This is a genomic window from Psychromonas sp. SP041, assembly GCF_000470315.2.
Classification (GTDB): Bacteria; Pseudomonadota; Gammaproteobacteria; order Enterobacterales; family Psychromonadaceae; genus Psychromonas.
The window spans coordinates 1-57,671 of record NZ_CBRF02000015.1 but is presented as its reverse complement, the minus strand read 5'-3'; the positions used below and the strand labels follow the sequence as shown (position 1 = coordinate 57,671).

The window sequence follows — 57,671 nt, the reverse complement described above, 5'->3', positions numbered from 1 at the left end:
ATTATCTATTACATTTGCAAGCAAATGAGTTGGCGGAGTGGACGGGACTCGAACCCGCGACCCCCGGCGTGACAGGCCGGTATTCTAACCAACTGAACTACCACTCCACGTGATAATCATCAGTTCAACTTTAGATTTTGCTAGATAGTATTGCCAACTCTAAATTTATAAAACTAAATTTATAAAACTAAATTTATAAAACTAAATTTATAAAACTAAATTTATAAAACTAAATTTATAAAACTAAATTTATAAAACTAAATTTATAAAAAAATTGTTGGCGGAGTGGACGGGACTCGAACCCGCGACCCCCGGCGTGACAGGCCGGTATTCTAACCAACTGAACTACCACTCCAGCAAAATCAACGTTACATAATATGCAACTCCGTTGAGGCGCAGATAATACGGAGTTGCAGGTACTGAGTCAATAACGAAAAACAAAAAAAACACAATATTTACAAGCTAAGGCGTCTGACTGCTCATTTTATGCTCATAGCGTTTATTTTTTAACATTATTTTCATCTATTTCTAATGGTTTTAAAGGTTCTATAGAAAGATCATCTAATGATAGTTCACCATTTTCTAGTAATTTCTTTTGCTTTCTTTTGAGAATAAATAAAACGACAAAGATACTAATGATAATTATCACAATGAGAATCGAAACTAAAATCCATAAATATTGAAATGTATCTGTTATTTCTATTTCTTCTGCTTCAATCGTTTTTGGTTCTAATTCCGCAACAGTGAGTTCTGCTGCTGAGCTTGTTATTGTGCTTTCAATTACTTCAAGTTCAGCGCTTGCCACTTCAAACTTATATTCTGGTAGTTGAAAGCTTAATTCTCGCCCGTCCACCGTCGTTGCAAATACTTCGCCTGAGTAGGTATAGTTTTTATAGGGTAATTCTATTTTAAGCGTTGTTGTATCGTTCTCTAATATTTGGTCGACAAGATGTACTATTAATTGTTTCGTATTACTGCCGCTACTATCTGTTATTAAACTATCTATCACCACTGAGTTTGGATCTATTTCTAACGGGTCAACAACAAAAGTAAACTCTGCACTGTTTTTGTTATTATTTGATTGTTTTATGTTGTAGCCAAGTGGTTGAGGGAAAACAACCATATCTGCATTATAACTGCGTATAAAAATATTATTCTTAGTTCTAATATTTACTAAATAACGCCCTGGCGTTAAGTCCATAAATAAACGGGTACTGAGCTTGCCATCAAAAGGTAATGAGTCATAAGATTGCCCATCATCTTTATAGAGTGCAATTGATTTTTGGCTGTCGTTAGTTTGTTCATCATTGTTAATTAATGAAACGGTTAAGCGTGCATTATTTAATAAATCTTTATCTGTGATTACCTGACCATCATTTATTAAAGAAATATAAGAAGTGAGGTATTCCTTGTTATAAACTTTGAGCGGTAATTTTTCTACTTTTAGAGTGGTTGGATTTAATAGCTGAATTCGGTTATTGCCGTTTAAAGAAGCAATAGCTTGCCATGGCCCTGGCATCGGGTTTTGTATTGTAATAATGTCTTGATTTCGATTGTTAAACCATCCAACGGACTCTGGTGGATGGCGCTGTGCATACCATTTGCTGCCATCTGGTTTAACTAGTACGACTTTTTGTGCATGCGATGGGTGATTTAATATAATAGTGACTTGTTCAGTATTAGGATCAATTCTAAAGCGGTTATCAAGTAAAGGGATATCATTGGGTGCATAAATAGTATGTGCCATTGAACTCGTTGCTGTGAACATGAGTAACGTGAATGCTATCCACTTTTTCTTAATTATCGCCACAAACAACTCCCTGATTTTTGTACTAGATTCAAACGCGATTCATGTTCTGTTAATTCTTCTTGACTGGCATGAATGACAGATAAAGGTGATAAATTTTGACGTAAACGTCGACCTGTATCATTTTTACCTGACTCATTATTGGCTAAATTTAAATCTTTTTGACCGCCAGACATGAGCAAATAAACATCGGCGAGGATTTCCGCATCTAATAATGCGCCATGTAATACACGATGTTTATTATCGATACCGTAACGGTCACATAAAATATCAAGATTGTTCCGTTTACCGGGGAACATTTTCTTAGCCATTGCTAATGTATCGGTTACTGTGGCGATTTCTTCAGTGGGTTGTGTCTTTTTATTTAAAAAACGAAACTCTTGATCCATAAAACCGACATCAAAGGGCGCGTTATGGATAACTAAGTCAGCACCTTTAATAAAATCAATAAACTCGTCAGCAATTTCTGAAAAGCGAGGTTTATCGTATAAGAATTCATCAGTAATCCCATGAACCGCCATTGCTTCTGGATCAATTAACATATCAGGTTGTACATAAACATGATAATGACGACCAGTTAAACGACGATTAATGACTTCAACACAACCGATTTCAATAATGCGATGCCCTACATAAATGAGTCCATCTTTATTCATACCGGTTGTTTCAGTATCTAATACAACTTGTCGGGTCAGTTTACTTGTGTTCATAGACATCTCTATTTATAGTTGTTGCGTATTTTAGCTGCTTAAGTTGCAGAATTTTCTGCTGACTAGTCTAACAAAATTTATGTGATGATATTAATGAAAAAAATTCAACTTTATACAGATGGTTCATGTCTTGGTAATCCAGGTCCAGGTGGTTATGGTGCTATTTTAGTGTTTAACGAACACCGTCGTGAATTGTCAGAAGGTTATGAAAGAACCACTAATAATAGAATGGAAATGTTGGCCTGTGTCAAAGGCTTAGAAAGTTTAACAGAAGTCTGTGAGGTAGATGTTACCACTGATAGCCAATATGTTCGCCAAGGTATCACGCAATGGATACATAATTGGAAAAAACGCGGCTGGAAAACAGCCGCTAAAGCGCCGGTAAAAAATGTTGATTTATGGAAAGCACTAGATGCAGCGCAAGATAAACATACGGTTAGATGGCATTGGGTTAAAGGGCATTCAGGACATCCTGAAAATGAACGTTGTGATGATTTGGCTCGAGAAGCCGCAGAAGCAAATCCGACTCAGCCTGATGAAGGTTTTGATGGCTAGTCGCTTAAACGATTAACTAAACAGGTTTATTGCTAAGGTTTCCTTGTTTTTGTTTTGTTTAGTTAGTTTAATTCTTTGGAATGAGATTGCTTTGTAGCAATTGGTTGATTATTAATAATCGTTCTTTTGAATTCGAAACTAGATTTTACTGGAGTCATTGGCGTACAACGTTTTTTGGCTACGATAAAATAAACACTGCAGAAAAAAGATAAATAGCGTTGCCCTATATTTTCTATTAACGACAATAAGGGACCTTCAGGCTGCGCTGAAATATAATCAAAGTGTTGTTTTTGTTTAATTTCAAACCCTAATAAATGTAACCAATCGATAACGCGATTCGGTGAAAATAGACGTGCAGTTTGGGTATTTTTAGGGGTAAATAACGAGCGGCATCCAAAAAAACTGTAAGGGTTATAACCACTGATCACAAGTGTGCCATCTAATGTTAATACGCGATCTATTTCTCGTAATAATTGATGAGGATCACTCGAAAAATCAAGCTCATGTACCAAAATGCAACAATCAATAGTAGAGTCTTGAAAAGGTAAATCATGTAAGTCACTTTTTAAACCGATATCAGTACCGTCTTCTGCACAGTTGATTTGATGGCGAATAGGGCATTGATCGGTTTTTAATTGGGTACTCAAATGACCTAGTTTTAATAAGTGGTAACCAAAGCAGTGTGATATCGCGTTATTAACAAGATGTTGAGTCTGCGCTTGTAAATGTTCGCCATTACTTAACTGTAACCAATCAGTAATTGGCGTTAAGATACGTGATGTTTTTGCTATTTTCATAGATGCGTCCATCCCCCAAATTTTAAAAGTTGAGATAAATTATGTTTAGTGTTTTAACCATTCCAGCCTTCGATGATAACTATATTTGGCTTATCAAAGATAGTCAAAGTCAGCGATGTGTTGTAGTTGATCCTGGTGACGCAACACCCGTCTTGGAAATATTAGCGGCACAAAACTTAACGATTGAAGCGATTATTATTACTCATCATCACCAAGATCATACTGGTGGCGTAAAAGACCTTGTGTCAGACAACCCAAAAATTAAAGTATTCAGTAAAAATCCTCTTTTTGAAAATGCTCACTTAGTTGATGAAGGAGATGAGGTTTCTTTTTTTGATGACAAGCTCTCTTTTAAAGTGTGGCAGGTGGCGGGTCATACACTTGATCATATTGTTTACTTTAATGAGCAAATGTTATTTTGCGGAGATACTTTGTTTTCAGCTGGCTGTGGACGTGTTTTTGAAGGAACTCACCAACAAATGTTTGATGCACTTTCCCGTTTAGCGGCTTTAGATGAAAATATGAAAGTTTATTGTGCGCACGAATATACACAAAATAATCTTATTTTTGCTTTACATGTTGATCCCCATAATAGCGATCTGATTGCCTATATTAAACAAGTTAGTAAATTACGTCAGCAAGGTTTGCCAAGTATTCCTACGACGATTAAATGCCAGAAATTAGTGAACCCTTTTTTGCGGTTTGATGATGAGGCGTTAGTTAATAACTTACAAAATATCTTAGCCAAAAAAATTACATCAGGATTACAATGCTTTAAAGAGCTTCGTCTTTATAAAGATCATTTTTGATTGCATGATTAAAAAAACATAGAATACGCACTTTAATTTTGCAAATGGTCATACTATGAAACTTTTTTTGCCTTTATTTTTAATAATATTGCTGAGTGCTTGTCAAAGTACTTCTTCACAAGCGCCCGAATTCATTGAAGTTTCAAGTGAAGCGAGCACGACCACAAATGCAGTTGATGATACTAATGAAGAAGGCTTAACAAACCTCGTTAAAGATCAATCTAGACAGCAGCTTGGTCCCTTAATTGATAAATCTTATGAAAACCTCTGGGTGAAGTTAGCTGAAGGGTTTAATTTTGAAGTGCCAGATAATTCTCGTGTTGCAGAACAACGTGATTATTACCTAAAACATCCTGCATACTTAAAAAGAGTATCAAAGCGCGCAGAACCTTTTTTGTGGTTAATTGTCGAGCAGATAGAAGCTAATGATTTACCACTTGAATTAGCATTGTTGCCTATTGTAGAAAGTACTTTTGACCCTTTTGCCTATTCACATGCTGGGGCATCTGGTTTATGGCAGTTTATGCCTATGTCAGGGCTTCGTTTTGGTTTAAGTCAAGACTGGTGGTACGACGGCAGAAGAGATGTTTATGCCTCAACCCGTGGTGCGCTTAAATATATGCAAGTCTTGCATCGTTATTTAGGCGAAGACTGGCTGTATGCCTTTGCTGCTTATAATTCTGGAGAGGGGCGAGTAGAGCGAGCCATTAAAAAGAATAAAAAAGCAGGGAAAGCGGTTGACTACTGGAGTCTATCACTACCGAAAGAGACTCAAAATTATGTGCCTAAATTTTTAGCGTTGATCGATATTCTGCGTAATCATAAAAAATATAATATCGATTTACCGTATATTCCAAATCAACAAGCACTTTCTTATGTCAATATTGGGTCTCAAATAGATCTTGCTTACGCAGCTGAACTTGCTGAGTTAAGCCTTGCAGAGCTTCAATTATTAAACCCTGCTTTTAACCATTGGGCAACGTCTCCGAATGGTCCTCATAATCTTTTATTACCGACTCTTATTGCTGAAGAGTTTACAGAGAAGCTTGCTAAAATTGATATTAATAAACGTGTTCGTTGGGACCGTTATCTCGTTAAAGCTGGGGATAGCTTAAGTGTCATTGCACGAAACAAGCAAACAACAACGCGAGTATTAAAACAGATAAATGATTTGGACAGTTCATTTATTAAAATTGGACAACCTCTTTTAATTCCTATTGCGAGTAAATCACAGCAGCTAGCGTTGTCTTTACAAGCAAAACGATTTGAAGCTCAAACCTCTAAAAATAGTGCTACAAACAAAAAGATTATTCATGAGGTCATTGAAGGAGATACACTTTGGGATATAAGTCGAGAATATAAAGTTACGTCAAAAGAAATAGCTAAATGGAATGGTTTTAAAACACAAAAAACATTACGTTTAGGTCAAAAGTTAATTATTTGGAAACCTGTATCGACAACTGCTGTGGCTGATTCAAAGCAATTTACTCGTCATGTTACCTACCAAGTTCGTTCTGGTGATTCTTTGGGTGAAATAGCGCAGAAATTTAATGTTAAAACGGCTGATTTAATACGCTGGAATAATATTAAAAACAGTAAATATATAAAATCAGGACAAAAACTAAAAGTGTTGGTTGATGTTAGAAATACGAGTACTTAATATTTGGATACTGTCATAAAAACGGTGTTACAAGCTTCATCGTTTTTAAATATATAAACGTAATCTGTTTAGTGATTACGTTTATTATAAATACCAAATACCAAATACCAAATACTAAATACTAAATACCAAATAACAAATACTAAAGAGATTCATTTTTTAAAGGCACTGAGTAGATTATCTAATCAGTGCCTTTTTATTGAGCTGTAATGTAGGTTATTTGATGTAGAAGCATTAACACCGTTTTATGACAGCTTCCATTTTTTAATAAACGTCAATACTCAACAGAATATTTTACGCTTTGCTTAAGCTATCGACTGTTTGAGATACATTTTGAGCGCCTAATTGAATATCATTCATGACCGTTTCTATTTTACTTATTTGGTCACGGCCTTTCTCTGCAAATTCAGACACTGCATTAATACCTTCTTGAACGTTCTTTGTTATTTCTTGATTATTGGCAACAACCTCTGATATTTCTTTCGTTGATTCAGTTGTTCTAGAAGCAAGTTGCCTCACTTCATCAGCAACAACTGCAAAACCTCGCCCTTGATCTCCAGCCCTTGCCGCTTCAATTGCTGCATTCAATGCAAGTAAATTGGTTTGGTCTGCAATACTTTTAATGGTTGATACCATTGATTGAATGTTATCGGCTTGCTCACTGAGCATTTCTATTAGCTCTGTTGTTTTAATTGTTTTATCTGAAATGTCAGCTGATGTTTTAACTGAAGAGGCTAACATACCTGATGCTTTCTCAATCATTTCTACGGTTTCTAATGACGTTTCATGAGCAATCGTTGAAGCATTCCTTACCAGCGTTTCTCGTTCAATATTGTGGGTGATATTACTGGCAAACTTTATGACTTTGATGACGTTATTATTACTATCGATAATTGGGTTATAAGTTGCTTCCAACCATAAATCATTACCATGTGCATCTTTTCTTAAAAATTGACCGCTTTTAAAATTGTTTTGTTGTAAGTCTTCCCAAAACGTTGGATTTTCTTTATAAAAGGACTCTTCACAAAATATGCGATGGTGTTTTCCTTGTATGCTTTTTAAATTATATTGAACTGCATTTAAAAAATTATCATTAGCAGTAAGAATATTGCCTTGAGGAGTGAACTCAATAATTGCTTGTGATTTATCAAGGGCAGTAAAAACGGCTTCTTTTGACATAGATGCTATTTTTTTATTCGTTACATCTGTCGCTATTTTCATTATTTTGGTTACGTGACCATTTTTAATAATAGGAAAATAGGTGGCTTCAAGCCAAATAGTTTCACCGCTTTTATGTTTTCGCATAAACGTACCTTTGTTAGCTGCGCCTTGTCTAAGCAACTTCCAAAAAGACTGGTATTCATTTGATTTAATGTATTCTGGAGTACACATATTCGAATGATGGATACCGAGAACTTCATTTCTTTGGTAGCCAGTTATATTTAGAAATAGATCATTTACGTCAAGAATGTCTCCATTTGGAGTAAACTCTATTGTTGCTACACTTTGCTTTATTGAGTCGATAATAGAATTTGACTCTTTAAGCATTGTTTGGCATTTATTTAGTTCATTTTTTATTTGTGTGTTAAACATTTAATTTCCGCTAATAAGCATAAGATCTTTATACTTTTTTTAAACTGTAAGTCGTTAATTTCATTTATATAAAGCTAGTTTATTAACTTATCCGATATTCGAAGTCGTTAATCAACTGTCAGAAAGAATCATCTATTGTTTTTATTACTCTTGGTCTTTAAATAAGTGATGCATATGGTTTGAGTTCGAAACAATAGTTGATCAATTCTAAATTCTCTTAAAATAATGAGACGATAAAGAAGTAAAAAATGTAAAAAATCTATTAAACTCAGCCTTTCAGTATAGTGTTAATAGGGGATATTAATAACCGTAGATGTCATCGATTTTTGCATTTATGGTGTTTTATTGATGATAATAAAAAGGGATCTAGGCCTTATCTACACTCAATATTGAACTTTGATGTGAAGTTAATTTTAATTTAATATCTTAATGATGTTAAACCTCATCAAGGTTTGCTTTCCTTTTGTCATAAAAGCTATAATTGATAAAATTTAATGACTTAGTACTTATTTTTGATTTAATCGTATTTATTTTATGCATATCAGGGAAGTTATAAATGGAATTAAGCCTGATTTTAAATCAAGGAAACTGGTTAAATAGCTGCGTTGAGATAGCGTTAGCAATCATTGTCCTTTTTAATATTTCTATTACACGCATTAAAGTCAGTTTGTTTACTTGTGCTGTCATATCGATTCTCTGGCATGTCTCTGTACCTGATGTTATTTCTACTACTTCCTTATCTTGGTCTTTTTTCTTGTTAGAAACGTTGCGATACCTATCTTGGGTTATTGTTTTACTCTATTTGTTAATGCTTACTAGAGGGTCTAAATTACCCAATATTTGGGCGTATAGTTTATATACCGCATTGCTGGCTACTTTATCATTATTTGTTTATAGCTTTAGCCATGATGCAGCGCTTTTCCCCTCTCCGGTTTTAGCGTTTTATATTAAAATTTTGCTCGGGTTATTTGGTTTTGTTGTCTGTGAACAATTAATTAGAAATGATAATTCTAGTCGAATGACAAAGCTCGTGGCACTGGTTGCTTTTATTATTTTTGCTTACGATATTATTGTCTTTTCATTGTTGTTGTTAAATAGTGATTTAAATAAATCGTTGTGGGAAGCCAGAACCGTGATTAGTTCTGTTACCTCATTGATTCTTGCAATCAGTATTATTTTTTATGCAGATCAATTGAAGGAGCGTAGCAGTTTTAAGCTTTCTAACAGTGTTATTATTTTTAATACGAGTTTAACGTTAGTGGGTGGTTTTTTAATTGTTATTGCTTTAGTCGCTTCAGCGCTCGATTATTTTAATATCAGTTGGTTAAGTGCTTCTAAGGTGATGCTATATGTATTTGCCGTGTTTTTAATTATTGCACTATCACTATCTGAAAGAATTCGAGATAGTTTTGTTGTTTGGACCAGTAAGCATTTTTTTGCACATAAATATGACTATAAAAAACAATGGATAAAACTAGATCTCTTATTATCAGAGCAACATAAAAATCAAAACTGTTACGATATTTCCTTAAACGCATTAAGTACGATTTTTAATTGTAGCGGCGGTGGTATATGGGTTAAAGGTCAACAGTTTTATACATCGGTCGCCATGGATAAATTAGCATTTGTTGGTCGTTTACCTATTGAATCAAGTCAGACGAATTTTATACATAGGTTAGAACAAGAAGAGTGGGTTTTTCAGGTCAATGAGTCTGCTAGTAAATACGATCCTCAATATAATTTTGATCTACCTGAATGGGTTTCTTATGTTGATAACGCATGGATAGTCTTGCCGCTTAATACTTCATCGGGTTTGATTGGTTTTGCTGTGCTGTGTAAAAGTAATTTAAATGAAAAAGAAAAATTAACTTGGGAAGATCTTGATTTACTGAAACTCACAGGGCGACAAATAGCGAGTTACATTAGTAAAGAACAAGCATCTGAAAAACTTATTCAAAACCAACAGTTTGATATGTTTAATAAAATTTCTGCGTTTGCAATTCATGATATTAAAAATTTGATTGCCCAACAGGGCTTAGTTGTTAAAAACGCTGAGAAATATAAACATCATCCTGAATTTGTTGATGATGTTATTGCCACAATTGCTAATTCAGTTAATAAAATGGATCAGCTTTTAAAAAAAATGAAAGGTAAAACTGAATCTAAAACAATCGATGTATGCGATTTATTAACACAAGCTGTTGATATGAATATGAATGGTTATCCTACACCGGTGTTTTCTCATTCATGCTCTAGTGTTTTTATTAATGGCGATAGTGATAAATTATTAATGGCTATTAACCATCTCATTAAAAATGCTCAAGATGCAACTGATGAAGATGGCTATGTTCATTTATATCTAAGCTGTAAAAATAATGAGATCTGGCTTGAAATTATGGATTCGGGTACAGGTATGGACCAAGATTTTATTAAAAATGAATTATTTCAACCTTTTAATAGTACAAAGGAAAATGAGGGGATGGGAATCGGGGCATATCAAATTCGTGAAATTATCCATTCATTAAATGGAGAGTTGATCGTTGAGAGCAAGCCTAAAGAAGGGAGTAAATTTTCGATTTATTTACCGATGGCAAGTTAAGGTTTAGAGCGTACTACAACATGGATAATGTTTGTTTTAGTTGGTTTGGGTGATCACAAATTGTTAAGTGATTTACTCTAAAACAGTATTTTAGTTAAATTTTAAAAGAGAGAAAAATATGAATAATTACCTTTTGGGACTTCTCTGTGCAGTGATGATTAGTGGCTGTGCAAAGACGGTTGTTTTAAATGAAGAACCTTATTCTGAAAAAGTAAAATTTTCTGAATATAAAATAGGTAACAATGATCAATTGATGATCAGTGTGTGGAAGAATCAAGAGCTTTCAATCAGTGTGCCTGTTCGTCCTGATGGTAAAATATCGATGCCGCTTGTTGGTGATGCTCAAGCCCAAGGTTTATCGCCGGAAGCGCTAGCATCTGAATTAGCTGACAAATTAAGTAAATACATTCGTGGACCTAACGTTACTGTCATTGTACTTGGAGCGAATAGTGCTTCTTATTCAAGCAGAGTACGTATTACTGGTGCAGTGAATGGTCAACTATCTATTCCTTATTACACTGATTTAAATGTGCTTGATTTAGTGTTAGAAGCAGGTGGTTTAACTGAATTTGCTAATGCCGATGAGTCTATTTTATACAGAAAAACACCTGATGGCATTAAACCTTACCATGTAAATGTTGATGATATTCTAAACAAAGGCATTTTAGATACTAACTATACCCTTCGCCCATCTGATATTTTGATTATTCCTGAGAGTGTATTTTAACAATGGATATTACAGAAATTTTTAAGTACGTCGCTGTAGTATGGCGTGAAATGTGCCAACGAAAGTTTAAAGTCGCTTTTGTAATAACAATTATAAGCTTCGTTATTATGTTCGTCGGTATTTTACGTCCACCTAGCTATTCTAGTTCAATTACGATATTTGCTGATAATCAGAATATTATTAAGCCTTTATTAGGTGCTAAAGCGGCTGTGACGGAGCTAAAGCAAAATAGAAGTAACCAGGTACGTGATATTATTTATTCACCGCGTATTTTATCTGAGGTCGTTGATAGTGTTTATGGTGAAGGTGCTTTCCCTACCCCTTTATCAAAAGATATTAAAATGAGCCAAGTTCGTAGCAATATAAGTGTTGACGGAAGATCTGGTAACTATATTCAAGTTTCTTATAAAGATGATAGCGCTGAAAGAACCTTTGAAATTCTAAATAAAGTGGTTGCGGTCTTTATAGAAGACAGTGCAGATACTAAACGAGAAGAAAGTCGTAGTGCGTTTAACTTTATCGATCAACAAGCGGCTTCTTATAAGGCTTTATTACTAAAAGCGGAAGATAAATTAAAAAGCTTTCAATCAACTAATTTTGATGGAACTGAAGATGAAGTTAACAATCGAATTGCGACTCTTCGATCTTCAATTGAAGAGTTAAATATTCAAATACAAGAAAGTAATACACGTAACGCGAGTTTGAAAAAACAGTTATCTAGAGAAAATAAATATGCGAGTAATGATTATGAAAGTGCTGTTTATAATACTCAATTAAGAGAACTTAAAAAGCAAAAAGCCGCTTTACAAATAAACTATGAAGATAGTTATCCAGCGATCGTAGACATTAACTATCAAATTAATGATCTAGAAAAAGTTATTTCAGAAGTTGGCACTAAAAAGAGCACACAAAAAGCCGTTAATGCTGACTTTAATCCTTTATATGAAGAGTTAAGAAGTTTGTCCTCGGCTGCTGAAATCGAACACCGTACATTATTAAATCGTCTTAAAGCATTTAATCGATTATTAGATGAGTCTTATGAGCGACGTAAGCGTATTGCCAACAACAAAGCTGAACTTTCTGAATTAACACGAGATTACAGTGTATTCCAAACTCAATATGAAGAAATGCTAACTAAAAAAGAGAAAGCCCGAATTTCAATGGTTTTGGATATTCAAGGGCAAGGGGTGAATTATAAATTACAAGAAGCTGCGACGTATCCAAACAAACCACTTGGTGCACGCTTTATTCACTTCTTTGCTGCAGGACCTCTTGTTGCATTATTGATTGTGATAGCTATTTTTGTTGCTAAAATCTTAGTTGATTCAAAAATCAGATTCTCATCAGAAATTAAAGAAATTGAAGGTGTTACCTTGTTAGCAGGTATCCCTCATGCCACATCTAGTGCTGAAAATAGAACGCATCGTGTTCATAACACTTTCTTATTACTTTATTGCATAGTGTGTATGTTTGGCTATGTTGCTATTGCACTCGCTTATAAATATGGTGCCTCTTTAGAAAACATTATTGCTTTAGGAGGATTTTAATATGCCTTTATCTGATAACGCTTTAAAAAATAATAACGAATTAAAAAGTAATGATTCATCTATGTTGGATACTGTTAACACCAATCAAATAAAGGAGATGACAGAAGCGCCTTTATTATCGGCTAAAGAACTAGATGAACGTAAAATTATTTACCCTGGTTTAGATGATTACAAAACTCTTAATGCTTATCGTGAACTGCGTACTAATTTGCTCAACAAAATGAACCATAATAACTTTATTTGTATGGTCACTGGGATTTCACAGCAATCAGGTACTAGTCATGTCAGTATGAACTTAGCAACTAGCATTGCTTTAGACCAAGGTAAAACGGCGCTAGTTATTGACTGTAATATTTATAAACCACGTATTGCTTCTTATTTAAAAGAAGAACCGACGATTGGTTTAACGAACTTCTTAGCGAAAGACACTGATTCTATTACAGATATTATCTATCCTTCTGGTATTCCTCGTGTAAGAGTCATTCCTGTTGGTAATAATACCATTCATGCAGCAGAGCTTTTTTCTTCAAATAAGATGCAGAATTTTATTAACTCAATTAAAAATCGTTATCCTGACCGTTTTATCATCATTGATACACCGCCAATTGGTTTATATGCAGAGACGCAAATATTAGCTTCAATTTGTGATACTGCGATATTAGTGGTTGGCTATGGACAATCGAATTCTTCACAAGTAGAAGCCGGAATTGATGCGATAGGCAAAGATAAACTAGCAGGGTTAATTCTTAATAATCAATAGTTAATAGTGTGAATATGAAATTAAAAAAACAGTGTTTTAAATTTATAGAAACGGGCTTGGTAATTTTATTACCAAGCATTGCTATTGCTAATGATTTACCAGGCTCTGTGAGTGAAAGTTATATCTCATTAGGTCTTGAACATACTCAAAGTAATAATATCAATCAATCCTCTGATAATGAGCAATCTGGGTTTGAGCAACGTGCTGATATTGGCGTTGGTTATTTTAATCAAACCGCCACTAATTTTACTGCGTTAGATTATTCAGTGTATTACTCAACGTCTAATGGAGATGAACTCGATGATGATAGTGATATTTCGGGGAGCTTAAGTATTACACAAGAAATATTCAGCCCTAATGTTTTACTCAATTTAAACCATTTTAGGCGCCAATATTTACTCGACCAATCTGGCGTGGATAATCCAGATAATAGTGGAAGCAGAGATGTGTTTACTATTAATCCTGTTTGGAATATCCCTTATTCTCGTCGAGCTGGTTTTTCGTTAAGTTACGATTATACCGCTACACGTTATAGTGATGACGAAGATGAAGAGACTGATAGAAACGGTGTTGGTGTTACTTGGTATAATAAATTAACGCCTAAAGCACGCTTTGAATTATCAACTAATTTAAGTGATATTGATTATAAAAATACAGGATTTGACTATCAAGAAGTAACCGTCGATGCCTCTGTTAATGGAGATCTACTTGCTGGAACTTATTTAATATTATTAGGTTATAGCCGTGTAATATTAGATGATGGCCATGAAGAAGGCGGGATATTTAAGCTATCTTACGCTTATCAGTTTAATCGTCATAATTTGTCTGTGAATGCACAACGAGAGTTGAGTGATTCTTCTTTAGGCTTAGGGACTGATAACCTTGATAACGAAGATGAAACATTTGATGATAATGAAATATTATGGATAGATAGAGTGGACTTGCAACATAGATTCACTATTACTAACCGTTTAAGTAATAGTAATACGTTATATTATCAACAAGAAACATCTGTCACGACAGATGAGACTGATCCGCGCTGGGGAGGCTCTGTTTCTTTAAATTTTCAAAATACTAAAAAAATCAGTTCATTTATATCTTTAGATTACAGTGAATCGACTATTACTTCCGATTTCGATAAACAGGTTATAAATGCAACGATTGGAGGGCGGTATTTAATTCGTCCTCAATTAAGTTTATCACTACAAGCAGACTATGAAGATCAATCAACCGATGATGATGACGATTCAAGTTATGATGAATTAAGCTATACAGCTAGAATTGAATTTAAGTACTAAATACTGGCATTAAGGATTAAAGATTGAAAAATAACAAAGCAGATACATTACTGATTGTTGAAGATGACTTGGGTTTACAAACCCAATTAAAGTGGCATTTTGCCGACTACAGTGTGGTCATTGCTGCAAATCAAAAAGAAGCTATTTCTGCTATACGCTTACATGAACCTAAAGTAATGATTCAAGACTTAGGCCTACCACCAGATGAAGATGGTGTTACAGAAGGTTTTGAATTGTTACAACAAGCATTACATTTACGCCCACACATGAAAATTATTGTCATGACAGGTAACGAAGGTAATGAGCATGCAATGAAAGCCGTTAAGTTAGGTTCTTATGACTTTTACGCGAAACCAGTAGATGCTGATACATTAGATTTAATTGTTCAACGTGCTTTTCATATTTATCATTTAGAAGAAAAAAATCGCCAACTTAATACCCAAAAAGAATCTATGCTGAATGGTTTGATTGCCAGTGATACGAAGATGCTTAAAATTTGTAAAATGGTCGAAAAAATTGCACCAACAGATGCATCTTGTTTATTAATTGGTGAAAGTGGTACAGGTAAAGAAGTGATTGCGAACTCTTTACACCAACTTAGCTTACGTAAAGATAACAACATGATCGCCATTAATTGTGCGGCTATTCCTGAAAACTTAATTGAAAGCGAATTATTTGGATATGAAAAAGGGGCCTTTACTGGTGCAGTAAAAAGTACAGTTGGTAAAATTGAAATGGCGCATAAAGGGACCTTATTTCTTGATGAAATTGGTGATATGCCATTACATTTACAAGCCAAATTATTGCGTTTCTTGCAAGAGCGAGTCATTGAACGAGTAGGTGGTCGAAATCAAATTAATATCGATACGCGCATTATATGTGCAACGCATAAAGATTTAGACAAGTTAGTTAAAACAGGCGAATTTAGAGAAGATCTTTTTTATCGTATTGCTGAAATACAAATAGATATTCCGCCTTTACGAGAACGTGGTTCAGATAAAATACTATTAGCTAAATATTTGCTCAATAAGTATGTCAAAAAACAAAAATTACAAATTATTGGTTTTTCTGAAGACGCAATTAATGGTATTGAAACACATACTTGGCCAGGTAATGTGCGTGAAATGGAAAACAAAATTAAACGAGCAGCTATTATGTGCGATTTAAAATACATCAGTGCGCTTGATTTAGGTTTTGTAAATGAAGATATTGCACCATTAAACTTAAAAGAAATTAGACGAAATGCTGAAATGAGTGCATTGAAGCAAGCTTTAATCGCTTCTGATAATAACATTAGTGCAGCTGCTAAATCTTTAGGTATTACTAGGCCAACGCTTTACGACCTAATGAAAAAATACGATATGCAATAATTATAAAACTATTTTCAGCTACCTTTCGTAAAAGGGAAAAACATGAAAAAACAAACGACTATTATCTTCAACTCATTAGTATTGGCTAGTTCTCTATTATTAACGGCTTGTAATGGGGATAGCGATACGAGTAATGTTGCTGAATTATCGCAATACACACAACAAGCGCAGACTTACTTAGATCAAAGTCAATTTAAAGCCGCGCTCAACTCTGCTAATAATGCTGTTTTACTTTATCCTGACCACCTTGATGGCTATATGCTTTTAGCGAAAACATTTAATAAATTAGGTCAATCTGGTCAAGCTATTGATATTTTAAATAAATTTGAAGGTACTAAAGATTCAGACTATTACTTATTGCTACTAGAAACATATCAACGTAGTAAAAAAGCGATTTCTGCTAATCGATTAATTGCAGAACATTCTGATCTTTTATCGAAAAATGAAAATCAATTTAAATTATTACAAGCGAAGTTATTTTTATTAGAAAATAATCAAATAAGCGCATTAGCTAGCTTTAAAGAATTACAAAATGTGACTAACTTTGAAAGTGAAGGTTTTATTGGTGAAGCAAGAATTGCAGCTGCTAATAATGAAAAAGAAAATGCATTAGCATTACTTGATAAAGCAGTACAAGCGGATGATAAGAATGTTGAAGCGTTAATCCTCAAAGGTTTTTTATTGATGGAAAAAGGCGATATAGAAAATGCTGAAAAAACCTTATCTTTTGCCTTAACAGTAGTACCTTCATCAGATATTTTTACACCGGAACGTATTAATATATTAAAAGCACTTACTTCAATATTAACCTCACAAGGCCGTAGTTCTGAAGCGCTTTTATATTCTCGTATCTTAAGTGATGAGTTCCCAACAGCAACAACTGTTAATGAATATTATGTCTCTGCTCAACAGTATTACAAAAGAAAACAAACGGCTTTAGCAAAAGCTGAGTTATATAAAATACTTAAAATCGATGCTAATAATAAAAAAGCATCAACGATGTTAGGTGTTATTTTATATACTGAAGGTGATATTAATGGTGCTGAGAAATATCTCTCTGGCATGATTGATCCTGAAACAAATACACCTCAATTAACGCAAATCTATGCGATGACACAGCTTAAATTGAATCAAAGCAATGACGTATTAGCTATTTTAGACAATGTAATTGATTACGAAAACCGCCTCGATACGTTAACCCTTTATACTATTGCTGCTATATCAGAGAAAAAATTTGATAAAGCTGATGTATCAATGAAACGCATTGAAACGTTGTTTCCTGATTCGTCTAAATTGACGATATTAAAAAGTAGTTACATTAGTGCTAAATCACCGGAAGATCATTCACAGATGCTTGCTGTCTTAGAGCAAGGTTTATCTGAACATAATGCGGACTTATCACTTCAGACGGCTTATTTAAAAAAACTCGTTGAATTAAAAGAGTTAAATAAAGCAGATGAGTTTGTAGAGAAACAAGCAATGGAAGAAGGTAATGCGATTGGCACTCGTTTATTGCTTGCTAATTATTACTTGTATAGAAAACAGTTCACTGTGGCTGAACGACATTTTAATGAGATAATTAAAGTGTCTGCCGATAATACCCAAGCTTATTTTGGTTTAGCACAAAGTAAACAGTTGCAACTTAAATGGGATGAAGCCTTTAACGAATATGCTCGAATAATTAATTTATACCCAGAAGAACTACGTGCATATTACGGTGCGGTTATAAGCCTTAAACAGCAAAATAAAGACCCATTAAATGTTGCTTCTTATTTATCAAGTAAACATAACCCTAATATTTTAGCTTTGGTATTAGCTGATTATCAATACCAAAATAAACAATTTACAGAGGCTGATAAATTAATTAAAGCCGCTTCTAATTTACCCGTTGAATTAAAAGATAAAGCTGAAAAATTACAAGAGCAAATAAGTAATGAAAGAATCATTGCTGTCATTAGATCTCAACATTACTCTATTGCGCGAGATTTAGTGTTAGCTCAATTACAGTTAACGCCTACACAACCTTTATTTTTAATGAGGTTAGCAACAATTGAAACTCTTTCTGGTCAATATGCAGAAGCTGAGAAAGTGTTAAAGCAAATAGAGTCCATGCTACCAGATACTTATCAAGTTGTGTTGTTAAAATCGCAACTTGCATTTGCCCAAAAAGATGTTGAAAAAGCTGAGCAATTATTAAGAGTTGAGTGGGATAAAAACACACAGGAAGAAGTCGCTGTTGAGCTTTATAAGCTTTATCAAGAAAGCGATGCAGACAAAGCTCTGGTATTTCTTGAAAAATGGTTATTACAAGCTCCAGCAAGTGTGTATGCCAACTTAAATGATGCAATGTATTTACAAGCTAAGGGTGATAACAAAGAAGCGGTTCTAGCTTATGAAAAGGTACTTGCTATTGTACCTAATGAATTAAGAAGCCTTAATAATATTGCTTGGTTATATTTATTAGATAACGATCCTAAAGCTGAAGAGTTTGCATCAAGAGCCTATAAAGTTGCGCCTAATAATGCAGCTGTTTTGGATACGTATGGTTGGGTATTGTTTAAGAACAGCAAAATTGCTGAAGCAAAGCTATTTTTAGAAAAAGCACTAAAGCTTTCACCTGATGATGTAGAAATACAAAAGCATTGGTCTGAGGTTTCTAAATAAACATTAGATAATGGAAAGGGGATATACAACTATCCTTTTTTAACAAATCAAATTAGATCTTTATTCGAAACCTTAATTCAGATGGCTAAACTCCTTTGAATTAAGGTTTTTATTTAACTTGATACAGCTGATAATTAATAGGTTAAATATCAGCTGTATCAAGCGACTCAATACCTCTTATCTTGTAAGTATGTTAAATCTTGGAATGTTTTACAGTGTAATTGAGTGTTCTTTTTTAAGAAAAGATCGAGCTTAGTTAAAGAGTAAGGTACGAGGCTTTTAGGGTGCCCCATGATGTTAAAAACAGCATCTGCTTGTTGTTCTTTTATGTGTTTATCTAATGCGCTTTGTAATTGCCCAGCTTTTGCACCATCAATCATGACTGGACCGTAAGTACTCTGCGTTAGACGCTCAAAATAATATTGATTGTTGGCAACCATTGCTTGTCCGTCACCAAATGGTTTAAATTGTTGGCTTGAAAACTTTTTATGAAAGGCAAGTTTCCAGAAAAATAATGGCGAGGTTTTAAAAGCACTAATAGGCAGCTCAATAAACTCACCTGATGAATTGGATTCTAGAGGATCAGTTGAAAATCGCCAGTGAGGTAATTGAGGCATATTTTTAAAGTTAAAATGGCGAGTAGGGTCAGTTGAATGACCTTGATTAAACACGGTGCTGTCTAACCAAATACCATTATTTAATAATGCCTCTTTTATCTTGTTAAAGGGCTGTAAACACCATCCTCCTGCACGATAGGCAAAAATAGGTTGTTCTGTGCAGTGTTGCAATTCAGCCTTGTATGAACGTACTATTTCATTAATTTCAGAGACTGAGAAGTCATGTAATCGATAACGTTCAGTATTAATCTGCCAACCGTTTTCATCGTAAGTACTATCAAACCAATGCGGGTGGATATGTAATTGTATATCATGCCCTGCTTTTGATAATGTCAGTAGTTGTTTTTGGATTTTTTGGTGTTGTTCAGCCAACTCAGGAAAGTCAGATGAATAATCTTTTAATTTAACGAGAAAACCAGCGTCGACAAATAAACAAACTTTACTGTTATATTTATTTAAAACGTCAATGAGTTGGTTAGTAGGATGTAGCATGCAGTTTTCTACTGAGCCAGGATTTTTTCCAAAAAAAAGCTCATAATCTAAGCTAATTAAATAATTTACTTTTTGCATTTGTACTTCCTGTTAAAGCGTTTTTATACCTATTAAGGCTGGTTTTTTATATTTTTATGTGGAAAAAATGGTATAAAAATATACTAACATTTACAACCTAAAAAACTATTGTTATGTTACGCGCCTATAATCACCACAATGCTAAGGAGAGGCTAAGTGACCGATCAAGATTACTCTTCAAATCAACCTTTCAAACGATATAAAGTTAAGCAAGATACCATTAAAATGTTCGGAATTGATATTCACCCGATGGGTATGTCAGCAGCATTAGATGTCGTTAATGAATGCATCACTTCTAAGCAGTCTTTACATGTTGGTATGTTAAATGCGGCCAAAGTAGTCAATATGAAAAGAAACCCCGCATTAGGCGAAGATGTGGCGTCATCTAATTTGATTTTGGCGGATGGCAGCTCTGTAGTTTTAGCTAGTAAAATTCTTAATAAAAACTTACCTGAGCGTGTTACTGGTATCGACCTTATGCATGGTATTTTAGAGCGCGGTGATAAATTAGGTTATCGGGTATTTTGCCTTGGAGCAACGGAAGAAATATCAGAAGAAATAGAGCGTCAAATTAATAAACATTACCCAGGTGTGATCATTGCCGGACGTCAGAATGGTTACTTCTCTGAAGAGCAACAGGTCGACGTTGCAGAAAGTATTGCAGCAAGTCATGCTGATGTATTGTTTGTTGCCATTACTTCCCCTAAAAAAGAACAATTTATGGCTAAATGGGGAGAAATCATGCGTGTCCCTGTCGTCCACGGCGTTGGCGGTTCTTTTGATGTATTTGCTGGTAAGGTAAAGCGTGCTCCGCTTCTATGGCAAAAAATGGGAATGGAGTGGTTATATAGAGTTTTACAAGAGCCAGGTAGGTTATGGAAACGTTACTTAATCACTAATACCTTATTCATTGGCATGTTGGTGAAAGAAATCTTCAAGCCCATTAAATAATAAAGAAGTAATATGACGCTTAAAAAACAAAAGTTAGTATATCTTGCTGCGGCCAGCCATTCAGGTTCGACCATGACTGCCATGTTGTTAGGTGCTCACCCTGACCTTTGTAGTGTGGGTGAGTTGAAAGCTGCCAACTTGGGGCATAGAGATAGTTACCTTTGCTCTTGTAAAACATTAGTCGGAGAATGTGGGTTTTGGCAAGGTGTGACCGATAAAATGAGTGCTAAAGGCCATGATTTCTGCATATCAGACGCTGGCACTGATATTAGAGTCGGAGCTTCTCCTTATGTATTACGCTTATTAAAGCCTTTAGTGCGTAGCCCTCTTGTAGAACTCATTCGCGATATATTATTAAATTTATCTCCTGTTTGGCGCGAACAACTACCTTACTTACAAAAGCGTAATGCTGATTATGCTCGCTCTATTGCTGAACAAGCCAAAGTTGATACGGTTGTTGACTCGTCTAAGATTGGTATTCGCTTAAAATATCTATTAAAAAACCCTAACTTAGACGTCAAAGTTATTTGGGTAGTAAGAGATGGTAGAGGGGTTTCATTAGCTTATAAAAATCCATCTGAATTCGCTGATGCTAAAAACCCTAAATTGCGTGGTGGCGGAGCAGGTAAAACCCAAGAACATGGTCGAGGCATTGAAGTAGGTGCTCATGAATGGGTTCGCTGTAATCAGGAAACAGAAGCGGTATTAGCAACCATGCCCAAAGAAAAGTGGATACAAGTTCATTACGAAGATATTTGTAACAACACTGAGCAAACATTAGATAATATTTTTGAGTTTATTGGCGTAGATCCTATTAAAAAACGTTTAGATTTTAAAACCGTAGAACATCATGTTGTTGGTAACGGAATGCGTTTGGATGACTCTGAAGTGATTAAGCTTGATGATCGTTGGAAAACACAATTAAGTGATACCGAGTTAGCTAAGTTTTACGAAATAGCTGGTCCTTATCATAAAAAAATGGGTTATTTGGAATAAATGAAATGAGTCATGTTAACAAAGAACCAAAAAGCGAAGACTTGACTGGACAGAGTCGCTTTGCTTGGAATTTAATGGTGAGTTGGGCGAGTCAACTGATATTAATATTTTCTGGCTTTGTTATGCCGCGTCTAGTCGATCAAAAAGTAGGGCAAGATCTACTTGGCATTTGGGACTTTGGGTGGTCTTTTGTTAGTTATTTAACTCTTGTTGGCCTAGGAATGGGCGCTTGTTTTAATCGATATATAGCCATGCACCGAGCCGCTAATGAAATAATGGAATTAAATAAAGTTGCTAATTCTGTTATTTTTGTTCAAATTATAATTGCTTTTTTAGTTGTCTCAACAACCATTATTTTTTATTTTTGCCTACCTTATTATTTTTCTGAGTCATTGCTAGAAAATACCCAAACTGCTCAGCGCGTTATATTATTTCTTGGTTTAAGCCTATCTATACAAATGCTTGCAGGATCAGCTAGAGGGTTGTTAACAGGTTACCATCGTTGGGATATTCATAATGTGTTACATGCTGGAGCTAGTATATTATCTTTAGCCTTAATGATGGTGGCTCTTTACTTTACTAATTTAAGTATTGAAGGGATGGCAATAGGTTATTTTATTTCAACTTTATTTTTTGAGTCATTACGTTTTTATTATGTCAAAAAAATATGCAAAGAATTTACTTTTAATATCAATTTAGCCAACCTTTCGACATGTAAAAGAATGTTAAAATTTGGCATAAAAAGTATGTTATCAAATGTCCCCCCTATTATATTACTGCAGACAATTAGCCTTTTATTGGTTAGTTCAATTGGACCTGCTGCTTTAGCTGTTTTTGCAAGACCAATGGCATTAACCAAGCACATAAAAACATTTATGGCGAAGTTTACTTTAATGCTAACGCCAACAGCTGGAGCAATGCAAGGAGCCAATGAATCAAGTGATTTACAGGCATTATTTATTAATACGACCAAGTTAAGTTTTACATTTTGTATACCTGCTTTAGGTGGACTTTTTATTTATGGCGATCAAATACTTGCACTATGGATGGGAGGAGATTATGCAACCAAAGAATTAATGATGATTCTGTCTGCTGGTTTAATTTTATCCATGGGGCAAGATAGTTCTATACGCATTTTGATGGGAATGAATAAGCATGGGAAAATATCAGTTATTGCATTGATAAGCTTAATGTTGATCTTTTTAATCGGCCTTTCTTTTACTGGAATAGATAGATTAGCATTAAGCACCGCTGGTTTATTATTTGTTATTCCAATGACACTTGTTTATGGGATTCTACTTCCCGTTTATACTTGTATTCAACTAAAGTTATCTTACTTTTCTTATTGCAGAAAAAGTATTTTAATACCTATTCTTTATTCATTGCCATTCTTTTTATTAATGTTTTATTCTCGATTTCTTTTTGATCAGTCTGAACACTTCTCTGCACTTCTATCTGCTGTCAGTGCAGGATTTATTACCGCAATTATTTACTTTATTTATTTGTTGCCTTTAAAAATGAAAAAGAAATGTATGCAGGCCTGTAAACTTATCAAACTACATAATAAGGTCGATTCTTAATGAGTGTTTCTCTCCGTAAATTCCCTTATCCTTATCAAGCAATGTTAGCCATTTGCAGTGATTTAGATGAAACGCCGAATAAAAAGATTTATGTTGAAACTGCTCGTTATTTAAATACAACTGAAGAAACGCTTTTAGGTAAAGGTGTTGGGCTTGAGGTCGGTAACACTATCTACTTTGATATGCCCGAACATAATTTTTCATACTCTAATACAGATGATGATGGGCGAAAAAAAATACAAAAGCTTATTCAGTCCGGACATATTGATTGCTTACATTCATTTGGAGATTTTGTTGATTCGCGTGAAAAAATAGAGTTGTACTGGTCTGAAATTAGGCAAGGTGAACGTAAAATTGAAGTATGGGTTGATCATGCCCAAGCACCTACTAACTTAGATAGTGATATTATGGAAGGGCAAGGAGCAATTAAAGGTGCTTCTGCTTACCATACGGATTTGACTGTTCAAACAGGAGCTTTGCCTTTTATATGGAAAGGCCGTGTAACAAGTTGTGTTGCACAAAATGTAAAGCGTAGTTATAAAAGTTTATTTAATGCTAAACATGCCAAAGCCTCTATTAAAACAATTTTATTGGAGTTTATCAAAGGATGGTTAGCTCGTCTGGGCAGTAGCAAATATGCAATGCATAAAAATAATAAAGTTTTAAGAAAAACTACATTAATTGATGGCACTCCTGTCTTGGAGTTTTTACGTTGTAACCCTTCGTGGGGTGGTGTCTCGATGTTTGATAGTGCTCGTGGGATACACCATGTGTTAACTGAATCAGTGTTATCTACTTTGGTCAAGAATGAGGGTTGTAGTGTTTTTTATAGTCACTTAGGTAAGGTCTTCAGTGTTGAGCTGCCCTTTTCCAATGAAACGAGAAGATCATTTGAATTATTAGCTGACTTTCAAAGAAGAAAGGAAATATTAACAACAACAACCCGTCGTTTATTAGGTTATAACCGTACCGTTGATGAGTTGGAGTTTACCGTTAAAAAGGTTTCTGGTGATATCCAAATTCACCTAACAACTGCTTATAGCGGCGAAGATTTAAATGGTCTAACTTGGTATGTAGATGCTCCTAAACAATTATCATTATTTGTAAATGGCGTTAAATATACTGATTGGGTCATTAATGATAAAGATGCTTCTGGTAGACAAAGCATTTCAATTAAGTGGGAAACATTAATTTTCCCGAATATGGATATTTAAAATGAGCTCAAAACGTTCTGCTAATTTTTTTCAACATTGTTATCGATACTTATTAAGATTGATTTTAATCTTTCATTATTGCTTAGTTAAAATCTTTAAGCTTATACCTAGCAAAAAAAAATCAATACAACCTGTGAAAATATTAGCAACAGGAACTTTTTATTCTGATCATTGGTTAATAACGCATTTACGTCCAATGGCTAATGCTGCTAATTGTTCTAGCTTAACTATGGTCGCTTCTGTTCCTGTTCCTGAACTAAATAAGGTATCAGGTGCTTATGCTCCTCAATGGTTATCAAAAGCGCTAGGTCAGGTTGGAGCTCGATTAGTTTATTTTACATGGGTAGCAATAACCACAAGACCAGATGTATTAGTCGGTTTTCATATTTTGGTTAATGGTTTGTTTGTGGTTTTTTTAGCTAAGTTAATTGGTGCAAAGTCTGTTTATATTTGTGGTGGCGGTCCAAGGGAAGTTCGTGGTGGTGGTATTGAAACAGAAAACCGAATCTTTAATCGTATTGGGCAAACCGATTATTTCATTGAAAAAATGCTACTTAAGTCAGTGAATGAAATGGACTTGGTTGTTTCAATGGGAACAAGTGCGATTAAATACTTTAAAGAAAAAGGAGTAAGCACTCAATTTGAAATCGTACCTGGGGGTTTTGATGATCATCTTTTTATGCCATTAGATAGTGTGGAAAAAAAATATGATTTAATCCTTATTGGCAGATTATCGGAAGTGAAAAGAGTAGACCGATTTTTAGAGGCAATACAGCTAGCTAAAAAGAGCCTATCTAGTTTAAAAGCTGTCATTGTTGGTGATGGTCCAGATAAGGATAAGTTACAAGAGCTAGCAAAAAAATTAGGGCTTGAACAAAATGTTGATTTTGTTGGTTGGCAAGATAATGTTCATCTATGGTTACAAAGGTCTAAGTGTTTTGTACTTACCTCAGATTCAGAGGGGCTATCTCAAGCCTTAATTCAAGCAATGATGTGCGGGCTACCTGCAATCACCTCTAACGTTGGAGATTTAGCGGATTTGCTGGTAAATAACGTCAATGGATATTTAATAGATGATCTTAGTTCAGATGGTTTTTCTAGGGCATTTATTAGCCTCTTTACTGTTGATGTTGAATTTAACCAATTTGCACAAAATGCTTATACAAGCACCAAGAATTATTCTGTAACTGAAGTTGAAAAGCAATGGACTGAAATATTTACACCTTCTAAATATTGATAATAATATTAATTTAACCTAAAGGCTTCCTGAGTTATTAGAATATTTTTTAAAGCTATTCTAATAATATATTATCTAAATAACTAAGTGCTTTTTTTGCATATTGAGATCTCATATGGGTTGAATCTTTGTAGTAATAATTAAAATTATTATCCATTACCTTACAAACTTTTTCACATAAGTAATCAATGGGATCAAGTATATTTATATTGTTAATTTGATCTAGTTTTCCTAAAGCATCATAATGTAATTGATAATTTTCTCTAGCCTCTTCTTGTGTAATGAACTTTCTTAAATTGTGCCTAATCGACTGTAGTGGATCAAACTCTAAACCTTTGGGTTCACCTAATATCATGAAAACTTTATTTGAGTTACTTTTTGCAAAGTATAAAAACTCATTATATTCGATTATTCTTTGCTTAATTTGTTCTTTTTTAATTGACGAATTTTTTGATAGGTAACCATCAAAAGCAAACATTGAGGTAACTATTTTCTCGAACTTAATTGTATTGATTATATTTTTATAGTTCTGAATATTAGAACAGCTCCAATGTGGGTTTTTATATGATTTTGTTAAAAAACATCCGTTTTTGGTTACGTAATATATATTATATTTACTTTGTGAAGAGGAAGAATAAGGATAAGTTTGTTCGATATGACTAGCACCAATAAATAGTATGTTTTTCTTTGTCGTGCCTTTAATAAAACGAACATCAGTACCCTCTATTTTTAAATTGTATTTAGGATAGTCCCAATCATCAATGGCAGATATTGCACTTCTATTCATTTCTTGTAAGTTTTTAGATAGTCGAAAAATAGCACCATTAGAAATGAATATTAATCCACTTATAAAGCTAATACCTACTACCATTAATATTGGTTTAGATCTTAAATAAGAACTGATTTTAATAAAATCATTTTTAAATTTAAATTTTTCAATATATCTATAGCTTAGAGATCCTAATAAAATGGAAAGTGCAATACCTAAAAATACATATATGTCGTCTAATGAAAAGGTGTAAATTGCAACGGTGATTGGCCAGTGCCATAAATAAATAGAGTATGAGCAAGTCCCTAGCTTTTGAAATATAAAATTGCCTGTTACAAAGCTAACTTTACGTTGTGCTTGAATAATACAAAATGTGCCAATAACAGGGAAAATAGATAGGTAGCCAGGCCAAAAATTTTTATCAGAAAAAAACATGTATGAAAAAATTATTAAAAATAAGCCAATAGCTTCAAACAATTTCTTATTTCGTTCTTTCAGTGAAAATGGGTAGAGATACGCCAGACCTCCAATCGTCATTTCCCATATTCTAGTCGGTAATAAATAATATGCGGGGTCAGGCCATTTATATGTAGCAATAGAACAAAAAATGAGCCCTAATATAGTCCCAATCAGAACAGTTCGCTTTAAAAGTTCTATTGATATAAATTTTTGCATGATGACAAGTACTACTGGGTAAATAATATAGAATTGCCATTCAGTTGATAATGACCAGGTGTGTATTAACCACTTACTATGTGATGATGCATCAAAATATCCAGATTCTCGCCAATATACGATATTAGAGAAAAAACCTAAGCTACTAACTATATGTTTCCCTAATGCTTTGTAGTCTATTGGTGTAAGGTAAAACCATCCAAAAATAAGTAAAACAAAACAAAGAAATGCTAATGCTGGGATTATTCTATTTGCCCGTGAAATATAAAATTTAAAGAGAGAAAAATTTTTGTGTTCAATCCCTCTAAAAATTATTCCAGTCATCAAAAATCCTGAAATAACAAAAAAAACATCAACACCAGCAAAACCTCCTGGTAACCAATCCGCATTAAAGTGGAAAATAACAACTGCAATGACTGCAATCGCTCTAATTCCATTGATATCTTTTCTGAATTTCATTTGTATATCTTTCTGGTTTTTATTTTTCATTAATTTTACTTATATTTTTTTTAAATTCTATTTGTATTTTAACTAAATTTGATTTGATTAAGTTTTTAATTAATAGAGCCTATATTAACCACTAGTAAGTAAGATGAAATTTTATTGTAAAGTGACGACATTAACAAAAAATTAAAAGTGATCTCTAATGTTTTTTAAGGAGAAATTATCTCAAATAATTTTTTAGGGCTTTTTGTGATGTAATTTTTTATTTTTATGATAGGTAGATGTTTGAACGTTCAGTCATTTAAGTTAATAAATTGGCTTTAGTGTGGTATATAATTGGAAGTTAAATCGATATGTAGGAATATTATTTTTCATGTTTTTAGCATGCTGGTTTACCTTATATTTCTGTTGATTAATATCGATTTAATACAAATATTTCCTTGTTACTTTAATTTTTAATGCGACATCTAATATTTTTTATTTAAATCAATATTAAGTGTTTTTAAAATTTTTTGTAACTGATTTAATTAAGCATGAATTTTAAACCAAAAAGTATTTTCATCTTTATTTTGGTGGAACACATTTTGTCAAAAAATGGAGAAAACCATTGATTCGCATTACTTTATTAACACTACTTATTATGTATTTATCTGCTTTTGCTTGGAAAAACTGGTTTAAGGCTGCTTGTTGGCTAGTGTTATTAATGGCTATTTTTCAACATCCTGATACGCCAAAATCAATCGCAGGGGTACCTGGTTTAAATCATTGGAATTTTTTATTTTTAAATGTCGTAATGTCTTGGCTTGTTAATCGTAAAAAAGAAAAGCTAACTTGGGAAATGCCTAAGCATTTGAATTTTTTATTGTTTTTTTATGCCCTTTTTATTGTATTAAGCGTTATTCGATACTTAAATGACCCGTCTGGAGTGCTTGAGTTAGATGCCACTTTTGGTGTTTCTTATGACCTTGGCGTCTCTGCAATCAATGAATATTTAATTAATTGTTTTAAATGGGTGCTTCCTGCTTTAATTATTTTCGATGGTTGTAAGACTCGAAAGCAATATAATTTTTCCGTTGTGATGCTTGCCTTAATGTTTGTTTTGTTAGCTTTACAAGTGATTAAATCAATGAAATTTGGCTCATTAGGTATGAGTGGTGAACAGCTACAAAGGCGAGCATTGAAGGTTATTTCTCGAAGTGTTGGTTATCATCGTGTGAATATGTCAATGATGATGAGTGGAGCATTTTGGTTAGTATTTTGTTTGAAAGAATTTGTTAGCAATAAAGTTCATTTTTATATAATAATACCTTCATGCATTAGCATATTATTAGCGATGGCAATGACAGGAGGAAGAACTGGTTATGCAACATGGGCAATACTTGGTGTTGTTTATTGTTTATTTAAATGGAAAAAGTATTTGTGGTTTGCACCTTTAGTACTAGGCTTAGTTTTAGTTATAGCACCTTCCGCTATTGAGCGGTTGACTCAAGGGATTGTATCTCAGCCCGATAATGAGATTGTAAATGAACAAATTGATTTTTCTACCAGTGATGATGTCGATCTTCAATCGGTAACGTCAGGGCGAGTAATTGCTTGGCCTCTTGTATGGGAATCTATAAAGAGCGCACCTTTTTTAGGTTATGGTCGAGAGGCAATGAAAAATATTGGTATTACACAAAAAATTATGATCGAACATGGAATTGGTGAGACTTTTCCTCACCCTCATAATTTATATTTACAGTGGTTGCAAGATAATGGTTTTATTGGAGCCCTCCCTGTTTTTATATTTTATTTTTTAATGGTTAAATATTCATGGAATTTATATAGAGATAATACTGAACGTATTTATGTCGTAACTGGTGGCATGTCTTTAGCCTTAATACTTGCTTTTTTAATTGCTGGGATGGGGAGCCAAACTTTTTACCCACGGGAAGGCGCCGTTGGAATGTGGGTTGCTATGTTTTTAATGCTAAGAGTTAAATTAGAAAGAGATAAAATAAATAAAGGTTTGATAAGTGATTTAATTACCCCTAATGATAAGTATAAAAGTAAATATTTTGTTTTTAAGTAAATTATTTAGGGAATATGTAGTGGTTTGGACACTGCTACTCAAATAGATACGATATAAATATTAAAAAGGATAAATATAATGCGTGTTCTTAATTGTCTAAACATCATAAAAATGATGTCTTTTATTTTTGTAAGTACAAGCTTTACTGTTTGTGCGTATGAATTACCAAATGGTGTGCCAAATCCTATTGATAATTGGGGAACAAGCGAAACAGGAGAAGTTGTCAATCCTATATCAGGTGAAGCACCAGAATCATGGGAGGTCGCTAATGAATCAGGTTTACCTGCATATTATATTGATTCTAGTTCTTCTAATGCGACAAACTCTAATAATACTTATGGTAGCCCAGACAAACCACGTAGTACTATTCCTGAAATAACTTATGAAGCTGGTTCATATATTGAAATACACGGAGGCCCTTATAACGGGGGAGGACAAATCATATTTAATGCAAATGGGGCTCCTGAAAAACCTATTTGGATACGAGGTCTATCTTCTAGTGAGCTCGGTAATATCTCTGGTGAAATGATCGTTAAAGGACAATATATTATTTTAGAGAATTTAAATTTTATAAAACAAAAACTAGGATTCCGTTCTAATAATAGTAGCTATGTACATCATGCAACAATAAGAAATAGCTTCTTTGAAGGTACAGGTGAAGTAGCAAATAGTTCATCTGCAGTTATTGCTGTAGAGGGGCGTAAAGACCAAAGGTTTCATGATATTATCATATATAACAATACTATACATAGTTATGGGAAAAGTTTTATAGATTCAGACCCTTCACTTGGAGAAAGTGTTGAAAATGATTATCATGGTGTAAAAGTGACTAAAAATGCCGACCGAATTTGGGTTGTAAACAATGAGATCTATAACCTTGGTGGTGATTCTGTTCAAATAGGTAATGCAACAGTAAATGATGGAGAAAGAAGTCAGGGCGTCTATATTGCCGATAATGATTTTTATGAAAATTTAGAAAATGGTGTTGATATTAAGGCTGCTGATGATACTTTGATTATTAATAATCGTATATGGGGTTTTGTTAGGCACAAGAATAATAGTTCAACAGGTGGCGGGGTTATTATTCATAGTAAAGCTTCTAATACTTGGGTTGTAAATAATGAGGTCTTTAATAGTGCTGGTGGTATTGCTGCTACAGATAGTTCATTAAACACTTGGGTAATTGGTAATGTAATTAAGAATATACAGCACCCTGAGTGGGATACAGATTGGGCTGGGGGCTTATATGATAGTGGAAGTGCTATTCATTTCCGAGGAGGGTCTTCAGGTGGTGCAATCAATAATACCATTATAAATTATGATAAAGGAATAGAAGCTGCATCGGGTGAATATGTGTTCTTAAATAACATACTGTTCAACCGAAACAATGAAGCTGGAAATGATTTGTTTGTAGAGTCTACTAGCAATGATGTTTTGGTTAAAAATAATTTAGTTTTTTCAGAGTCAAATTCATTAAAAGAAAATAATGTTAATTGCTTGTTATGCTTATATCAAAACCCTGGTTTTTCTGATTTGTTAGTCGATGAAGCACTTTCTTCTGATTCAGCGGCAATTGCATCTGGTTATGATATACAAAGTTATTTAGATGCATATGAAGACGTTTTTGGCACTACTTTAAATAAGGATATATCTAATAATAGTAGGTTTGTAGGTGGCATAGACGTAGGTGCTGTAGAAAATAAATTCTCATCGGAAATAAAAGATACGGGAGTTGGGTTGCCAAACGCAGCTGAAATTCTTAATATTAAAGTAATTAATACAAATAATGAATAAACTAGGAGAATGCAGATAATTTAAATTTATCTGTACTAATGTGCGATGAAAGAAATATATGTGAAATGGTTCCAAAGAAAAAGTAAATTAGCATTATTTGGTATTAAGCCTAAAAATTTTGGTGATGATCTAAACCCTGTATTGATTGAAAAAATATCAGGTAAAAAGGCTGTTCGCTTAGATAAAATACCTAAAAAAAATCATAAGCCTTGTCATCTAGTTGTTGGTAGTATTTTACATTGGGCTGATGAAAATACGCTTGTTTGGGGAGCTGGTTTTGCTACAGAGGGCAGTAAAGTTATTACTCCGCCGTTAGATATTCATGCAGTAAGAGGACCATTATCAAGGCAAGAGCTAATAAAGTCAGGATTGAAATGCCCAGAGGTTTATGGTGATCCAGCTTTGTTACATAAACGTTTGTTTAATGTGTCGGCGACTAAAAAATATAAATTAGGTGTTATTGCTCATTATGCAGAAGCTAAAAATGTCTTTTTTAAAGAATGGTTAATGACCCAAGTGAACCATCTTGATGATGTTAAAATTATTAGTGTGGCGGATTCTGTTGATAATGTTATTCACCATATTAATGAATGTGATTATATTGCATCGAGTTCATTGCATGGAATTATAATTGCTGATAGTTATAATATACCTAATGTGCATGTTAATTTTAATGGGTTTGTTCCTCATACCCAATTTAAATTTTATGATTACTACCAATCAATAAATAAACGTTATTCTGGTCCATTTATTGTCGAAAGAGAAACGACAATAAGTAATATAATTGATCAGGCGAACGGTGATGAAATAAAAATAGATTTAGACTTATTGATGGAAAGTTGCCCTTTTATCGCAAATTGACCTTATTTAAATGATGTATGATTTCTTCATGCATCATCTTACCTGTGTTTTCCCACGTATAATTATCTTTAATTAAGCTGTAACCGGCTTCTCCATACTGTTTGCATTTTTCTGGGGAAGATAATAATTCGATAAGGCGAGAGGCAAGGCTCTTTATATCATCAGGGTTAACTGTATATCCACTTTTTCCTTCGCTAACAAAGTCCGGAATCGCGCCAATATTGGAAGCAATTACAGGTAACTTATTGCTAAAGGCTTCAATAAAAACAATACCAAATGGCTCTAATCTGGTTGGTAAACAAAATACGCTTGCTTGGCTATAAAATTGATTCACCTCATTTAAGGATACACGCCCTACAATAGTACAATTTTCTACGTTTATTTTAGGAGTACATCCTACAATTGTTAATGTAGCATTAGGTAAACTGCGTCTTACTATTTTAAATGCCTCAACTAATTGAGGACCTCCTTTTCTTTCCCATGCAACCCCTAAAAATAAAATATTCTGTCGGTTATAACGTGAGTCATTGTAGTTGTTTTTAGTTATTTTTGAGTTGCTGCCTACGTATACATTTTTTATTTGTTGTGGAGGACAATTATAATGTTCTGCCATAGAGCGAGAGACATGGTTACTCATTGTGAAATTGATAGTTGCATTAGTGTAAACACTTTTTTCAAGCTCAATCCACTTATTGGGATAAAGCTTATTAGGATTAAATGCGGGGTAATATTTATTGGCTAAATGCGTATGATCTGTGTACAGGAAATTAGGAATACCAGGAAAGCTTACATCAAAAAACGATTGAGTTTGAAATGTAAAAATATATTTTTTTTCTTGAATTAATTGATGTGCTCTTTTTCTCACTAAATTAAAGAAAAACTCAGTTCGGTAAACACTATCTATAAAGGTTCGTCTTTTAAGTAAATCAGGAATCAAATAATCTTTTGCACAAGATAACCAAAGCATAGGGTTTTTGATATTAATCAAGTCCTCCCATATATCAATAACTTCTAGTTCATATTCTGGGAAATTATTGATTAAAATGTCTTTTACTTTGTTATTTGTATGAGAAAAACTTCCCATTTTAAAAAATGCAATTTTTTTCTTTTCCATACTTATTACCTGCACATCGCATTTTTGTAAATATTACACATGTTTTCTGCTAGTTTTACTGAAGAGAACTTATTAATCATAACATTTCGCGCATTCTGAGAGAAAACCTGTAACTGAACTGGATCATTTAGAAGCTGATGCATATAGGCTGTTAGTGCTTTTATATCATCAAGCTCCACAATATAACCTGAATGCCCATGTTCGATAATTCGGTTATTATCTGATACGTTAGTTGCAATGCATGGAATACCACAAGCCATTGATTCAAGTACTACATTAGGTGTACCTTCAAACAGTGATGGCAATACAGTAAAGTCACACGCAGGGTATATTTCTTCAATATTATCTTTATTGCCTAAAAAAATAACATCTTCAGCAAAACTCGAGTTGGCAATTTCATTTTTAACGCGCTCAGTATAGTCGTCTGAACCGTGTAACCCTCCATGTAACATATCACCAACTAATAACAGCTTAAAGTGATTACCTTTTTGTTTTAGTTGTTCTAAAGCTGCAATTAAAAAAGGATGATTCTTTTGTAGTTTAAAGCTTGCAAACATCCCTATTAATTTAGTGTTTATATCAATGCCTAAGTTCTCTCTGATATGCTTTTTATCACTTATATTAAATCTAGTTGTATCAACCCCGTTATAAACCACATGGTACTTATTTTTAGGTTGTTGTGTCTGACTGGCATTATAATCTGCGCCACTTTGAGAGTTAGCTATAATATCTGAAACTAAGTTTTTGGTAATAAAGTAAGCCTTTTTCTGTATTGGTTTTAAAGTATAATTGGCATTTCTTTCGGAGCCAATCACTGCAACTCCTGTATTAGAAAGCTTGGCCGCCAATCGTGATGCAATTTCAGCATCAAATAAATAACTATGGATAACATCAAAACGTTGCTTTCTGATTAATTTAGTCAATTTAAAAACGACAGAAAAGTCAAACTTACTCTTCTTATGTATGATATGCAAAGACGTTCCTTGCTTGAATTGTTCAGTAAGTGGAGTGTAATTAGATAAAGAACAAACGTGTAATTCAAATTTATTCCTATCTACATTATTCACTAATTCAACGATCTGACGTTGTGCACCACCAAATTCCATATTACTAATGACAATTAATACTTTTATTTTTTCCATTTACTGGCTCTTTTTTTCTATTTTATTTGCTAGAACTATTGTTGAATGAGCTAAATATTTAGCTAAGAAACTTTGTGGTATTAGCTTTTCATTTAACTTTTCACATAATGAAATGTTGAGATGCATATTAACTAGTTTAGGATTTAAAAAACCGTAACTAAAGTAGTTGATATTTTGAATTAAAAAGCCGTTTTTTTCTAAATCATTAAACAACTCATCCACTTTCCATTGCTTATGATATTCTTGCTCAGTGATGTGGTTTGAAGTACTGAAAATTCTCTTTATAGGTCTGATAATTTTTTTACCAAAAGTTCGTAGTTTTCTGAAAATAGAGTGTTGGTTTGGTACAGATAATATTAATTTACCATCGATTTTTATTACTCTGTTAAATTCTGAAAATGCTCTTTGGTATTGTGGAATGTATTCCACTGTACCTAAGGAGACAAGTACTTCTGCAGATTCGCTATCAAATGGTAAAGATGTTGCGTCTGCGACCTGGAAATTTATGTTATGAGAGTCTATATTTTTAGCGTGGTTTATCATTTCTTCAGCAAAATCAACCGCTAGGACTTTTGCTCCTGTTATTTTCTGAAATATACGTGTTGCATCGCCCGTCCCGCATCCTACGTCTATTAATGTATTTTCTTTGCATAATTGTATTGAATCTAGATATTGACTAGCAAACTTAGATCTCACTTGTAAATCTAAATGGGATATAGAAGATCCTTCGTGATTATAATAATCAGCCCAATTTATACTCATTTCATTAAAGTGTTGTTGTGTTCTTGCGTTATACGATAACTTTAAAAATTCTTTTTCAAATTGTTTTTGTACCATTTCCATTTCATGGTTTTTTAAATAATACTGGTAGCTGTTTTGAGAGCATTGTAACCAATAATTTTGATCTTCTAGTAAGTTTTTAATGGCAGCTATTAATTGCTGTTGTTCTGAGGATGAAAATCCCAGTTTATTGTTGGTGATTACATTATCTGGGTCGACTGTGCTAATAACTGGGACCCCATAACTCCAAGCTTCTAAAAAAGTATTTGGGAAACCTTCGTAGAAAGATGTGTTTAATAAAGCTGAAGCTCCTTTATAAACACTTGGCATATTTTCTCGGCTTATTTTTCCTAGGAACTTAATGTTTTTTAGAGCATCAGCCCTTGGAAGAATATTATTGGTATATTTAGCATTATGATTATCAGGGCCGACAACTTCAAAGGAAATATGAGGCAAAGCCTCTGCAATATCAATTAGCCATTCTATGCGCTTTACTTGTTGAATTCTTCCTACCCAGATTATTTTCTTTGCTGAAAATTGTTGCTCGGGGATTGCTTGACCTTTTGGGGGGGTTGAAGGCATTGGAATGACTTTAGAGTCTAATTGGAAATTATTTTTTAATAATTCTAATTGTTTATAAGTTTGACATATAATTTGATTAGCATTTTTCAACCCATATAAAAATAGAAACCTATCTCTTTTAGTTTGTAATTTAGGAAAATTTTTCTCGCAATCAGCATCACTTGCTACAGTATAAATAAACGCTTTATTATTGGTTTTTGCCCAAAATGCCACCTGACCTGTTACATATTCAGCACAGTTATGATAATAAAGCTCTGCATCCGCTTGTTTCAGTGCTTTAATTAAAGAGCTCCAGCGTGGAGTAAAAAATCGTAAAATTGGAAAGCCATCTTTTACATTACATAGTTTTATTATTTTTATTTTATTGACGACTTGAACTTTTTCTCCTCCTTCATCCCAAGTTATAACTGTGACGTCATGCCCATTATTAACTAACCATTCACTTAATAAAGCGGTTTGCCTTTCAACTCCACCAATATGCCCTGAATCTTCGCCAGTTAAAGCCCCATAAGCATAATGTGCAACGATGCATATTTTCATAAAACAATAATTATCCTAAAATAGTATTTTGAAGAGACAGTCTAAGTGCAGATATCTTATACAAAATCTTATGTTGATTTGTACCTGTAGGGAGATTCATGCGTTTGAATTGTATCATGTTATCACCAACTTTATTAAGTCCAGGCTCTGTGGTTAAAGCACATTGATAGTATTTTTTTACTAAGGTTTCTGCTGTATCTTTACAACTGTTATCTGGGTAGCAAAATGTGTTGCAGGCTAGCTGTAATTTATATTCTATTGTTCGTTTTGAATGGGATAATTCAACGTCTATGTCATTCTCATTTAGTAGCCCTATACGAGCATGGTTAATTGTATGGCTACCTATTTCGAAATTAAATTTTTCAGTCGCGCTTTTAAGTTCTTTCCATGATGCTATTTGTGCATAAATATCGTCATTAATAACGTCTTTTAAGGCTTTACCTGTGTGCATCTCTATCGATGTTGATAATGTATCTAAATAATTGCGCATTATTTTATCGTCATTGAATTGCAATTTTATCCGACGACGAAAGTCGCTATAACTTGTAGTTAGCCTTTTACGAGAAGTACAATCAAACATAAACGATTCACCAAGAATTTGAGTTGAAAAATCATCTTCTTTAATTTGTTGTAATGCATAATCTAGCCTATCGAACCAAAAGGGGATATTTTTTTCTGTATGTTCAGAAGAAACAAAAATAGTCGGATGAATATTAAACTTTGAAAAAATAGGTCCTGCAGCTTTGATATTATTTAAATACCCATCATCTAAAGTGATTACTAGCGCATTATTAATAGGTTTTATTTCTTCTTTAAGTATTTTATTGGCTGTTGATAAAGATATAAATTGGTATCTTTCGCTTAACGTTGAGAGTGTAAATGTTAGTTCATCGGTGTTATGTTGAACTCGAAGAGGTTGCCATGAACTTGAATTAATATCGCTGCTTTTTACGATACTATGGGCATAAAGAATAGTGATCTTTTTGCGATGAATGTAATGGAATAATGAAAAAATACCAAGGTTAAAAATAAGTTTTAAAATTATAGACTTCAGTGTAGGCATTTTTTGTTAGCTGTACTACAGCCCCTTTTATTTGGTTTATGATGAAAATAATATCTTTTTATCATTAAATTCACAATGTTTAAGACTTTAGCTTAGACATTGCTGTTAAAAAATATAGAATCATATTTCCAATTTATAACTAATCTAATCCATTAGTTTTGTGTTTATGACAATATTTTTTCTTCTAACCTGATATTTTAACAACCCCTGACTTGTCGAAAAAGATGCATGATAAAGCTAAAAAATTAGCGCTTGATTTATACCATTCAGAGCGTGTCGCAGAAAGAACAGTCGCAGTCTATAAAGAAATATTGATGTAGTTTGATGCAGTATTACAGTCATTAATTGGCTAAAAGGATAGTATTTTGTTTAAGCGTATTTCAGAACATTTTTTATTTATTGCTTCTTTGATTTTACTGTCAACGGTTAACGTATCAGTATTATTGAGCATTTTTGATGAATGGAATAGTGATGGACCTTACAGCCACGGTTTTTTAGGCATTCTAGTTGTTTGCTATGTCTTTTATTTACAGCGTAAAAATCTAACTACTATCGCTTTATCTAAACAACAATACGGTTTTGGTTTATGTTGTTTAGTGGCGAGTCTCCTGATTGCATTAGTTGCTCAACTATCTAGCATTCAACAGTTACAACAGCTAGCTTTTTTCAGTTCAATGCTGTCTTTAATTTTCTGTTTTTATGGTTGGAGTGTTGTTAAGTCTTTCTTTGTGCCTTTATTGATGTTGCTACTTATTTTACCTGTTTGGAACGTTTTACAGTTTCCTTTGCGAGAGTTATCGACACAAGCAGGGCAGTGGGGGCCTGAGTTAATTGGTATTGCCGTAGATCGCGATCATTTTAGATTATCTACCGCTGGTGGGATGTTTGATGTTGAGCCTGCTTGTTCTGGTTTAGGTTTCTTTATGGTGTCTGCTTTGTTGGCTTTCTGCGTTGGGTATTTCAATAAATTAAGTATTAAAAAAACACTTTGGTTTTTGTTCATTTGTTTGGCTATTGCGATTATAGCCAATTGGTTACGTATCATTATTATCATTGTGGTGGGTACTTACACTGAAATGAATCACTTTATTGTGCATGATCATCTAACCTTCGGTTGGATTGTTTTTGCTATTTGTTTATTGCCGCTTATTTATATCGCACGCACCTATTTTGATGACTCTCAAAAAGAGACGAATCAAAGCATTGCTAATCGAACAAATGAAACATTAGATGCTACATCTTCCCCAGTGAATAAAAGTAATAAACCTCAAACTATAGCGACTTTTTCTATTTTAGTTTTATTCGTTGGCGCTTCGTATTGGATCCCTTCTCGATATGACGAAAACTACGCATTAACAATACCTAATGTAAAAAACTATGAGATGGTGAGTAGTGATAAAAGCTATAGCCCCAATTGGAAGCCTTATTCTCAAGGGGCTACTAAAGAGCGCTTCTTTTATTACACTAAGGACGCATTAGGCTTTCAAGTTTATCTTGCTGACTATATTAAACAGGAACAAGCAAGTGAGATGATTTATGTGGAAAATTATCTTTTTAATAAGCAGTTTTGGGATCGAGTTGAAGATAAAAAATTAGCCCTATTAAATAGTCAAAACCTACAAGAAACTAATTTTTTACTTTTAAAAAAATCTTCTCATCGATATCGAATGATAGCTTCTTGGTATGTCATTAATGGTGTACTAACAAGTGATAAAAAAATAGCTAAATTGGCTGAAGTGAAATCTGCATTACAAGGGCAACCTGGCGCAACACTGGTTGCCGTTAGCCTTGATTTTGATGGTAAAGATATAGCAGCTGCTGAAATGCAATTAAGTGAATTTGTTTATGCTTACCTTCATCCATCTGAATAATAATTTGCGAGACTAAATAATTATGCAATCTCTTACTTGGTATATTAAACGAATTCAAATGATGTCTGTTAGCGAGATCAAATGGCGAGTGACTTCCTTAAGTGATGCTTGGATTGAACGAGCACGGGTTCAACTTAATAAAGTACCTAAAGCTGAATTTGTTGATTCCTATGATGCTGAATCTAGCTTTAAACCTGGGTTTAGTGTTTTTGAAGGGCAAGTCGATCATTATGACGAACAGTGGTTAACGCCTTTACTCACTCAAGCTGAGTCTATTATGGAGCATAAGCTTAGTTATTTTGATTTAAAAGATCACCATTTAGAGTCGCCTATTAATTGGCATAAAGATCATAGTGCAGGTATTTATTCAAAACTTGGGCATATACTTTCAGTTAATTATCGTGATTTTGAAAATAATGGCGATTGTAAATTAGTATGGGAACCAAATCGTCATCATCAGATGGTGGTGTTAGCGCGAGCATATAAGGTATCTGGTGATATTAAATACGCACAAGCAGCCGTAGAGCAAATGACGCATTGGTTAGATGAAAACCCATACGGTAAAGGGATGAATTGGCGTAGCCCATTAGAGTTGGCTATTCGCCTAATTAGCTGGGTATGGACAATCGATTTAATCAAAGATTCTGGATTATTTACTGGTAATTTTAAAGATCGATTATTAGAAAGTGTTTTTTTGCATTGTCGTGATGTGAGTGGGAAGTTTTCACAAGGTACTTCTGCAAATAATCATTTAGTGGGCGAAGCCGCAGGCGTTTATATTGCTGCTTGTTACTTTTCAATGCTTAAAGATGCCAAGCAATGGCAAGAGCAAAGTAAGAAAGTATTAGAAAAAGAGATACAAGCACAAACCTTTGCTGACGGCTGTACTAAAGAACATGCTTTTAGCTATCAGTTCTTTGTATTTCAATTTTACTTATTAACTGGTTTAACGGGGAAATGGAGTGATGATTCGTTTTCTCCTGCTTATTGGCAAACGCTTAATCGTTTAAGTCATTTTATTGCAACGATTGCAGAAGGCGGTCAACATTACCCTATGTTAGGCGATCAAGATGATGGTTACGTTTTAGATCTTGGTGACCATGTGCATGATATCAATGCGCTGTGTGATGTAGTGAGTCATTTATATGATGACACCATCTTTACACAAGGTTTAAAGCAAATAAGTGAGTCTTCATTTTGGCTGTTTAATAACAGACAACAACCTATTAATCAGATTAACCCAAATGAAAGAGAATTAAGCCCCGTTGCCTTTACGGACTCTGGGTATTATCTGTTACAAGCGGGTAAATTGAGTGATAAAAACCAGGCCAGTATTTTAATGGATGTCGCTGAATTAGGTTATACAGCAATCGCTGCTCATGGTCATGCTGATGCATTGAGTTGTGTTGTTCGTATTAATCAACAGGATTTATTTGTTGATACGGGCACTTATGATTACTTTAGCTTTCCACAATGGCGTAACCATTTCCGAAAAACGAGAGCACATAATACTATCGAGATTGATGGTCTTGACCAATCTGTAATGACAGGGCCCTTTATGTGGGAGTCACATGCTCAGTCTGTATGTTCAGTTTGGTCTCCTACTGAGTTTGGCGGTAAAATCATCGCTGAGCATGACGGTTACAAACGTTTAGGCTCTCCAGTAAATCATCAACGTAGTATCGATTTAGATGTACAGCAAAAACAAATCAATATTGTAGATACCTTAACAACACAAGGTCAGCATGACGCTGTTATTTATTTCCACTTTTCAGAAGATTGTCAAAATATAGAAATCAAAGAAGGGATTTGTACTTTGACGTTAGCTGATAATTTGGTAGTTATTAAATTACCTGAAAAAATGCAAGCGACGTTAATCAGAGGTGAAGTGTCAGATGATCAACAAACACCGTCATTAGGGTGGTTGAGTCGCGGATATCATCAAAAAGTGCCGATTACTACCTTAGCGTTATCTGCACATATCAGTGAAAATAAAGAGTTCATTACCGCTATCTCTTGGAGTTAGTGTTTACTTATAAGTGTGAAAGCTAATTTGAAAGATTAGACATTTTTAAACGTTAAATATTAATAAAGTGGCTAAAAGTGCCTTTCAAATACTACATCTTTTGAGGTTTAAAATATTTACCCGTTGGCCAAATAGTCATTAATGTAAACAATACGTTTTTGATTTTATTTGGCCAAATAAGTAAATTTTGACCTTCTCGTTTTTGTGCTAACCAACGTCTTTTATGATTAGTATATACGCCTAAAAAGTCATAATCGCTGAGTTGTTCTTTTAAACATTGCTGAAAAACATGATAACGTAAAACTTGCCCCACACCATTCTGAAAATCAGCATTAAACCCTTCTTGCAATGCAAAAAACTGACCTTGGTAAACGTAACCGATTTGCATTGCTTGTGTGACACCTTCACATTGTAATTTGGCTAATCGTAACCAACCTTGCTGCAGTGCTTTAACTGCAAAGTCTTGATAAAAAGCGGCCATCTCAGGGCGTCTTTCAAATGAACCTTGTAAGCCTACGTTTTGCCAACGTAAATTATGTAATTCAAATAATCGATTTAACTCTTTTTCAAGTAATGACGGATCATCACAAAAGCTCACCTGCCAATCACCTTGTCGGCTTAAATAATTTTGTGTTTGCTTTATGTTGGTACGCAAGCTTTTAGATAGCGAAGGCAATACTTGTTCTGATACGTTTTTGAGTTCAGTATTCGCAAATTCTACAACGCGAGATTTCATATTTAGCTGTGGCGTCTTTTGCAGTGAAGTCAGTAACGTTTCTCCTCCTTTACTCCAGCTGGCTACGTTACTATACCAAATAAGATCCCACTGTGATGCTTGATCGCTAGTTAATAAGGTTGACCACAATAAAGCTTTTAATTGAATTGTCTGTTCTTGTTTGACGATGAAATTAGAATATTCAGAGCCGATACCTTGATCTCCAGCAAACCTTAATACTTGATAAGTAAAAAATTTGAATAAACGATAAGGCTGAATATAAAAGGGGGCAATAGCGACAACTTGCTGTGCTTGTTTTAGTACCACAAAAAATGGCTTGGTATCAGGTGAACAAGTCTTCTTCCAACTCTCTATCCATTGCCATGTTAAGAAAATATTATCTGCATCAGATTGTTGTAATAAAGGGTTCCAATCTTCCTTTAGTTTTTCTATTTCAGACCATGACGTCATAATATGGGGAGTAATTGTCTGCATCTTGATATTAAACACCTTTGGTTATGAACGTTAGTAGAGATAACTAAATAAACGATTTCTGTGCTTTATTGTAAAACAAAGCGCGATAATTTAGGTGTTAATTTGATTAAAACTGCATTTATTTAACCACTATCGCTTAATCGCATGATCTATTATTTTGCTATGCTATTATGTTTTCACTATTAATTGTCAATGAGAGTAAAATGACTACGCAAACAAATGAAAATATCCACATCGAATCAGAAACCGTTTTAATCACACCTGCAGAGCTTAAAGCGTCTTTGCCCGCTTCTGATAGTGTGTATCAATTCATTAACGAATCTCGTCAAACTATATCTAATATCGTGCACAAAAAAGACCCTCGTTTTTTAGTGATCTGCGGTCCTTGTTCAATTCATGATATCGAAGCTGCTAAAGATTATGCAACGCGTTTGAAAGAGTTACGTGATCAATATAAAGATACTTTATATATTGTAATGCGAGTTTATTTTGAAAAACCACGTACCACTGTTGGTTGGAAAGGTTTAATTAATGACCCTCATATGGATGATTCATTCGATATCGAAACAGGTCTTAAAAGAGCACGTGAATTATTGTTATGGATTGCTGAATTAGGCTTACCTATTGCTACTGAAGCATTAGACCCAATTAGCCCACAATACATCGGTGATTTATTTAGTTGGGCTGCGATTGGTGCTCGTACGACAGAATCTCAAACCCACCGTGAAATGGCGAGTGGCTTATCAATGCCAGTTGGCTTTAAAAACGGAACTGACGGTAGCCTATCTACTGCAGTTAATGCAATGCAATCAGCTTCTGCACCACATCGTTTTATGGGCATTAACCAAGCTGGGCAAAGTGCTTTATTACAAACTGCTGGTAATAAAGATGGTCACGTTATTTTACGTGGCGGCGGCGGTAAACCAAACTACGATTCAATCAATGTCGCATTAGCTGAGCAAGCTTTAGTTAAAGCTAAAATGGAAAGCATTCTTATTGTTGATTGTAGTCATGAGAACTCTAATAAGAATCATGAACTACAACCATTAGTAGCAAAAAATGTATTCCGCCAAGTAGTTGATGGCAATACATCTATCATCGGTATTATGCTAGAAAGTCATATTAATGCGGGTAATCAACCTGCGTCATTACCTGCTGATAAACTGCAATACGGTATGTCAGTAACGGATGCGTGTATTGATTGGCAAACTACCTGTGAATTATTAGAGCAAGCGGCCGTATTATTAAAAGATACTGTCCAGAACAAATAAGAAGTAAATTATGCCTTTAAGTAAATTAAGAGATCAGATTGATGCTGTAGACCAGCAAATAATTGATTTATTAGCAGAGCGTTTACGCCTAGTAGGTGAAGTCGGCGAAGTGAAAACTAAGCATGGTTTGCCTATTTATGTGCCTGAACGTGAAGCTGCGATGTTAGCTAAGCGCCGTGAAGAAGCTGAAAAGAAAGGCGTACCTGCAAACCTAATTGAAGATATCTTACGTCGTACTATGCGTGAATCTTATGCTAGTGAAAATGAGACAGGTTTCAAAACAGTTAACCCTGCGATGAAACGTATTGTTATTATTGGTGGTAATGGTTTATTAGGTCAGCGTTTTGTTGAAATGTTTAAATTATCTGGTTATGACGTCGATATTTTAGGTCGTGCAAACTGGGATCAAGCTGAAGCTATTTGTAGTAAAGCTGGGTTAGTTATTGTTGGTTCGCCAATCGATGTGACTGTTGATGTGATTAAGCAACTTACTTTCTTACCTGAAGATTGTATTTTAACCGATATCACTAGCATCAAAGATGCTCCTTTAACTGAGATGTTAGCGGTACATAAAGGTCCTGTCGTCGGTTTACACCCTATGTTTGGTCCTGATATCTCAAGCTTTGCAAAACAAGTTATTGTTTACTGTGATGGACGTAATCCTGAAAAGTACCAATGGTTAATTGATCAAATGAAAATTTGGGGCGCCCATTTATACCCAGTGGCAGCACCAACGCATGATGAGTCAATGACCTTGATTCAAGCATTACGTCACTTTACGAGCTTTGTTTACGGTGTGCATTTACAAGAAGTCGATGCAGACTTAGAACAGTTGTTAGACCTAAGCTCGCCTATTTATCGCTTAGAACTAGCAATGGTAGGGCGTTTATTTGCACAAGAGCCAGCTTTATATGCTGACATTATCTTATCGCAAAAAAATAACCTAACCATGATAAAGCGTTACCATAAACACTTTGCTGATGCGATTGAACTGTTAGAAAACAACAATCGTGAAGAGTTTATTGCTCGCTTTAAGTCTGTGACGAATTGGATGGGAGATTACTCGGAGTTATTCTTAAATGAAAGTCGAGTAATGTTGCAACAAGTGCATGACAATCGCCATTATGAAGAGAAGTAATCTATTTATTTAGTGCTTTGTAAGGGCACTAAATAACTACTTTCTCAAAGGCAGATTTTCGTAAAAGGCAGGATCAAAAAAGGAGGTTATTAACCTCCTTTTTTCTTTACGAGCAGTTATTTATAAACCGTTATCTAAGTGCTCTAGTGAGTAGCAAATGGCTAAGCCACAAACTCTTTATTTAATTTGATTTCAGCATCTGATTCAATTTCAATTTCTGGCTCTTCAATAGCCTCTCCTGAAATTTCTCCGTTACGACATAAGTCTTTACCATTATTCTTGGCACGGTTTGCTTCATCTTTATGGGTATGTTTATTTAGCTGACGTTCGATTTTTGAGAATAACTGATTGATTCCCACATATAAGTCATCATGCTCAGCATGAGCAAAAACTTTACCGTTTGGAACGCCAATAGTACCTTCTATTTTTACGCCTTTAGGTTCTTTAGTGATAATGAAATGGGGATTGATTAATGAAATTTGAAGTTTCTGTAGTTTCTCGAAACGTTCTTCTACTTTTGCGCGCATTGTGTCTGTGATAGTAATTTGTTTGCTAGTAATTTCAATTCTCATATAGGACACCTTTTTGTTATACACTTTATCGTGTTCATTAATAGATTAGGCTTTTCGAAGTGATTTACAAGTGATATAGATCACATTAATAAAGCCTTTTACATAAACAGATTTATTTCTTGAGCTAGCTATATTTTCTTTAAAATATTTCAACTTTTACTTGTTGAATGCCAATAATTAGTCCATTTTAGTAGTGATAAGTTCCGTGTTTTTTATTACTTCCTCTTTATATCTCCTTTTTATATTTAAAAACCTTTTATTAACCTAAGCATTTGTTATCTTTAGTTCTCTTCTGTTTTTTAATTTTAAGTCTGATTGAGTTTTACTATGATGAATATAATTAAGTGTATACGTCTTTTGATATTTTGCGCTCTACTACCAATAAGTTTTTTGGCGAATAGTGAATCTTGGCGTGATGCCATTAGTATGTATGGCGATCTTAAGTATAAAAATAATTTTAAGCACTTTGCCTATGCCAATCCAGATGCGCCTAAGGGAGGGGCTTTCAAACAAGCGAGTGTAGGGAGTTTTGACTCATTAAACCCTTTTATTGTAAAGGGTAATGCCGCGGCTGGTATTACACGTATTTACGATACGTTATTAGAACAATCTACCGATGAACCTTTTAGTTTATATGGGTTAATTGCTGACAAAATAAAAGTCGCAGATGATTATAGTGCTGTTAGTTTTTTAATTAACTCTAATGCAAAATTTCATGACGGTGTAGCGGTGACTGCTGATGATGTTAAGTTTAGTTTTGATTTGTTGGTAGATGAAGGTGCCCCTCACTTTCGCTCATATTATTCAGGGGTTGAAGAAGTCACGGTAGATTCATTATTGAAAGTGACTTTTCATTTTAAAGAAATCGGTAATCGTGAATTGCCCCTAATTATTGGGCAAATCCCTATTTTACCAAAGCACTTTTGGAAGGGAAAAGAGTTTGCTAAAAGTGGTTTGGTGATTCCATTAGGGTCTGGTCCATACCAAGTAAAAAGCTTTGATGCAGGTAAGCAAATTGTATATGAGCGAGTAGTTGATTATTGGGCAAAAGATATTGGGGTGAATAAAGGACGCCATAATTTTGACCAAATCATTATTGATTATTATCGTGATGATGCTGTTGCATTTGAAGCGTTTAAATCCGGTGCTTTTGATTACCGATTCGAAAGCTCCTCAAAGCGTTGGTCGACCGGTTATGTTGGCGAGCAATTTAAGACTAATGACATTATATTAGAGACCATTGCGGATAAAAATCCTCAAGGCATGCAAGGCTTTTGGTTTAATTTACGTCGAGACAAATTTAAAGATCCTAAAGTACGTGAAGCGATCTCATTATTGTTTGATTTTGAATGGGCTAACAAAACTTTGTTTTATGGCGCTTATACACGCATAGATAGTTTTTATTCTGGATCTGAATTATCAACGGAAATAGATATAAGCGAAGCAGAAAAGAAAATATTATTGCCTTATAAAGATCGGCTTCCAGCATCTGTTTTTAAGCCGATAGAAAGTAATAAAACATCGGGTAATGGCAATGTAAGAGAACAAATGCGACAAGCGGTTACATTATTATCAGAGGCAGGATACGAGTTAAAAAACAGTAAAATGCAAAATAAACAGGGTGAGCAATTAAACTTTGAATTTTTATTATATAGCAAAGACTTTGAACGGGTTATTCATCCATTTCGTCGTAACCTTCAACGGATAGGCATTAAAACTGATATTCGTTTGGTCGATGTGTCTCAATTTATTAATCGATTAAATAATTTTGAGTTCGATATGTTGTCATTACGTAAAGGTCAGTCAATTTCACCTGGCAATGAGCAAGCTTCTTTTTGGGGCTGTGATACTGCTAATCAGGTCGGCACTTCCAATTGGGCTGGGATTTGTTCTCCGGTTATTGATGAATTAACGAAACAATTAATAACCGCATCAACGCGAGAGCAGTTAGTGAATGTAACTAAAGCATTAGATCGTGTTTTATTATCTGAACATATAGTGATCCCTCAATGGTACTTACCCGCTTATCGTATTGCGTATTGGGATAAGTTCTCTCGACCTAAAGTGTCGCCTTATTATGATATAGGCTTAGATACTTGGTGGAGTACACAATCAGAAAAATCAGTTACTGAACAAGAGAGTCAATAATGCATCAATATATTTTAAAGAGGCTGTTACTGATTATTCCAACCTTAATTGGCATCATGACGCTCAACTTTTTTATTGTCCAAGTCGCACCAGGCGGCCCTGTTGAACAAGCTATTGCCAAATATCAAGGTATTGATTCTGAAGCGACGTCTCGTGTGACGTCGAGTACGAGTAGTGAGATAAAACAAGGCTCAAATAGTGGTAGTCAATATCGTGGTGCACAGGGAGTCGACCCTGAATATATTACCACGCTAGAGAAGTTGTATGGCTTTGATAAACCTCTCGTAGAACGTTACTTTTCAATGCTATGGCGTTATATTAACTTTGATTTTGGTGATAGTTTTTACCGAGATAAGAGCGTAATTGATTTGATTTACGAAAAAATGCCTGTGTCTATTTCTTTAGGTTTATGGACGACGTTACTCGCCTATTTAATTTCTATTCCGTTAGGCATTAAAAAAGCCACGGCGCATGGTACTAAATTTGATGTTTGGACTAGTACAATTGTTACTGTTGGTTATGCTATTCCTGCCTTTATTTTCGCGATTATTTTAGTGGTGTTATTTGCTGGTGGATCTTATGTTAGTTGGTTTCCATTACGAGGTTTAACGTCTGACAACTTTGACCAATTAACTTTATTTGGGCAAATAAAAGATTATTTTTGGCATTTAGTTTTACCGATATTAGCAAGTGTACTAGCAAGCTTTGCAACACTCACCATGTTAACTAAAAACTCCTTTCTAGATGAAATCAATAAACAATACGTCATTACCGCGCGGGCTAAAGGTTGTTCAAAAAATCGTGTTTTATATGGTCATATTTTCCGTAATGCAATGTTATTAGTTTTAGCTGGTTTACCTGCGGCATTAATTGGTATTTTCTTTACTGGCTCGATGTTGATTGAAGTTATTTTCTCATTAGATGGGTTAGGTTTACTGAGTTTTGAATCAGTAATAACGCGAGACTACCCGGTTATTTTTGGTTCTCTTTATATCTTTACGTTAGTTGGTTTAGTGCTTAAGTTAATCAGTGATGTTACCTATACCTTAATCGATCCACGCATTACATTCGAGGGTCAATAATGTCGTTATTACTTACTTGGCAACGCATCAAAAAAAATCCAAGCAACCATCAACGATGGGCACAGTTTAAAGCGAATAAACGCGGTTATTATTCGTTATGGATTTTTAGCATTTTATTTTTACTCAGTTTAATCGGGGAAGCATGGGTAAATGACAAGCCAATTATGGTGTCTTATCAATCGAATTGGTATTTCCCAATTGTACAAGATATTCCGGAAGATCAATTGGGCGGTGATTTTGATATCAACACGGATTATCGAGACCCTTATATGGTCCTACAAATTAATAAAGAAGGGTGGATGATTTGGCCGCTCATTCCATTTTATTACGATTCCATTAATTATGAATTAACCAGTGCAGCACCTTCGGCGCCAGATGCAGTGAATTGGTTAGGTACAGATGACCAAGGGCGAGATGTAGTTGCTCGTTTAGTGTATGGGTTTCGTATCTCAGTTGTTTTTGCATTATCGCTCACCATAGTAAGTTCAATTATTGGTGTTATTGTCGGCGCCATACAAGGTTATTATGGCGGTAAAATTGATTTAATTGGTCAACGTTTACTAGAAATATGGGAAGGGCTGCCAATGCTCTTTATGTTGATTATTTTAGCGAGTTTTGTAGAGCCTACCTTCACTTGGTTATTGGGGTTAATGATTCTCTTTAGTTGGCCTAGTTTAGTCAGCGTGGTACGTGCTGAGTTTTTGCGTGGACGCCATTTAGAATATGTAAAAGCAGCAAAAGCGTTAGGTGTAAAAGACAGTAAAATTATGTTCAAACATATTCTCCCTAATGCAATGATTGCAACCTTAACCTTCATGCCTTATTTATTTACTGGTGCATTAACCACGTTAACGTCATTGGACTTTTTAGGGTTTGGGTTACCGTTGGGCTCAGCTTCTTTAGGTGAAATGATTTCCCAAGGTAAAGAAAACTTACATGCGCCTTGGTTAGCGATTACTGCTTTTATCTCTTTATCGAGTATTTTAGTGTTATTAGTCTTTATTGGAGAAGCCGCGCGTGATGCTTTTGACCCGAGGAAAACATTATGAGTGAACAGTCGTGTCTTTTAAAAGTCGATAATTTAGCGGTCAGCTTTGCAGAGCAAAATATCTTATCTGGTGTTAGCTTTAGTTTAGAGCAAGGTAAAACATTAGCTATTGTTGGTGAAAGTGGATCTGGAAAATCATTGACGGCACTCTCAATACTGCAATTATTACCTTACCCACATGCACATCATCCTAGTGGTGATATTATCTTTGAAGGTGAGTCTCTGATGGGGAAGTCAGATGCTGTCTTAGAAGCGGTTCGCGGTAATAAAATAAGTATGATTTTTCAAGAACCAATGACGTCGTTAAATCCATTGCATAGTATTGAAAAACAGATCGAAGAAACGTTGTTATTACATAAAGGGTTAATGGGTAAAAAGGCACAATTACGTACCCTTGAGTTATTAGAGTTAGTGGGGATAGACAGTCCTGCTTCACGTTTAAAAGCTTATCCTCATGAATTATCTGGAGGGCAACGTCAACGTGTCATGATTGCGATGGCACTTGCTAATGAACCTAATCTATTAATTGCTGACGAACCAACAACGGCTTTAGATGCAACGATTCAAAAACAAATTTTGACGTTATTGAAATCATTACAGCAACGTTTAAATATGGCGATTTTGTTGATCACTCATGACCTTAATATTGTTCAGCAATTTTCGGATCATGTATTAGTGATGTGTAAAGGTCAGCAAGTGGAGTATCAAGCAACACAGGCGCTTTTTGATTCACCTGACCACCAATATACTAAGAAATTGTTAAAGGCGGTTCCAACAGGGGAAATGGCATCTCTCGTTGATCCTAAAGTGATTCTTGAAGCAGAAAATATGAATGTAAGCTTTCCTGTCAAAAAGAATTTTTGGGGGAAAACAACAAAATCATTAGATGTGGTGAAAAATGTTTCATTAAAAATACATGAAGCAGAAACGTTAGCGTTAGTGGGTGAAAGTGGCTCAGGGAAAAGTACTTTAGCCCAAGCATTATTACATTTGAATAAGCATACTGGTCAGGTTGTCTATCTAGGTCAAAGCATTAATGGGCTAGCAAAAGATGATTTACAAGCACTTCGTCAGGAGTTGCAAATTGTATTTCAAGATCCTTACGCCAGCTTGAGCCCGAGAATGTCAGTGCAAGATATCATTGCAGAAGGTGTACATGTATTTAATACCGATAAAGCCTTAAGTGACCAAGATATTAATGAGCAAGTTTCACAGGTACTGATTAAAGTTGGTTTAGATGAAAGTGCCGCTAATCGATACCCGCACCAATTTTCAGGCGGGCAGCGGCAGCGAATTGCTATTGCAAGAGCCTTGATATTAAAACCAAAGCTTATTGTATTAGATGAACCAACATCAGCCTTAGATAGAAGTATTCAAAAACAAATTATTGAATTATTAAAAGCATTACAAAAAGAATTTTCATTAAGCTATTTATTTATCAGTCATGACTTATCAGTGGTTAAAGCGGTGAGTCATCGAGTGCTGGTAATGAAGGCGGGTGAAATAGTTGAACAAGGTTTTACTTCAACTATATTTGAAAATGCACAGCATCCTTATACACAAGAGTTGCTATCATCGACCATTTTATGAAATGATGTTTAAATTATCTATTATTTACATTGGGATGTTATGAGAAAATTAATTTTAGGGTGCTTGTTGTTTTCTGCATCAAGCATAAGTAGTGCATTAAGTTTAGATGTTCAACGTGAAATTTTCACTGAAACTTTAGATTTACAAGAGAAAAAAGAATGGCAAAAAGCCAATCAGAATATTGAAAAAATAACTGATTATCCGCTCGCTTATATTGCAGAATATAATTATTTAAAAGCGAATATTAATGAAGTTAATGATCAAACTGTTTTAAACTTTATCGATAGTAATAAAGGTAAAGTGGTTACGGATGATTTACAACGTACTTATTTGTTTTCGCTTTCGAGACAGAAAAATTGGTCACAATTCTTAACTGCTTTCCCTAGAATGCCAAATAATAAAACATTGAAATGTCATTATTTACAAGCTTCTATTGCAACAGGGAAAAGCCAGCAAGCTTGGTCTGATGCTCAAAAATACTGGTTATCTAGTACCTCTCTGCCTAATGCTTGTGATGATGTATTCGTGTTTTATCAAAATGATAAACAATTAACGAAACAAGATGTATGGCAACGCTTCCAATTAGCTTATGTAAAAAACAAACAGGGTTTAATGCGTTTCTTGATTGCTAGAATGGATAAGAAAACAGCCGCAGTAGCTACTGAGTTATATGAGCTTCAACAAAATCCAAAAAATGTATTAGATAGTCAATTATTTTCTTCTCGTAAAGCAGATAGCTTTGGTTTTTTAGTGCCAACGATTCAACGTTTAGCAAAGATTGATATTGATTTAGCGATGAAAGCTTATACTAAATTTGATAAGAAAGTACCTTTCACTGCTGCTGAGAATAAACGTATTAAAACACAATTTGCTAGCGTTATTGTGCAGCGTAATAAAAGTAAATATTTCTCATGGTTAGATAAAGAGCTAGGCGCCTTAGGTAATGTGTCATTAATCGAACAACGTATTCGTTATGCGATTAAACGTGAAGATTGGAATAATATTAAGTTTTGGATTTCTCAATTACCTAAAACAGAACGTAATTCATCAGCATGGAAATACTGGCAAGCGCGTGTTTTAGAGCAAGCTGGTGAGGCAGATAAAGCTAAAGTGTTGTACCAACAAGTAGCAAAAAATCGTAACTTCCATGGTTTTATGGCTTCTCAAAAGTTAGGCGTGAATTTCTCACTTAATGAACAAATTATTAAAGAAGAAATTGATGGGTTAAGTGCCTTAAAAGGTGATTTAGCCGTTATTAAAGAGATGTTATTTCACAACCTAAATAAACAAGCGAAAGGGCAGTGGTACCGTATTCTTAGTAAGCAAAGCGTAGCGAAACAACAGCAATTAGGGTTGTATGCTTTTAATAATAACTGGCCGTACTTATCTGTATTAGCAAGTATTAGCTCTAAAAGCTGGAATGCACTTGGTATTCGTTTCCCTAATGCTAAAAAAGAGTTATTTGTTGGTGCAGCGAAACAATACAATATAGAAGAAACGTATATTTATGCGATTACGCGTAGAGAAAGTAGTTTTGATCAACATGCTAAATCACCAGTTGGAGCAAGTGGTTATATGCAATTAATGCCTAAAACCGCAGAAGAAACGGCTAAAAAAATTGGGTTAACGTCGTACAAAGATATTTCTCAGCTTGACCAAGGTGAAATTAATGTTCAATTAGGTGCTGGATACTTTAATGAGTTATTAGAGCGTTATAGCGGGAATCGAGTATTAGCCACTGCCGCTTATAATGCGGGTCCTCATCGAGTAGATAGATGGGTTAGCGCAGGGAAGAAAAAAGGCAATAAAGGTATCGAAATTGATAGTTGGGTAGACACTATTCCTTTTTATGAAACTCGTGCTTATGTACAAAATGTATTAGCTTACAATGTTATTTATCAGCATGTCTTAGGCAAGCCTTTAACGTTTCTTAAAAATGAAGAATTACTGGGTGAATATTAAGCTTTAGGTAAAGATTACGACTAGCTAATAATGGTTACCTCTGAATATACTAAGCCGCTAATCGGTAATCGGTAATAAAGAATAAAGAATAAAGAATAAAGAAGTAACCAATAAAAATGTTTTTTGTTGTGCATGGTAGATAGCCTTGTTTTATAGAGACTCTCTATTGATGCCAGCAAAAAGCATTGTCTTCACTACCATCACTTGTTTTAACATTATTTTGATTGATAAATAGCGTCTTACATGGCGTTTTATCATTATTTTGAGAACTGTTCACGTTAGCTACTGCTTTCATCACGTAGGTATGAGCGGCGCTAGAAACAATACTAAATGTATAATATTGGTTATTTGAAGGTAAGCCTGCAGAGCTTGGGGTACTAATATAAATCGGATGCATAATACGGTAGCTACTTTGCTCTATCTGAGCTTTTATCAGTTCACTTTGCGCATCGCCTCGTCGTGTTGCTATCACAAAGTTTTGGTAAGAAGGGTAAGCAATACCTGCTAATATGGCGATAATGGCAAGGCAAATCAGCAATTCAACTAACGTAAAACCACGCAGTTTATTCATTCCAATATCTAATCTATTCACATTAATGATTAATTCATTCATTTCTGCCTCACTTTTTATTTCGCTTTAACTTTTTATTCACTTTTGCTCATTAAATAAATAATTAAATATTGGTATCTGATTGCTTATTTTAATATGCGGGATCAATTCATTATTTAATGAGAGCTATTGTTAATGATAGTTAAGTGCCGTTAAGTATAGAAAAGCATTTCTAAATATCATTGTTTAGAGTGTCTTATTTAGACTACATTTTTTTACATCGCATTTTTAAACAACATTATTTAAGTCATATTGTTTTAAATGGAATTTTAAATGTTGTTAAAATACAGATGGATAGCGTTAACTATTGATATTATTAGAATAGATTGGGCGAAGTAATCAGTAAGAGAGCGTTACAACTAGCTCTCATATCACTGGTATATTGGATTAATGCGGAAGAGGTTTAATGTTGTAGACGAATTAATCAAATAGTTTATGTACAACAGCTAATGTTGCTTCGATCTCTCGAGTATTACTCGGCGCGATATAAATAGTATCATCGCCTGCGATAGTGCCTAATATCCCTTCTGCTTTACCCATTGAGTCTAATAAGCGGGCTATTAACTGTGCTGCGCCTGGACTAGTGCGAATAACGATTAAGCTATCATTTCTGTCTATATCTACCACTAAGTTTTTAAGTGGGCTGGTGGTTGCTGGAATACCTAACTCTGCAGGTAAACAATACACCATTTCACCCGTTGCATTACGTGTTCTAACTGCACCTGTTTTACTTAACATGCGCGACACTTTAGATTGGTTAATATGCGTAAACCCAGCTTCTATTAGAGCATCGACTATCTCGCTCTGTGAGCTTAAATGTTCTTTTTTAAGTAAGCATTTAAAGAAGTCCATTAGTTCAGAAGTCTGTCGCATTTGTGATCCTATATATAAATTATTATAAAGCTCGTATCTTAATCTAAATCATCGTTACGTTAATAGATTAAATGTCACTTTTTTTGCATATTTATTCGTTTTACTGCAAATAATGGTATTTATATAAGCATCGCTACTTTCTTTAATGTAGTTCTGCTAAAATTTGAATGAAATTTATATTATCAGGATGATTCATTATGATTTCTTTTTCTCGTCAAATTGCGTTTCTTTGCCTCTTATTATCAACGTCATTGAGTGCAAATACATCAAAGCAATTACAAGTAACGTTTGCTACGGATGCTAATTATTTTCCTTTTGAATACTTATCTGATGATAAACAAATTCAAGGTTTTGACATCGATATTGCTAAGGCTATTTGCGAGCAAGCTAATCTACAATGTAGTTTTGAACATCACCGTTTTGATGGCTTATTATTAACCTTACCTTTTGGGCGTTATGATGCTGTCATTGCTGCTTTGGATATCACCAGTGAACGATTAGAGAAAGTCGATTTTAGTGATAGCTACTATAAAGTGCCGCCAGTATTTATTAGTAAAGAACAACTGCAGGGAAAGTTTTCATTAGAGGGAAAATTTATTGGGGTTCAAGCTAACACCTCAAATCAAAATTATCTTATTAAATTTGCTAAAGAAAATAGCTATATCGTGCCTTATTATTCATCTCAAGCGGCTTTAAATGATTTGAAGCAAGCGCGAATTGATGCTGTATTTGCTGACTTTGCCGTTATCAATAATTTTTTAAGTAAACAAGAAGACAACTCATTAGTGATTAGTAGAACAGAAGCGGTATTTGTTGAACAGTTTTCTAAAGGTTATGGTATTGCCGTTAAGAAAAATAATCATGTTTTACGTGACCGTTTAAACCTTGGTTTGAAGCTAATTGTTGAAAATGGTACTTATGCAAAGATCTTTCAGGAATACTTCCCTTAAAATAGTTATTAAAGCGACTCACAAAGTAGTGGTAATCAGTCCTTAAAATAAGCTACTATTTTACATTCATCACAATTATTTAACATTTTTCACACATGCGTATTTATTCACTTTAGAATGCATACGGTTATTCTTAAATACTTAAAATTTTATTTCATTGGAGAAAAATATGAAAGTTGCTGTTCTTGGTGCTGCAGGTGGTATTGGTCAAGCGTTGTCATTATTATTAAAAACTCAACTACCAGCTGGTTCTGAATTAGCATTATATGACGTTGCTCCAGTTGTTCCTGGTGTTGCTGTTGATTTATCTCACATCCCAACCGCTGTTAAAGTTGAAGGTTTTGGTGCTGACGCGTTAGGTGCTGCATTAACGGGTGCTGATATCGTAATCATCCCAGCGGGTATGCCACGTAAGCCAGGCATGGATCGTGCTGATTTATTCGCAGTTAATGCTGGTATTATCAAAACATTAGCTGAAGGCATTGTTGCTAACTGTCCTAAAGCATTAGTTGGTGTTATTACTAACCCTGTAAACGGAACTGTTCCAATTGTTGCTGAAGTGTTTAAAAAAGCAGGTACTTACGATAAAAACCGTGTATTTGGTGTTACAACACTTGATGTTATCCGTAGTGAAGCGTTTGTTGCTGAACTTAAAGGTCTAAACGTTGCTGAAGTTAAAGTGCCAGTTATTGGTGGCCACTCAGGTACAACTATTTTACCGCTTCTTTCTCAAGTTGAAGGCGTAACTTTCTCTGATGAAGAAGTTGCTGCACTAACTCCACGTATCCAGAATGCGGGCACTGAAGTTGTAAATGCTAAAGCGGGTGGCGGTTCTGCTACATTATCTATGGGTGCTGCTGCTGCTCGTTTTTGTCTATCTTTAGTTAAAGGTATTCAAGGTGAAGACGTTGTTGATTACGCATACGTAGACGTTGCTGATGGCGATGCTGCTTTCTTCGCTCATCCAGTACGTCTAGGTGTTAACGGTGTTGTTGAAATTTTATCATACGGTAAATTATCAGCTTTTGAAGAAAAAGCGAAAAACGATATGTTAGCAACACTTAACAAAGACATCCAAGAAGGTGTTGATTTTATAAATAGCTAATCTACTTTTAGCTTTTTTGTAAATTATTGATAAGGTCAGCTATGCTGGCCTTTTTTGTGTCTATAATTAACTGGACATTTTTTATACCAATTTAATTAAATATGTGGTCTATTTAAGTATTATACCAATCACACTAATTAACTGATCTATTTTACTGGTTAAAATAACTTATTTCTTCGTTGTAAATTTCGTAAAGGGAACAACCTATGTGGACTCCCCTGTGTCAACAACAAAATTAATAACTAAGAATAAAGCGCTCACTTATGTACGAGCTCTCATTGAGTAGCTAACTCAGGCTCTCTGATATTTACGCGCACAA

General features: G+C 34.3%; 43 protein-coding genes and 2 tRNA genes. 29 read left to right on the top strand and 16 right to left on the bottom strand.

Annotated features, from left to right (window positions below; all coding sequences use genetic code 11):
- Positions 1-30: 30 nt before the first annotated feature.
- The 4 genes from SP041_RS10090 to dnaQ all read right to left on the bottom strand — a co-directional run bounded on the left by SP041_RS10090 (position 31) and on the right by dnaQ (position 2,517).
- Positions 31-107, bottom strand: a tRNA-Asp gene (locus SP041_RS10090).
- A 171-nt stretch (positions 108-278) separates the two neighbouring features.
- Positions 279-355: transfer RNA gene (locus SP041_RS10085), tRNA-Asp, on the bottom strand.
- 144 nt (positions 356-499) lie between these two features.
- A complete protein-coding gene (locus SP041_RS10080; protein ID WP_137297688.1) occupies positions 500-1,810 on the bottom strand; it encodes a hypothetical protein in 1,311 nt (436 codons plus the stop codon).
- Entirely contained in the window at positions 1,801-2,517 is a 717-nt protein-coding gene (dnaQ, locus tag SP041_RS10075) for a DNA polymerase III subunit epsilon (RefSeq protein WP_137297687.1), read from the bottom strand. The genes SP041_RS10080 and dnaQ overlap by 10 nt, the downstream gene beginning before the upstream one ends.
- Before the next feature lie 93 nt (positions 2,518-2,610).
- Here dnaQ and rnhA point away from each other — a divergent pair, with 93 nt between their 5' ends.
- The gene (rnhA, locus tag SP041_RS10070; protein WP_137297686.1) at positions 2,611-3,072 is read left to right on the top strand and encodes a ribonuclease HI; all 462 of its coding nucleotides are present in this window, start codon (positions 2,611-2,613) and stop codon (positions 3,070-3,072) included.
- 62 nt (positions 3,073-3,134) lie between these two features.
- On the opposite strand, the gene SP041_RS10065 is transcribed toward rnhA, so the two are convergent.
- Entirely contained in the window at positions 3,135-3,869 is a 735-nt protein-coding gene (locus SP041_RS10065; RefSeq protein ID WP_137297685.1) for a methyltransferase domain-containing protein, read from the bottom strand.
- Between the two features lie 41 nt (positions 3,870-3,910).
- Between SP041_RS10065 and gloB the strand changes: the two genes are divergently transcribed.
- Both gloB and SP041_RS10055 read left to right on the top strand, forming a co-directional pair.
- Positions 3,911-4,678, top strand: coding sequence for a hydroxyacylglutathione hydrolase (gene gloB / locus SP041_RS10060; RefSeq protein ID WP_137297684.1), 768 nt, complete (start codon positions 3,911-3,913; stop codon positions 4,676-4,678).
- A 55-nt stretch (positions 4,679-4,733) separates the two neighbouring features.
- Positions 4,734-6,338, top strand: coding sequence for a LysM peptidoglycan-binding domain-containing protein (locus SP041_RS10055; RefSeq protein WP_137297683.1), 1,605 nt, complete (start codon positions 4,734-4,736; stop codon positions 6,336-6,338).
- 294 nt (positions 6,339-6,632) lie between these two features.
- On the opposite strand, the gene SP041_RS21360 is transcribed toward SP041_RS10055, so the two are convergent.
- Positions 6,633-7,931, bottom strand: coding sequence for a PAS domain-containing methyl-accepting chemotaxis protein (locus SP041_RS21360; protein WP_137297682.1), 1,299 nt, complete (start codon positions 7,929-7,931; stop codon positions 6,633-6,635).
- 556 nt (positions 7,932-8,487) lie between these two features.
- Here SP041_RS21360 and prsK point away from each other — a divergent pair.
- The 7 genes from prsK (at position 8,488) to SP041_RS10015 (ending at position 18,896) form a co-directional block, all read left to right on the top strand.
- Complete coding sequence (gene prsK / locus SP041_RS10045; protein ID WP_137297681.1) at positions 8,488-10,530, top strand: XrtA/PEP-CTERM system histidine kinase PrsK; 2,043 nt, start codon at positions 8,488-8,490, stop codon at positions 10,528-10,530.
- 118 nt (positions 10,531-10,648) lie between these two features.
- A complete protein-coding gene (locus SP041_RS10040) occupies positions 10,649-11,257 on the top strand; it encodes an XrtA/PEP-CTERM system exopolysaccharide export protein (protein WP_137297680.1) in 609 nt (202 codons plus the stop codon).
- 2 nt (positions 11,258-11,259) lie between these two features.
- Entirely contained in the window at positions 11,260-12,804 is a 1,545-nt protein-coding gene (locus SP041_RS10035; RefSeq protein WP_137297679.1) for an XrtA system polysaccharide chain length determinant, read from the top strand.
- A gap of 1 nt (position 12,805) precedes the next feature.
- A complete protein-coding gene (locus tag SP041_RS10030; RefSeq protein ID WP_137297678.1) occupies positions 12,806-13,564 on the top strand; it encodes an AAA family ATPase in 759 nt (252 codons plus the stop codon).
- Positions 13,565-13,578: 14 nt separating this feature from the next.
- Complete coding sequence (locus SP041_RS10025) at positions 13,579-14,862, top strand: hypothetical protein (protein ID WP_137297677.1); 1,284 nt, start codon at positions 13,579-13,581, stop codon at positions 14,860-14,862.
- Between the two features lie 23 nt (positions 14,863-14,885).
- Complete coding sequence (gene prsR / locus SP041_RS10020) at positions 14,886-16,232, top strand: PEP-CTERM-box response regulator transcription factor (RefSeq protein WP_137297676.1); 1,347 nt, start codon at positions 14,886-14,888, stop codon at positions 16,230-16,232.
- Between the two features lie 42 nt (positions 16,233-16,274).
- Positions 16,275-18,896 carry a tetratricopeptide repeat protein gene (locus SP041_RS10015; protein ID WP_137297675.1) on the top strand — a complete coding sequence of 874 codons (2,622 nt, stop codon included), beginning with the start codon at positions 16,275-16,277 and terminating at the stop codon, positions 18,894-18,896.
- 167 nt (positions 18,897-19,063) lie between these two features.
- On the opposite strand, the gene SP041_RS10010 is transcribed toward SP041_RS10015, so the two are convergent.
- On the bottom strand, positions 19,064-20,083 hold the full coding sequence (locus SP041_RS10010) for a hypothetical protein (protein ID WP_137297674.1): 1,020 nt from the start codon (positions 20,081-20,083) through the stop codon (positions 19,064-19,066).
- Between the two features lie 156 nt (positions 20,084-20,239).
- Here SP041_RS10010 and SP041_RS10005 point away from each other — a divergent pair, with 156 nt between their 5' ends.
- From SP041_RS10005 to SP041_RS09985, 5 genes are read left to right on the top strand one after another with little or no spacing between them, the layout of a single operon-like run.
- Complete coding sequence (locus SP041_RS10005) at positions 20,240-21,034, top strand: WecB/TagA/CpsF family glycosyltransferase (RefSeq protein WP_240791450.1); 795 nt, start codon at positions 20,240-20,242, stop codon at positions 21,032-21,034.
- Between the two features lie 12 nt (positions 21,035-21,046).
- Positions 21,047-22,030 carry a sulfotransferase gene (locus tag SP041_RS10000; protein ID WP_137297673.1) on the top strand — a complete coding sequence of 328 codons (984 nt, stop codon included), beginning with the start codon at positions 21,047-21,049 and terminating at the stop codon, positions 22,028-22,030.
- 5 nt (positions 22,031-22,035) lie between these two features.
- Positions 22,036-23,610: an MATE family efflux transporter gene (locus SP041_RS09995; RefSeq protein ID WP_137297672.1), complete on the top strand. Its 1,575-nt coding sequence runs from the start codon at positions 22,036-22,038 to the stop codon at positions 23,608-23,610.
- The gene (locus SP041_RS09990; RefSeq protein WP_137297671.1) at positions 23,610-24,824 is read left to right on the top strand and encodes a hypothetical protein; all 1,215 of its coding nucleotides are present in this window, start codon (positions 23,610-23,612) and stop codon (positions 24,822-24,824) included. The genes SP041_RS09995 and SP041_RS09990 overlap by 1 nt, the downstream gene beginning before the upstream one ends.
- Position 24,825: 1 nt before the next feature.
- Positions 24,826-26,061 carry a glycosyltransferase gene (locus tag SP041_RS09985; protein ID WP_025566084.1) on the top strand — a complete coding sequence of 412 codons (1,236 nt, stop codon included), beginning with the start codon at positions 24,826-24,828 and terminating at the stop codon, positions 26,059-26,061.
- Between the two features lie 55 nt (positions 26,062-26,116).
- On the opposite strand, the gene SP041_RS09980 is transcribed toward SP041_RS09985, so the two are convergent.
- Positions 26,117-27,994 carry an acyltransferase family protein gene (locus SP041_RS09980; protein ID WP_240791449.1) on the bottom strand — a complete coding sequence of 626 codons (1,878 nt, stop codon included), beginning with the start codon at positions 27,992-27,994 and terminating at the stop codon, positions 26,117-26,119.
- A gap of 658 nt (positions 27,995-28,652) precedes the next feature.
- Here SP041_RS09980 and SP041_RS09975 point away from each other — a divergent pair.
- The 3 genes from SP041_RS09975 (at position 28,653) to SP041_RS09965 (ending at position 32,675) form a co-directional block, all read left to right on the top strand.
- Positions 28,653-30,020: an O-antigen ligase family protein gene (locus tag SP041_RS09975; protein WP_240791448.1), complete on the top strand. Its 1,368-nt coding sequence runs from the start codon at positions 28,653-28,655 to the stop codon at positions 30,018-30,020.
- Positions 30,021-30,098: 78 nt separating this feature from the next.
- A complete protein-coding gene (locus tag SP041_RS09970; RefSeq protein ID WP_025566081.1) occupies positions 30,099-31,814 on the top strand; it encodes a right-handed parallel beta-helix repeat-containing protein in 1,716 nt (571 codons plus the stop codon).
- Positions 31,815-31,859: 45 nt separating this feature from the next.
- A complete protein-coding gene (locus tag SP041_RS09965) occupies positions 31,860-32,675 on the top strand; it encodes a polysaccharide pyruvyl transferase family protein (RefSeq protein ID WP_081695454.1) in 816 nt (271 codons plus the stop codon).
- Here SP041_RS09965 and SP041_RS09960 read toward each other — a convergent pair.
- From SP041_RS09960 to SP041_RS09945, 4 genes are read right to left on the bottom strand one after another with little or no spacing between them, the layout of a single operon-like run.
- On the bottom strand, positions 32,662-33,789 hold the full coding sequence (locus tag SP041_RS09960) for a glycosyltransferase family 4 protein (RefSeq protein ID WP_025566079.1): 1,128 nt from the start codon (positions 33,787-33,789) through the stop codon (positions 32,662-32,664). The genes SP041_RS09965 and SP041_RS09960 overlap by 14 nt on opposite strands.
- Positions 33,790-33,794: 5 nt before the next feature.
- The gene (locus SP041_RS09955; RefSeq protein ID WP_025566078.1) at positions 33,795-34,931 is read right to left on the bottom strand and encodes a glycosyltransferase; all 1,137 of its coding nucleotides are present in this window, start codon (positions 34,929-34,931) and stop codon (positions 33,795-33,797) included.
- Positions 34,932-36,833, bottom strand: a complete 1,902-nt coding sequence (locus SP041_RS09950; protein WP_025566077.1) for a methyltransferase domain-containing protein — start codon at positions 36,831-36,833, stop codon at positions 34,932-34,934.
- Positions 36,834-36,843: 10 nt separating this feature from the next.
- The gene (locus SP041_RS09945) at positions 36,844-37,896 is read right to left on the bottom strand and encodes a polysaccharide deacetylase family protein (protein ID WP_025566076.1); all 1,053 of its coding nucleotides are present in this window, start codon (positions 37,894-37,896) and stop codon (positions 36,844-36,846) included.
- Between the two features lie 365 nt (positions 37,897-38,261).
- On the opposite strand from SP041_RS09945, the gene SP041_RS09940 reads away from it, so the two are divergent.
- Positions 38,262-39,767 (top strand): EpsI domain-containing exosortase, encoded by a 1,506-nt coding sequence (locus SP041_RS09940; RefSeq protein WP_025566075.1) that lies wholly within the window; start codon positions 38,262-38,264, stop codon positions 39,765-39,767.
- A gap of 58 nt (positions 39,768-39,825) precedes the next feature.
- Positions 39,826-41,793, top strand: a complete 1,968-nt coding sequence (locus SP041_RS09935) for an alginate lyase family protein (protein WP_240791447.1) — start codon at positions 39,826-39,828, stop codon at positions 41,791-41,793.
- 91 nt (positions 41,794-41,884) lie between these two features.
- Here SP041_RS09935 and SP041_RS09930 read toward each other — a convergent pair whose 3' ends face one another.
- Positions 41,885-43,003 carry a GNAT family N-acetyltransferase gene (locus tag SP041_RS09930; RefSeq protein ID WP_025566073.1) on the bottom strand — a complete coding sequence of 373 codons (1,119 nt, stop codon included), beginning with the start codon at positions 43,001-43,003 and terminating at the stop codon, positions 41,885-41,887.
- Positions 43,004-43,206: 203 nt separating this feature from the next.
- Here SP041_RS09930 and SP041_RS09925 point away from each other — a divergent pair, with 203 nt between their 5' ends.
- Entirely contained in the window at positions 43,207-44,274 is a 1,068-nt protein-coding gene (locus SP041_RS09925; RefSeq protein WP_025566072.1) for a 3-deoxy-7-phosphoheptulonate synthase, read from the top strand.
- Between the two features lie 10 nt (positions 44,275-44,284).
- The gene (gene tyrA / locus SP041_RS09920) at positions 44,285-45,412 is read left to right on the top strand and encodes a bifunctional chorismate mutase/prephenate dehydrogenase (RefSeq protein ID WP_037050809.1); all 1,128 of its coding nucleotides are present in this window, start codon (positions 44,285-44,287) and stop codon (positions 45,410-45,412) included.
- A gap of 161 nt (positions 45,413-45,573) precedes the next feature.
- On the opposite strand, the gene raiA is transcribed toward tyrA, so the two are convergent.
- A complete protein-coding gene (raiA, locus tag SP041_RS09915; protein ID WP_025566070.1) occupies positions 45,574-45,984 on the bottom strand; it encodes a ribosome-associated translation inhibitor RaiA in 411 nt (136 codons plus the stop codon).
- A gap of 390 nt (positions 45,985-46,374) precedes the next feature.
- On the opposite strand from raiA, the gene SP041_RS09910 reads away from it, so the two are divergent.
- Genes SP041_RS09910 through SP041_RS09890 form a run of 5 tightly spaced genes read left to right on the top strand, consistent with a single transcriptional unit; the run spans position 46,375 to position 53,814 of the window.
- Complete coding sequence (locus SP041_RS09910) at positions 46,375-48,132, top strand: extracellular solute-binding protein (protein ID WP_240791446.1); 1,758 nt, start codon at positions 46,375-46,377, stop codon at positions 48,130-48,132.
- Positions 48,132-49,214 carry a microcin C ABC transporter permease YejB gene (locus SP041_RS09905; RefSeq protein WP_025566068.1) on the top strand — a complete coding sequence of 361 codons (1,083 nt, stop codon included), beginning with the start codon at positions 48,132-48,134 and terminating at the stop codon, positions 49,212-49,214. Before SP041_RS09910 ends, SP041_RS09905 begins: the two co-directional genes overlap by 1 nt.
- Before the next feature lie 26 nt (positions 49,215-49,240).
- Positions 49,241-50,263 (top strand): microcin C ABC transporter permease, encoded by a 1,023-nt coding sequence (locus SP041_RS09900; protein WP_025566067.1) that lies wholly within the window; start codon positions 49,241-49,243, stop codon positions 50,261-50,263.
- Complete coding sequence (locus SP041_RS09895) at positions 50,260-51,852, top strand: ABC transporter ATP-binding protein (protein ID WP_025566066.1); 1,593 nt, start codon at positions 50,260-50,262, stop codon at positions 51,850-51,852. Before SP041_RS09900 ends, SP041_RS09895 begins: the two co-directional genes overlap by 4 nt.
- A 39-nt stretch (positions 51,853-51,891) precedes the next feature.
- Entirely contained in the window at positions 51,892-53,814 is a 1,923-nt protein-coding gene (locus SP041_RS09890; RefSeq protein WP_025566065.1) for a transglycosylase SLT domain-containing protein, read from the top strand.
- A gap of 163 nt (positions 53,815-53,977) precedes the next feature.
- On the opposite strand, the gene SP041_RS09885 is transcribed toward SP041_RS09890, so the two are convergent.
- Positions 53,978-54,427, bottom strand: coding sequence for a type IV pilin protein (locus SP041_RS09885; RefSeq protein WP_276607148.1), 450 nt, complete (start codon positions 54,425-54,427; stop codon positions 53,978-53,980).
- 417 nt (positions 54,428-54,844) lie between these two features.
- Entirely contained in the window at positions 54,845-55,297 is a 453-nt protein-coding gene (argR, locus tag SP041_RS09880) for a transcriptional regulator ArgR (protein WP_025566063.1), read from the bottom strand.
- A gap of 197 nt (positions 55,298-55,494) precedes the next feature.
- Between argR and SP041_RS09875 the strand changes: the two genes are divergently transcribed.
- On the top strand, positions 55,495-56,247 hold the full coding sequence (locus tag SP041_RS09875) for a transporter substrate-binding domain-containing protein (protein WP_051368662.1): 753 nt from the start codon (positions 55,495-55,497) through the stop codon (positions 56,245-56,247).
- A gap of 169 nt (positions 56,248-56,416) precedes the next feature.
- On the top strand, positions 56,417-57,352 hold the full coding sequence (gene mdh / locus SP041_RS09870; protein WP_025566061.1) for a malate dehydrogenase: 936 nt from the start codon (positions 56,417-56,419) through the stop codon (positions 57,350-57,352).
- The last annotated feature ends 319 nt before the right edge of the window (positions 57,353-57,671 follow it).

Coding starts and splice junctions, on each gene's coding strand:
- SP041_RS09965 (WP_081695454.1), top strand. CDS start 31,860: ATGAAAGAAATATATGTGAAATGGTTCCAAAGAAAAAGTAAATTAGCA.
- SP041_RS09885 (WP_276607148.1), bottom strand. CDS start 54,427: ATGAATGAATTAATCATTAATGTGAATAGATTAGATATTGGAATGAAT.
- SP041_RS09975 (WP_240791448.1), top strand. CDS start 28,653: ATGGCTATTTTTCAACATCCTGATACGCCAAAATCAATCGCAGGGGTA.
- SP041_RS09905 (WP_025566068.1), top strand. CDS start 48,132: ATGCATCAATATATTTTAAAGAGGCTGTTACTGATTATTCCAACCTTA.
- SP041_RS09890 (WP_025566065.1), top strand. CDS start 51,892: ATGAGAAAATTAATTTTAGGGTGCTTGTTGTTTTCTGCATCAAGCATA.
- gloB (WP_137297684.1), top strand. CDS start 3,911: ATGTTTAGTGTTTTAACCATTCCAGCCTTCGATGATAACTATATTTGG.
- SP041_RS10035 (WP_137297679.1), top strand. CDS start 11,260: ATGGATATTACAGAAATTTTTAAGTACGTCGCTGTAGTATGGCGTGAA.
- SP041_RS10025 (WP_137297677.1), top strand. CDS start 13,579: ATGAAATTAAAAAAACAGTGTTTTAAATTTATAGAAACGGGCTTGGTA.
- SP041_RS09925 (WP_025566072.1), top strand. CDS start 43,207: ATGACTACGCAAACAAATGAAAATATCCACATCGAATCAGAAACCGTT.
- SP041_RS09960 (WP_025566079.1), bottom strand. CDS start 33,789: ATGGAAAAGAAAAAAATTGCATTTTTTAAAATGGGAAGTTTTTCTCAT.
- SP041_RS09930 (WP_025566073.1), bottom strand. CDS start 43,003: ATGCAGACAATTACTCCCCATATTATGACGTCATGGTCTGAAATAGAA.
- SP041_RS09945 (WP_025566076.1), bottom strand. CDS start 37,896: ATGCCTACACTGAAGTCTATAATTTTAAAACTTATTTTTAACCTTGGT.
- SP041_RS10015 (WP_137297675.1), top strand. CDS start 16,275: ATGAAAAAACAAACGACTATTATCTTCAACTCATTAGTATTGGCTAGT.
- tyrA (WP_037050809.1), top strand. CDS start 44,285: ATGCCTTTAAGTAAATTAAGAGATCAGATTGATGCTGTAGACCAGCAA.
- mdh (WP_025566061.1), top strand. CDS start 56,417: ATGAAAGTTGCTGTTCTTGGTGCTGCAGGTGGTATTGGTCAAGCGTTG.
- dnaQ (WP_137297687.1), bottom strand. CDS start 2,517: ATGAACACAAGTAAACTGACCCGACAAGTTGTATTAGATACTGAAACA.
- SP041_RS09955 (WP_025566078.1), bottom strand. CDS start 34,931: ATGGAAAAAATAAAAGTATTAATTGTCATTAGTAATATGGAATTTGGT.
- SP041_RS09970 (WP_025566081.1), top strand. CDS start 30,099: ATGCGTGTTCTTAATTGTCTAAACATCATAAAAATGATGTCTTTTATT.
- SP041_RS09895 (WP_025566066.1), top strand. CDS start 50,260: ATGAGTGAACAGTCGTGTCTTTTAAAAGTCGATAATTTAGCGGTCAGC.
- SP041_RS10065 (WP_137297685.1), bottom strand. CDS start 3,869: ATGAAAATAGCAAAAACATCACGTATCTTAACGCCAATTACTGATTGG.
- SP041_RS09875 (WP_051368662.1), top strand. CDS start 55,495: ATGATTTCTTTTTCTCGTCAAATTGCGTTTCTTTGCCTCTTATTATCA.
- rnhA (WP_137297686.1), top strand. CDS start 2,611: ATGAAAAAAATTCAACTTTATACAGATGGTTCATGTCTTGGTAATCCA.
- SP041_RS10030 (WP_137297678.1), top strand. CDS start 12,806: ATGCCTTTATCTGATAACGCTTTAAAAAATAATAACGAATTAAAAAGT.
- argR (WP_025566063.1), bottom strand. CDS start 55,297: ATGCGACAGACTTCTGAACTAATGGACTTCTTTAAATGCTTACTTAAA.
- SP041_RS10010 (WP_137297674.1), bottom strand. CDS start 20,083: ATGCAAAAAGTAAATTATTTAATTAGCTTAGATTATGAGCTTTTTTTT.
- raiA (WP_025566070.1), bottom strand. CDS start 45,984: ATGAGAATTGAAATTACTAGCAAACAAATTACTATCACAGACACAATG.
- prsK (WP_137297681.1), top strand. CDS start 8,488: ATGGAATTAAGCCTGATTTTAAATCAAGGAAACTGGTTAAATAGCTGC.
- SP041_RS09995 (WP_137297672.1), top strand. CDS start 22,036: ATGAGTCATGTTAACAAAGAACCAAAAAGCGAAGACTTGACTGGACAG.
- SP041_RS21360 (WP_137297682.1), bottom strand. CDS start 7,931: ATGTTTAACACACAAATAAAAAATGAACTAAATAAATGCCAAACAATG.
- SP041_RS09935 (WP_240791447.1), top strand. CDS start 39,826: ATGATGTCTGTTAGCGAGATCAAATGGCGAGTGACTTCCTTAAGTGAT.
- SP041_RS09990 (WP_137297671.1), top strand. CDS start 23,610: ATGAGTGTTTCTCTCCGTAAATTCCCTTATCCTTATCAAGCAATGTTA.
- SP041_RS09985 (WP_025566084.1), top strand. CDS start 24,826: ATGAGCTCAAAACGTTCTGCTAATTTTTTTCAACATTGTTATCGATAC.
- SP041_RS10000 (WP_137297673.1), top strand. CDS start 21,047: ATGACGCTTAAAAAACAAAAGTTAGTATATCTTGCTGCGGCCAGCCAT.
- SP041_RS09950 (WP_025566077.1), bottom strand. CDS start 36,833: ATGAAAATATGCATCGTTGCACATTATGCTTATGGGGCTTTAACTGGC.
- SP041_RS10040 (WP_137297680.1), top strand. CDS start 10,649: ATGAATAATTACCTTTTGGGACTTCTCTGTGCAGTGATGATTAGTGGC.
- SP041_RS09980 (WP_240791449.1), bottom strand. CDS start 27,994: ATGAAAAATAAAAACCAGAAAGATATACAAATGAAATTCAGAAAAGAT.
- SP041_RS10055 (WP_137297683.1), top strand. CDS start 4,734: ATGAAACTTTTTTTGCCTTTATTTTTAATAATATTGCTGAGTGCTTGT.